Origin of the sequence: Mycolicibacterium bacteremicum (assembly GCF_002086115.1) — a bacterium.
Lineage (GTDB): Bacteria > Actinomycetota > Actinomycetes > Mycobacteriales > Mycobacteriaceae > Mycobacterium > Mycobacterium bacteremicum.
In genome coordinates this window covers 114,246-171,916 of sequence record NZ_MVHJ01000005.1, presented here as the reverse complement: position 1 = coordinate 171,916, position 57,671 = coordinate 114,246, and the positions used below count along the sequence as shown (strand labels likewise).

Here is a 57,671-nt window from a genome sequence, read left to right as displayed (position 1 = left end):
GCGATGCTGCCGGTCAGTCCACCGCCGACGCCGGCGGCGAACAGCAGCAGCATCTCCCACCAGGTCACCGGGACATCGTTGCCCAACCGAATGGACTTGCGCGCACCGGGTTGCGGGGTCTAACCTCGCGGACGTGCATCGCATTCTCGTAGTAGCCAGCACCCGCAGCGGGGTCTGATCCAGACCGACCCCCCGCTGTGGGTCGGACGCTACTACCCGTCGGTCGCTCCCTTCAGAGCAGGAAGACCGACGCACATGACCTCCACCATCACCACCATCACCGGCCCTCGCTTCGCCGACTTCTTCGACGCGCCGTTGCCGCGCGGGCTGCGCGACCTGGCCGCGGATATGAGCTGGGATGATGTGGCAGCGACCTTCGGTTCCAGTGCGGGGCCGATCCGCCTGACGCAATGGGAACCCGCCGCGCGCGATGGCAGGCACGCGCACACCTACACCGCCACCATCGCCATCGGCGATCGCGCCGCCACCACGACGGCCACCGCGTCCGGCCCGCTCGGCGCGCTGACCGCGATGCTGCACGAGCGCGGTATCGCGGTGGAGATGTTGAACTTCCACCAGTTGCGGGCGGGCGGGCAGACCGCGACGTTCATCCGCGGCACCGATGGCATCGACACCGAATGGGCCATTGGCTGGTCGGAATGTGCACACCAGTCGGCACTGCGGGCCGTCATCGCGTGCGCCAACCGGCTGGCAGCCTGACACGTCGTGAGCCGGGGGACCTCCCGCGCGCGAGCAGACGCAAATCCCCCCAAAAGTTCGCACTTTTGGGGGGATTTGCGTCTGCTCGCGAGAGACCTCGCGAGATTACAGCGGGCGCAGGATGACCGGCATGCCGTCCATCGGCACCGGCATGCCGGCGTAGTCCAGCTTGGCCTTATAGCCCGGGTACGGCGGCTCAAGGCGGTACTTGCGCAGCAGGCGGTGCATGACGGTCTTGATCTCCAGCTGGCCGAAGACCATGCCGATGCACTTGTGGGCGCCGCCGCCGAACGGGGCGAAGGCGTAGCGGTGGCGCTTGTGCTCGTTGCGCGGCTCGGCGAAGCGGGCCGGGTCGAACTTCTCCGGATCGGTCCACAGCTCGGGCAGGTGGTGGTTGATCGACGGCCACGTCACGACGTTGGTGCCGGCCGGGATGAAGTGGCCCAGCAGATCGGTGTCGCGCACCGTGGAGCGCACGTTGAACGGCAGCGGGGTGACCAGGCGCAGCGCCTCGTTGATGACCAGGTCGTAGGTCTCCAGCTTGTCGAGGGCCTCGATGTCGAGCGGGCCGTCGCCGATGCGCTCGGACTCCTCGCGGCAGCGCTCCTGCCACTCAGGATTGGCCGCCAGGTGATAGGCCATCGTGGTCAGCGTCGAGGTCGAGGTGTCGTGGGCCGCCATCATCAGGAAGATCATGTGATTGGTGATGTCCTGATCGGTGAAGGTGTTGCCGTCCTCGTCGGCGGTGTGGCACAACACCGTCAGCATGTCGGTGCCATCGGAGGTGCGCTTCTCCTTGACCCGCTCCTCGAAGTACTGGTCGAGGACCTTGCGGGCCTGCAGCCCGCGCCACCACTTGAACGGCGGGACACCGGTGCGGATGATCGCGCCGCCGGCCCGCGTGGTCATGGTGAACGCGTCGTTGACCTTGGTGACCAGTTCCTTGTCGGTGCCGGGCTCGTGACCCATGAACACCACCGAGGCGATGTCCAGCGTCAGCTCCTTGACCGCCGGATAGAACAGGAAGCGCGGATCGTTCTCGACCCAGTCGTTGGCGATGACGGCCGAGGCCACCCGGTCGATGTGCTCGACGTAACCGGTGAGCCGGCTGCGCGTGAAGGCCTCCTGCATGATCCGGCGGTGGAACATGTGCTCGTCGAAGTCGAGCATCATCAGGCCGCGGTTGAAGAACGGGCCGATGACCGGATCCCAGCCCTTCTGCGAGAAGTCCTTGTTGCGGTTGGAGAACACGGCCTGGGTGGCATCCGGGCCGAGCGCGGCGACGCTGGGCAACGCGGGGGAGTAGGCGTAGTGCACGGGGCCGAACTTCTTGTAGACCTCCAGCAGATACTCGGGGCCGGCCCGGAAGGTCTCGATCATGTGGCCCAGGATCGGTAGGCCCGAGTCACCCAGCACCGGCTTGAGCCCACTGCCCGCGGGCGGCTCGGCCAGCACGAACTGCTTGAAATCGTGCTGACGCAGCCGCTGTTCGACCGCACCCATGCCGGGCATGTTGTTCAGCGTCGGGGTGAGTTTGCGCTTGGCCTGATCGAGCAGATAGGACGGCGTGCTGATGGTGGTCGCCATTGACGGAACTCCTTCGTGCAGACAACACCTGTGGTCGATGTCACTTCTGCGCCCATCTTCTACGGCCAACTTGACGCCTGTCAAGTTTCGTCCGCTCCGGCGATTTCGGTTGCGCGGTATGCGCAAGCGTCAACGGATCGGGCGCAGCACGATGGGCATGCCGTCCATCGGCACCGGCATGCCGCCGTTGTCCCAACGCGGCGCGTAACCGGGTCTGACGAGCTCCAGCCGGTACCTGCGCAGCATCCGGTGCACGATCGTCTTGACCTCCAGCTGGCCGAAGACCATGCCGATGCATTTGTGGGCGCCGCCACCGAACGGCGCGAAGGCGTACCGGTGGCGCTTGTGCTCACTGCGCGGCTCGGCGAAGCGCTCCGGGTCGAACTTCTCCGGGTCGGTCCACAGTTCGGGCAGCCGGTGGTTCATCCCCGGCCAGGTCACCACGTTGGTGCCGGCGGGGACGTGGTAGCCGAGCAGATCGGTGTCGCGCACGGTCTGGCGCATGTTGAACGGCAGCGGGGTGACCAGTCGCAGACATTCGTTCATCACCAGATCCAGGGACTCCAGCTTGTCGAGCGCCTCGATGTCGAGCGGGCCGTCGCCGAGTCGGTCGGACTCGTCGCGACAGCGCTCCTGCCACTCCGGATGCGCGGCCAGGTTGTAGGCGATCGTGGTCGCCGTCGACGTGGAGGTGTCGTGGGCGGCCATCATCAGGAAGATCATGTGGTTGACGATGTCGTCGTCGCTGAAGGAGTTGCCGTCGTCATCGGTGCTGTGACAGAGCACGGTGAGCATGTCGGTGCCGATCGCGTTGCGGCGCTCGGTGATCCGCTCCGCGAAGTACGCCTCGAGCACCTTGCGGGCCCGCAGTCCCTGCCACCATTTGAAGGGCGGCACGGCAAAGCGCAGGATCGCCCCGCCGGACCGCGTCGTGGTGGCGAAGGCGTCGTTGACCTTGGTGACCAGCTCGCGGTCGTCGCCGGCGTGCTCGTGGCCCATGAACACCACCGAGGCGATGTCCAGCGTCAGTTCCTTCATCGCCGGGTGGAACAGGAAGCGCGCATCATCGCATGGCCAGTCCGCGACGACGCTGGTGGCGACGTGGTCGATGTGTTCGACATAGCCGGTGAGCCGGGTGCGGGTGAAGGCCTCTCCCATGATGCGGCGGTGGAACATGTGTTCCTCGAAGTCGAGCATCATCAGGCCGCGGGTGAAGAACGGCCCGATGACCGGGTGCCAGCCCTTCTGCGAGTAGTCCTTGTTGCGGTTGGAGAAGATGGTCTGGGTGGCGTCCGGGCCGAGGGCCACGATCGAGCTCAGGATCGGCGATTCGGCGTAGGTGACGGGCCCGCGGGTGTTGTAGAGGTGCAGCGGGTAGTCGGCGCCCTCGCGGAACATCTCGACGATGTGGCCGACCAGGGGTAGTCCGGAGTCGCCGAGGACGGGCTTGAGCCCGCTGCCCGCCGGAGGTTCGGCCAGCGTCTTCTGACTCCACTCGTGCGCCAGCAAGCGTTGTTCGAGCAAACCCATGCCCGGGATGGTGTTGACTGTGGGCGTGAACCGCCGTTTGGCCTGATCGAGCAGGTAAGCCGGGGTGCTGATGGTCGCCTTGGACATGTCGCTGCCGATGCTCCCTCTACGGAACGGCCGAAGCGCGGCCGGCGGACTGTGGTGGATATCACTCCCGTGACCCATCCTGTATGCCAGACTTGACGCATGTCAAGTTTTGTTCTGGCCTGCCGCGGTGCAAAGGTCTAAAGGCATGAGCGCCTCACCCGATACCGAGTCCGAGACTCGGCGCACTCGCGGTGACCGGCAGCGCGATGCGATCGTCACCGCGGTACGTGAGCTGCTGGGAACCAAACCCTTCAGTGATCTCTCGGTCAGCATGATCAGCGAACGTGCGGGAGTGGCCCGTTCGGGCTTCTACTTCTACTTCGACTCCAAGTACGACGTGCTGGCCTTCATCGTCAAGGACGCGCTGGCCGAACTCGACCACCTGACCCACAACTTCGCGCCCCGTGATCCGGGTGAATCACCCGCGGCGTTCGCCAAGCGGATGGTGGGCAGCGCCGCGGCGGTGTTCATCACCAATGACCCGGTCATGGTGGCGTGCACCTCGGCGCGCAGCAGCGACGCCCAGATCAGCGACATCATGAACGATTTCGAGGACGCCGTGATCGCCAAGATCGTGGCCGTCGTCGAGGACGAGGTGCGCAAGGGCACCAAACCGATCTCCGATGACATCCCGGCACTGGTCCGGGTGCTCACCGCGACCAGCGCGTGGACGCTGTCGCACGACAGCGCCTTCGTCGGCCGGGGCACCGACCCGGCGCGCGCGGTCGAGGTGCTCGAACGGCTCTGGCTGAACGCCCTCTGGGGCAGCGCGGCGTCCTGGGAGGACTGACCCGGCGGGCGTCCGCCCGTGGGTAGGGTTGGCCCATGGGTCGGGCTGCGGGTTTTGCGGGGAAACGGGTTCTGCTCACCGGTGCGGCCAGCGGTATCGGCCGCGCCACCGCACTCGATCTCGCCGCGCAGGGCGCCGAACTCTATCTGACCGACCGGGATGCCGACGGCTTGGCGACCACCGTCGCCGACGCCCGCGCACTCGGCGCCACCGTTGCCGCGCACCGGGCACTGGACGTCACCGACTTCGACGCGGTGACGGCATTCGCCACCGACGTGCACACCGCACACGGCTCGCTCGACATCGTCATGAACATCGCGGGGATCTCCGCGTGGGGCACCGTGTCGACGCTGACCCACCAGCACTGGAAGTCGATGATCGACGTCAACCTGATGGGCCCCATCCACGTCATCGAGGCGTTTCTACCGCCGATGGTCGCCGCCGGTCGCGGCGGGCACCTGGTCAACGTGTCCTCGGCGGCCGGGATCGTCGCACTGCCGTGGCACGCCGCCTACAGCGCCAGCAAGTACGGCCTGCGCGGACTGTCCGAGGTGCTGCGCTTCGACCTGGCGCGCCACCGCATCGGGGTGTCGGTGGTCGTGCCGGGCGCGGTGAAGACCGGGCTGGTGCAGACCGTGCAGATCGCGGGTGTGGACCGCGAGGACCCGCGGGTGGCCAAATGGGTTGACCGGTTCGCCGGGCACGCGGTGTCACCGGAGCGTGCCGCCGAGAAGATCCTGGCCGGGGTGCGACGCAACCGCTTCCTGATCTACACCTCGACCGACATCCGGGCGCTGTATGCGTTCAAGCGGGTGGCCTGGTGGCCCTACAGCGTGGCGATGCGTCAGGTGAATGTGCTGTTCACCCGGGCGCTGCGGCCTAAACAGCGTCGCTGAACCTCGGTGCCGTTGGAAATATCACACCGGCGGACAGGGCGGCTACCAGGGGTTTTAGGTTAGGCTAAGACATTTGCGCGTACCGGAGCCGCGGTGACCCCGAGGCCTCGTGCGGGACGGCTCAACGTCGAGAGGCCCACGCGGTGCGCTGGGTAGGTGTTCATCGCCAGAGGAGATCGCCGGTTGTCGGGACTTTTTGATCCGAGTCAGGAAAAGAGCAGCTGTGGCGTCGGTTTCCTGACGCGCAAGGATGGCCGCCAGACCCACGAGGTCATCCGCAAGCTGCACGAGGCGCTGTGCGCGGTTCCGCACCGCGGCGGGATGTCCTCCGAGGGGGTGGGTGACGGCGCGGGTGTCAACCTGGACCTGTCGGTGCGCTTCTTCCGTGCGGTCACCGAGCGGCCGGACCTGGAGCTGGGCCAGTTCGGCGTCGGGAACTTCTTCCTGCCCAATGACACCGCGTTCCACGCCGACGCCGAAGCGGTGATCGAGCGCACGCTGCGCGAGCAGGGTTTCGAGATCATCCTCAAACGTGATGTGCCGGTGGACAACACGGCCATCCGGCCGGCCGCGGTCAGATATCAGCTGCCGATCCGGCAATGGGTGTTCACCGCCGACACGCGTGCGCGCTTCGACCGCCGTATCCACGACGCCCTGATGGCCATCGAGGCCGTCGCCTACACCGAGCCGGCACTGCTGGGCCTGTACCCGCTCTCGATCAGTGCGCGCACCCAGGTGCTCAAGGGCCGGCTCAACTCGAATGAGGTCGTCCCGTACTTCAGCGATCTGTCCGATCCCCGGATGGAAGTGCACTCGATGTTCTTCCACACCCGGTTCTCCACCAACACCGTGCCCAATGCCACCATGGCCCAACCGTTCCGGTTGATGGCCCACAACGGCGAGCTGAACACCGACAAGAAGAACCGGCTGTCCGACAACGCGGTTGCCCGCGCGCGCAACCGCGCCATCGTGCGTCCGGTCGGGCAGTCCGACAGTTGCCGGTTGGACCAGACACTGCAGAACCGGGTGATCGAGGACGACCTCGACCTGATCACCGCGGTGGTCGCGATGATGCCGCCGGCGTGGGAGAACGATGACACGCTGTCCCCGCAGGTGCGCGCCATGCTGGAGTTCTTCAGCCTCTACGAGGAGAAGAACGACGGCCCGGCGGCGCTGATCTTCGGTGACGGCACCTATATCGGCGCCCGGCTGGACCGGTTGGGACTGCGCCCGCTGCGCACCGTGGAGACCACCGAGTACCTCGGGGTGATGTCCGAGGCCGGTCAGGTGTACTTCCCGCCCGCGGACGTGGTCAAGCGGGGGCGCATCGAGGCCGGCGGCATGCTCTACTACGACCACCGCGAGCAGCGCTCCTACGGCACCGTCGAAGCCCTGGAAAAGCTGGCGGCCAAACATGATTACCAGCAGATGCTGGAGCAGGCCCGGGTGAACCTGGCCGACCTGCCCACCGTCCCGCCCGAGGGCCAGCTCTCACCGGCGCGCTACAACGGCGACCTGAACCGGCACCAGCGGTATGTCGCCTACTCGCTGAACCAGGAGAGCTTCAAGTTCCTGATGGACCCGATGCTCGCCACCGGCCAGGAGAAGATCTCCGCGATGGGCTACGGCGCGGCCATCAATGCGTTGTCCAACCACGAGGGCGGGATCGCGCGGTACTTCACCCAGCGGTTCGCGCAGGTGACCAACCCGCCGTTGGACAGCATCCGGGAGGCCGACGGCATGACGCTGCGGGTGGCGCTGGGCGCCAAGCCGGGCAGCGGCGGGAAGCCGGCACCCCAGATCGTGGTGCAGACCCCGATCCTCACGCACCTGGAGATGCTGAAGATCCGGGACCAGAAGCACACCCCGGTCGAGCGATTCGGGATGTTCTACCCGATCGATCTGCAGGACGCCCGCGCCAATGAGCAGGCGCTGGTCCGCGGTATCGACAAGCTGTGCGACGAGGTCGAGGAGTTCGCCAGGGAGACCGGCGGTATCGCCGTGATCTCCGACCGGCATGTCGAAAGTGCCATGGCGGCGATCCCGCTCATCATCGCGGTGTCGGCGATCAACCAGCGCCTCATCGAGGAGGGGCTGCGGTTGCGGGTCTCGGTGATCGCCGAGAGCGGCCAGATCTGTTCGTCGCACCACGTTGCGACCGCGCTGGGATTCGGGGCCTCGGCGGTGTACCCGCTGGGCGTCCAGATGCGCGCGGAGGAGAAGTTCGCGGGTTCCGGTTCCGGTGATGCCGACGGTACCGTCGCCGCGGCCTTCAAGCGGTTCGCCAAGGCGGCGGAGAAATCGCTGATGAAGACCATGGGCCGGGTCGGCCTGTGCACCGTGGAGAGCTACATCGGCGGCGAGTTCTTCGAGCCCAGCTACCTGGACACCGCGGAACCGGTGCTGCGCCGCTACTTCCCGAACGTGGTCTCGCCGGTGGGCGGCGTCGGATTCGGCACGCTGGCCGAGACCGCTGCGGAATGGCACGCCCGCGCGCTCGCGGTCGCCGACGAGAAGGACGTCCCGCTGCTCGGGTTGTTCAAGGAGCGCGCCGAGGGCGCCGGACACTCCTACGGGACCACCGCGGTGCGCGGATTCGTCGACATGACCGAGGAGGAGATCTCCTTCGGCGACGAGGCTCGGCCGGAGAACCCGGACATGGCCGATCCGCTGTTCCTGCGCCGGTTGCCGCTGCATCAGCTCGAAGGGGCGTTCGGCCTCGACGACGAGGCGTACAGCAACAACAGCTTCGAGGAGATGACGCCGCGCGCGATCAACAACTTCGACATCACCCCGGGCTATCGCAACTTCGTGATGGCCATGAACACCGAACGCGCCCGGCGCCCCGCGGCCCTGCGCGACGTGCTGGCCTTCCCCGCCGATGTGAACTTCCTGCACACCGCCGACGAATTCCGTTCCGAGATGGGCCAGTTCGCGCTCTGGGGCAACAACGGCTACCTGGTGCGCGGGCTGACGATCTCGCAGACCGGCGATGAGTTCACCCTCAAACTGGCCCATTCGGCCGGCCGGCTCACCGAGCTGGCCGAATCGCTGCGGCAGCGCTTCGGCACGCAGATCTGCGATGACGACATCGTCGGTGACCGATTGTGGCTGCGGGCCTCCGGTGACGCGCTGCATTACCTGTCTTTGGTGCGCACCGCGCCGGACTCCATCCCGCTGTCCGCGGTGCAACCCGCCGACGAGATCGCGGCGACGCTGGCCTCCGGGGCGATGAGCCACGGTGCGCTGGTGGCCTCGGCGCACGAGGCCGTCGCGCACGGCACCAACATGGTCGGTGGACTGTCGAATTGCGGTGAGGGCGGGGAACACATCACCCGCTACGGCACCATCCGTGGATCCCGGATCAAGCAGTTCGCCTCCGGCCGGTTCGGGGTGTGGGCCGGCTACCTGGCCGACCCCATGCTGCGCGAACTGGAGATCAAGATCGGCCAGGGAGCAAAACCCGGTGAGGGCGGCCAGCTTCCGGCGCCCAAGGTGACGGTGCAGATCGCCGCCGCCCGGGGCGGGACGCCCGGCGTCGAGCTGGTGTCCCCGCCGCCGCACCACGACACGTACTCGATCGAGGATCTCGCCCAGCTGATCCACGACTGCAAGGCCGCCCGCGTCCGGGTGGTCGTGAAGCTGGTCAGCTCCGAGGGCATCGGCATCATCGCCGCCGGCGTCGCCAAGGCCGGCGCCGATGTCATCAACGTCGCGGGCAACACCGGCGGGACCGGCGCCGCGGCGGTCACCAGTCTGAAGTACGCGGGTCGGTCCGCCGAGATCGGCGTCGCCGAGGTCCATCAGGCCCTGGTGGCCAACGGGATCCGGCAGAAGGTCGTGCTGCGGGCCTCCGGAGCCCACCAGACCGCCGGTGATGTGGTGAAATCCGCGTTGCTGGGCGCCGACAGCTACGAGTTCGGCACCACGGCGCTGATGATGCTCAAGTGCGTGATGGCCAAGAACTGCAACATCAAGTGCCCGGCCGGACTGACCACCAATCCCGAAGCGTTCGAAGGCGATCCGCGCGCACTCGCGCAGTACCTGCTCAACATCTCCCATGAGGTGCGCGAGATCCTGGCCGTGCTCGGCCTGTCATCGCTGCGCCAGGCCCGCGGCCGCAGTGATCTGCTGCATCTGCTGGACCACCCGTCCAGCATCGGCCGGCTCGATCTGAAGGCGATGCTGTCGGTCGCCGAGGGTTTCGTGCCCGACGACCCGATCTACATGGAGAAGGACTACGCGGTCGACGACAGTTTCCTGGCCCAGCTCGACCTGGCCGGGGTGTCGATGGTGCCGGTGACACTGACCAACGGCAACAAGAGTGTGGGCGGTCAGCTTGCCATCGACATCGAACGGATGCTGAACCATCAGGGCGCCGACGGACCCGCCGTGGCCGTCGACGAGCGCGGGCGCCGATTCCTCACGCCCGACAGCGTGCTGATCACCACCGACGGCTCGGCCGGACAGAGCTACGGCGCCTTCTGCAACGACGGTATGACGATGACCCACACCGGGACCTGTAACGACGGTGTCGGAAAGAGCCAGTGCGGCGGCACCATCGCGGTCCGGTCCCCGGGTGGCGGATCCGAGCTGGCCGGCGGCAACGTGTTGATCGGCAATTTCGCGTTGTTCGGCGCCTCGGGTGGTCGGCTGTTCGTCGCCGGTGAAGCCGGTGACCGCTTCGCGGTGCGCAACTCCGGTGCCACCGCCGTGGTCGAGGGGGTCGGCGAATTCCTCTGCGAATACATGACCAACGGCGCGGTGTTCAACATCGGCGGATTCGGCAAGGGTGTCGCCAACGGGATGAGCGGAGGCTTTCTCTACCAGTACGACCCCGACGGCGCGCTGGCGTCCAAGGTCAGCGCGGATTCGGTGCTGATCGCCCCGCTGACGGAGGCGCCGTTCCACGAGGAGGCCGCCAAGACGCTGCTGGGCTGGCATGTCGAGGCGACCGGGTCGGCGAAGGCCGCTGCGCTGCTTGCCGATTGGCAGACCACCCGGCAACACGTGCACTATGCGATGCCCCGGGCGCTGCTGCAGTATCAGGACGCCGATGCGATCCTGGCCGCCAAGACCCGCAAGGAACTGCTCGACGAACTCGCCTCGGCGCTGGCGGGCCATCAGGTGGCCAAGTTCAAGCGGTCCTACCGCGACGGCGACTCGGTGCTCGGGGGTGCGGTGCCGGGCTACGGTGATACCGACACCGAGGAGATGTACGCGTTGTTGAACACCTATACGGTGCTCAACCTGGCCCAGCAGCTGGCGCTCACCCGGCTGCCCGGGGTGACCGATGTGGCCGACCCCGCGGTCGGTAAGACGGTTCGCAACCTGGTGCTCACCGAGGACTTCTTCCTGATCCAGAAGCTGCAGCGGTACGCCCGCGAGGCCATCGACGGGTTCAGCGACGAGGACCTCGCGGTGCTGATCGCCAACAAGCGCATCACCGACTACAAGGATGCGCTCTCGCAGCGCAACGTGGCGTCGATGGACAGCCCCGGCACCTACGGCTGGATCCTGTTCCAGAGCGCCAAGAACGTCGAGCGGATCGGCCGGTTGCCCTCCTTCGAGGAGCTGTTCGCCGCCCAGTCCGTCCCCGATGTCGTGGCCTCGCTGACCACTTTGGAGAGTGCCTCGTGAAGATCGCCTACATTCCCCAGGACGCGCCGTTCAACGAGGACCAGCGTGCGTGGCTGTCCGGATTCCTGGCCGGCCTGCACTCGCGGCTGGCGATGAACGTCGCGCCGCCGCCCGCTGCGGTGGCCGATGCGCCGGCTTCGCGCCCGCCGCTGCGGATTCTCTACGGCACGCAGACCGGCAACGCCGAGGGTGTCGCCAACGACGCCGCGGCGGCCGCCAAGCTGCAGGGCTTCGACGTCAAGGTCAGCGGGCTCGACGAGATCGAACTCGACGAGTTCGCGGGACTGAAGTATGTGCTGATCGTGACGTCGACCTACGGCGAAGGGGAGATGCCCGACAACGCCGAACTGTTCTGGGAAGCGTTGTCGGCCACCACCGCTCCGCGCCTGGAGGGCGTGTCCTACGGTGTGCTCGCCCTCGGCGACACCAGCTACGACGAGTTCTGCCAGGCCGGCAAGTTGTTCGACATCCGGCTGGAGCAGCTGGGTGCCACCCGGGTGGTCACCCGCACCGACTGCGATGTCGAGTACGAGGCGCACGCTGCGGAGTGGATCCAGGGCGCGCTGACCGCACTGGTGCCGACATCGGGAGCCAGTGGCACCCCGAGCACGCCGCCGCCGAGCGCGGTCGCGCGGTCCGGGTGGACCCGCAAGAACCCGTTCGTCGCCGAACTTGCGGTCAACAGACTGCTGTCGGGACCCGGGTCGGACAAGGAGATCCGGCACTTCGAGTTCGACCTCGCCGACAGCGGTATCGAATACGAGGCCGGCGACGCGCTGGCCGTCATCCCGGAGAACGACCCGGCGCTGGTGGAGGCGATTGCCGAGCACTTCCGCGTCTCACCCGACACACTGGTCGGCGACCGGCCGCTGGGTGAACTGCTGGGCAGGCGCTACGAGATCAGTGCGCCGTCGAAAGACCTGCTGGGCGAGGTGGAGAAGCGCGCCGACAACGAAGAGCTCTCGCATGTGCTGCGCGGCGGGGTCAAGGAGACCCTGGAACGGTGGTTGTACGGCAAGGACATCCTGGACGTGCTGCGCATCGCAGGGGATGACCTGAGCCTGGAGGAATTCATCGATCTGCTCAAACCCCTTGCGCACCGGGCATATTCGATCTCGTCGAGCGCACTCGCGCATCCCGACCGGATCCACCTGACGGTGGCGAGCGTGCGCTATCGCAGCAACGGCCGCGCCCGCGGAGGTGTGTGCTCGACATTCCTCGCCGACCGCAGCGGCACCGCGAAGATCTTCCTGCAGCCCAACAAGTCCTTCCGGGTCCCGGCCGACGGTGACGTGCCGATGATCATGGTCGGCCCCGGGACCGGCGTGGCCCCGTTCCGGGCGTTCCTGCAGGAGCGTGAGCACAGCGGTGCGCAGGGCCGGAACTGGTTGTTCTTCGGCGACCAGCATCGCGAACACGATTTCGCCTACGCCGACGAACTGCAGGCCTGGCAGGCCGGCGGTCTGCTGACCCGGCTCGATCTGGCGTTCTCCCGCGATCAGGCGGAGAAGGTCTACGTGCAGAGCAAGATGCTCGCACACGGGGCCGAGGTGTTCGCCTGGCTCGAAGAGGGCGGACACTTCTACGTCTGCGGCGATGCGACGCGGATGGCCAAGGACGTCGACAAGGCCCTGCACCAACTCGTTTCCGCCCACGGCGGGATGAGCAGCGATGCGGCCACCGAATACGTGAATTCGCTCAAGCGCGAGAAGCGCTACGTCCGCGACGTGTACTGACCGGCGCCGAAGGCCGCCCTGCCGTCACGGCGGGGAGAGCTCACCTCCGGGGGGCGGCGCGAAGTCGGTGACGGTCTGCGTCTCGGTCTGGGTCTCGGTGACCGTGCTCGGCGGGACGGTCGTCGTCGTGGTTGTGGTCGTGGTCGTGGTGGTGCTGGCCGTGGTCGTCGTCGTGGCGGCCGGCTCGGTGGTCGTGGTGGTCGTCGTGGGCGGCACCGTCTCGGTGATGGTGCTCGGCGCGACCGGCGCCCCGGGCACCGCGGTGGTGGTGCTGGTGGTCGTGGTGGTCGTGGTGGCCGGCCCGGAATCGGAGTCGTCAGAGGACACCGCGCTGAAGATGCCGTACCCCGCCAGCGCCAGGATGATGGCGGTCAGCGCGCCCAGCCCGACCAGCGCCGCCGGCTTCTGATACCAGGGCTGCACCGGTTCGCCCGGGTACTGCGGGTCGTTCAGATCGCTGTAGTCGGCGTACAGGGTGGGGTCGTCATGTGGATAGTCGTTCGGATCGCCCGGGCGCTCGGTCATGACAGTCGATGGTAGGTCCTGTCGGCACCGCCGACGGGCGACACCGCGGAGCGTGTTTACGCATTGCCGGGCTTTCGGGAGCTTTCGCAGATCAGCCCGGGGCCGCAGCGACGGCCCGATTTGCTGACCAGCAACCGAACGAGCCGACCGCGACCCCGACTTCTGCGAGCCGTCTGGCGAATCCCGTTCGGTACTAAGCGCGCCGGTAGGCGACAAGATGAAGGGATCAGCGATGCAGCGGGTACGGGAGCGGTATCGTTCGTAGCTGGCAAAGCTCTCGGCCCGGACCCGAAAGCCCACAGGGCCCCAGCGGGCCACGTCAGGTGCGGAAGGGGAGGGGGTTGCGGTGACGCTGATGACCGGCGTGGCACTGGCCTTCGTCCTCATCGCGCTCGCCGTGATCGGTTTCCGGGTGGCCGTATTCGTCTACCGCAGACCGCAGCGCGGCCTGCTCATCCTGGCCGCGGCCACACCACTGAACGGACTGCTGGCCATCGCGCCGGTGCCGGGCTTCGTCGCCGGCTGGAAGGAAGGGCTGGTGCTGTTCACCGGCGCCTGCGCGGTGGTACGCCGGGCCCGATCGACCGGTAGCGTGCGGCCACCGCTGCACGCCCCCTACTGGCCGGCCGCGGTACTGCTGGTCGCGATCGGCTGTGTGTCGGCGTTCGGTACGTTCGGGATCCTGGGGGCGGTGTCGGTCAAGGTCACCTTCTTCTACATCGGGCTGGTGGTGATCCTGTGGTTCGCGCCCTTCGACGCCCGGGACCGCGACGTGCTGGTCACCATCCTGATGGTGATGGCGATGTTCACCTCGGTGGTCGGACTCATCCAATTGGCCGCCGGGCCCGGCATTCTCATCGAGCTCGGTTATTCCTACGGCAGGCAGGTCCGTACCGCGGGCGGTCTGTTGCGGGTCTTCAGCACCTTCAACCAACCGTTCCCGTTCGGGCTCTACGTGATGCTGGGCCTGCTGGTCGGCGGGGCCGTGGCGATGGCCGAGCCGCGTCGTCGCCGCAACGCGGTGTTCCTGATGTTCACCCCGGTGATGGTGCTCGCCATGCTGTCCTCGGTGGTGCGTGCCGCGATCCTGGGTCTGGCGGTCGGCCTGATCTGGTTGGCGCTGCGTCGCTTCCGCACCCTGGGCATCGGGTTGCTGGTGCTGGCGGGTCTCACCGCGGTGATCCTGCCGCTGCTGCCGGCCAAGATCACCGGCACCTTCTTCTCGTCCAGCAGCCTCGGCGAGCGCAGTGCCGGCTGGAACGACATCATCGCCAGCATCCAGGTGCACCCCTTCGGCACCGGTCTGGGGGCCAGCGGCGCATCGGCCGACCGGATGGCCATCGCCGGCGGCACGACGTTCTCCGGACTGTCGACGAATTATCAACCCGACAACTACTACATGAAGATGCTCATCGAGCTGGGGCCGATCGGACTGTGGCTGTTCCTGGCGATCGTCATCACCGCGCTCGTCTGGACCACGCGCTGCTCGGTGACGCTGCCGGGCCGCGACGGGGCGCTGGCACTGGGGGTCAGCGCGTCGATCGTCGCGGCGCTGTTCGCCAGTGTGGTGGCGACCTACTTCGAGATCTTCCCGATCGATGTCTACTTCTGGTTACTCCTAGGGGTGGTGGGATGCGCAGCAGCGCAACACGAATCACATTCGGGGCGCTTGCCCTTCGGCCGGGCGGCAGCGGAGTCCAGACCTATATCCGCGAGCTCCTGAGGGAGCTGCCGCAATTCCTCGACGGCACCGCGCTCAGGGCGCTGGTGCAGCGCGATGCCGTCGGTGACCTGCCCGAGCGGGTCGCGGCGATTCCGCGACCGGTGTGCGACGGGGTGCGCCGCACCGTGCTGGGCGCCGTGCCCGACACCTCGGCCCAGATCTTCCACGGACTCGATGTCGACCTGCCCTTCTACACCAGCGGGGCGACGGTATCGACGGTGCACGACACCTCGGTGTTCGACATGCCGGCGGCGTCGAGCTGGTACCGGGCCAGGGGCGAGCAGCTGCTGGTCCGGCATGCGCTGCGCAAAGCCGATGTGCTGCTGGCAGTTTCGGAGTTCACCGCCGAACGCATCGCGGCGATCAGCGGGCGCTCGGCGGTGATCACCGAATTGGCGCCGGCCTCCTGGGCACGCCCGCCGGATGCGGCCGCCGTCACCGCGGTACGCACGAAACACGATCTGCCGGAACGGTTCGTCCTGCAGGTTGGGACGGTGGAGCCGCGCAAGGACGTGGCACTGGTCGCGGCAGCCGCCGAAGCGATCGGCCTGCCTTGCGTGCTCGCCGGTGCCGGTTCCCGTGGTCCCGCGGCACCGGCGAGCGCCATCGGTCTCGGGTATGTCGACACCGCGGACCTGCCCGCGCTGTATGCCGCCGCCACCATCACCGCCTACGCCTCGAAGTACGAGGGGTACGGACTGCCGCCGGTGGAGGCGATGGCCTGTGGCGGGGCCGTCGTGGCCAGCGCGGTCGGCGCCCTGCCACAGGTGGTCGGCGACGGCGCCGTGCTGGTCCGGGCGCACCATCCCGACGCCTGGGCGGCGGCTATGCGCGATATCGCGTGCGATGGGGACCGGCGGGCCGAACTGACCGCCGGTGCGCTGCGGGTCGCCGCCGGACTGAGCTGGCGGCGCACCGCCGAACTCACCGCCGCCGCCTATCGCGATGCGGGGGTGCTGTGATGACCGACGATCCGGCCCCCGACGGCCTGGAGACGCCGCTGCCGGGCGGCACCGATTACCGCGAGGTCGCCGCGGACCCGAAGGCCGCCGCGCGGGCCACCGTGGCGGTCCTGGGTAGCCGTGTGATCGTCGCCGGGCTGGGCTGGGCCGGCAGTGTGCTCATCGCGCGCGCGCTGGATCCCGAACAGTGGGGCCAGTACAGCTTCGTCTTCGCCCTGCTCGGGGTCATGTCGATCGTCACCGACCTCGGCGTCGGCCGGGTGGTGCTGGCCCGGCTGATCAACGGCGATCCCGACGAGATCGCGCGCACCGCATCGTCGTTCCTGGCATTGCGCAGTGTGCTCGGGGTCCTCGGGTACGTGTGCGCCCTGGCGTATGTGGTGCTGGTCGGCTACCCGGGGGACGTGATCGCCGCGACCGCCATCGGTGGTCTGGTGGTGGTGCTCGCCACCCCCAGCCATGCGCTGACCGTGCTGTATCAGAGCAGGCACCGGCTGCTGCTGGTGGCGGTGTCGGAAAGCCTGGGGCAGGTCATCCAACTGATGGTGACGGTGCTGGCCGTGCTCTACGCCCCGGTCCTGCTGGTGTTCGTCATGGCGCCGGTGGTCAACGAGGCGTTCAAGCTCGCCGTCCGCGGATTCGGCATCCGCAAGGCCGACTTGGGCCTGCGGCCGTCGCGGCATATCGATGTGCACCGCTGGAAGCCCATGCTCGTCGAAGCGGTGCCGCTGGCCATCGGCTTCGCACTCACCATCGCCATGATGAAGATCGACATGGTGATGCTGAGCCTGCTCGACACGTTCGAAGCCGTCGGTATGTATTCGATTGGTTACAAGTTCTCCGACATGATCGACACCATCGCGTTGGCCGCTGTCGCGCCCGTCAGCACCCTGCTGGTCGCCGCCTGGCCGGGCAAGCTCGACGAGTTCCGGGCGCGGACACGTTCGGCGGCAGCCCTTTTCGCTCTGGCCGGCGGGGTGTGTGTGGTGGCGTTCTGGCCCAGCGCCGAGCCGCTGATCCGCCTGCTCTACGGCGAGCGCTTCGCGCCCAGCGCCGGGGCCGCCCGGCTACTGGTGGTGGGGGCGGCGCTGATGGCGCTGATCCTGCTGGGTATCTTCCTGCTGGCGTCGGCGGGTATGCAGCGCCGCTACCCGCTGGTCGCGGTGTTCGGGCTGGTGCTCAACGTGGTGCTCAACCTGGTCCTGATCCCGCGGCTGTCGTACGACGGGTCGGCCATCGCCACGGTCATCACCTGGGCGGTGACCGCGGTGTTGCTGTGGATCGTGATCGCCCGGGCCATGCCGGTGAAAGGGCTGCTGCCGCTGCGCAGTCTGAGTGTCCTCGGCGCACTCACCGCCACGCTGTCCGCGGGCGGAGGCTACGTCGTCGGGCAGGTTCCCGCGGCCTGGCCCGCCGTCTCGGTGGGCGCCGTGCTGCTGCTGGTCGGCATCGCCGCAGTGACCGGCCTGGCCGGGGTGCGGGTGCCCGGGTGGCCCGGACGGTCGGGCCGGTGAGCGCGGCGGTGCTGTTCATCACCTACACCGGGCAGCTGTCCGGGGCGGAGAAGTTGCTGCTGGAGGTCATCGGCGAGGCCCAGCGCGAGGGCCGTGAGGTGACGGTCGCATGCCCGGACGGCCCGGTGGCCCAAGCCCTTCCGCCGGGATGCCGGCACGTCCGGATCCCCGAACTCAGCCTGGGTGGGGCGCAGGGCACGGCGCGGGCGGTGGCCGCCGGCCGGCTGCTGCTGCGGTGGGCCCGTACCGCGGCGACGGTACGGCCGTTGGCGCGGCGCCCCGGGACCGACACCGTGGTCAACTCGGTGTTCGCCCTGCCGGTGGCGCGCCTGGCCGGGGTCCCGGGCGGGGTGTCCTGGTTGGTCCATGACGCGCTCACCAGCCGGGTCCAGCAGGCGGTGATCCGGTTCGGCCGACCTGCGGTGCGCACCGCGGTGGCCTGCACCCGGGCCGCCGCGGCGCCGGTGCAGGCCCTCGATGTGCCGGTGCGCGTGGTGAACTACGGTGTGCGCTGGCCGGTCCCACCACAGGCGGGCACGCTGCACGATCCGCCGGTGGTCGGGATGTTGTCGCTGCTGACGCCGTGGAAGGGACACCGGGTGGTGCTCGACGCACTCGCCGAACTGCCCGGTGTGACAGCCGAGTTCGCCGGCGGCCAGTTCCCCGGTGATCACGGGTTCGTCGAGGAACTGCGGGCCAGGGCGGCGGCTCCGGATCTGGCCGGGCGGGTGAGCTTTCCCGGGCACGTCGATCCGGAACAGGCGATGGCGCGCTGGGATGTGCTGGTATCGGCCAGTGTCGCCCCGGAGGCCGGACCGTTGGCGGTGCTCGAGGCGATGGCGCATGGACTGCCGGTGGTGGCCACCGAGCACGGCGGACCCGTGGAATTCCTGCGCGACGGGGTCGGGATGCTGGTCTTGCCCGGTGACAGCGCAGCACTCGCCGCGGCATTGCGCACGGTGTTGGCCGACGGAACGCTGCGCTCACGGATGGCCGAACGGGGACGCGAGCGCATCGCCACCGAACACGACAGTGCCGTGACACTGCCGGCGCTGCTGCGCGCGTTGACGAGCTGATCGATGCGCCGCCTGATGAAGGTCGTGGCCGCGTTGTTCTCGGCGTTGGTGCTGCTGCTGGTATTCGCCCACCCGGTCCTCGACATACCGCACCGGTTACAGTGCGATGCCTCGACGGCATCGGGGCGGGTCGGCGGGTCCGACGGCGCGGACATGCTGACGATGTCGGATGCCGAACTGGACCAGACGCTGGTTGCCGCCCGCGATGCCGGGATGTGGGCCATCCGCATCGACGTCGACTGGTCGCGGGTGGAACCGGTTGCGGGCAAGCGGGATTGGGCACAGGTCGACCGGGTCGTGCGTTCGGTGCACGCGCTGGGCATGTGTCCCTTCGGCATCGTGACCTACGCGCCGGCCTGGGCCGCCGACCCCGCACTGCGTGCCACCGGCACCTACTTCGCACCGGCCGACCCGGCCCAGTTCGCCGACTTCGCCCGCACCGCCGCACAGCGGTACCGGGGCAGCATCGCGGCGTGGGAGGTGTGGAACGAACCCAACACCGTAAAATTCTTCAAGCCCGCACCCGATCCCGCCGTGTACGGGCGCCTGCTGGCCGCCACCTACGGCGCGATCAAATCGGTATCCCGCGATATCGCGGTCGTCTCCGGTGGACTGGCCCCCGCCGAGGACGCCGACGGCGATATCGCACCCACCACGTTTTTGAAGGCGCTGTACGCCAAGGGGGACAACAGGTACTTCGACGCGTTCGGGATCCACCCCTACTCGTATCCGGCGCTGCCCGACGAACCGGGCACCGGCACCTGGAACACCGCGCAGCGATTGGGTGCCATGTACGAGATCATGCGGGTCGGTGGCGACGGCGGCAAGCAGATGTGGATCACCGAGTGCGGGGCGCCGACCGGCACCGCCGACACCGCGGTGTCCGAGAACGTGCAAGCCAGGACCATCGAGATCATGTTGACCAGGGCGCGCCAGACACCCTGGATCGGGCCGGCATTCGTCTACAGCATCCGCGACAGCGGCACCGACCCGGCGGATCCCGAACAGAATTTCGGCATCCTGCGGCACGATTTCGTACCCAAACAGGCGTATGCGGTGGTGGCCAGTTTCGGCCTGCGCGGCGATCGTTGACCGATTCGCGCAGATACCGCAATCACGGGGTTTGCGCAGCTAACATCTGGGGACAACCTATACGCGTGCCCGAGGAGCCTCGAACGTGACGACCGGCGATCCCACTCACCGGGGTCAGACCCCTGTTCCCGTCGACCTGGTCGGGCATTTCAAGGAACTGGGCCGAGCGTTGCTCCCTGCCCTGATTATCGCGTTACTCGTGGGTGGAGCGGTGTACGGCTTACGAAGCGCGTTTGCTGAAAAGCAGTACTCGGCGACGATCTACACCCAGATCGCACCATCACAGACGCCGGTCCCCGGTGATGCGTTCGTCGAGCAGCTGCGCGCGCCGTTCATGGGGCTGGCGCTGGACAACGACGTCCTCAACCAGGTGCTCGCCCAGGTGAACGTGGGGTGGGACGCCGACACGCTGCGCAGCCACGTCCAACTGTCGCCGGGGCCGTCCCCGCAGCTGCTGCTGTTCACGGTCACCGCCGACACACCGGCGCTGGCCAAGCAATTGGCCGAGTCGATGGTGGTCACCGTCGCGCAGGCCGCGCAAGCCAACCACGAGCGCGATGTCGGCAAGCAGCTCGAACAGGTGCGGGCCACCATCGCGGTGGAGGAGGCCAGCACCGCCGCCCTGGCCCCGGACGATCCGGCCCGGGCCTCATCGGACCGACGCCTCGCCGACCTGCGGGCGCAACTGCAGCAGCTGCAGGGCAGCGGCGGTGACCGCATCAGCGTGCTGGCCGTCCCGGTGCAGAACCTGCACTACGTCAGCCCACAACCGTCCTCGGAAGCCATGGTCGCCGGACTGGTCGCATTCATCGTGGCCGCCGAGCTGATCGTGCTGTTCCGCAGCCGCGTCGGCACGACGCCGAACCGGACGTGGGCCCGCCGGATGGCCAACAAGTACGGCGCCGAGTTCGATGCGGATTCCACCGCGCCGCTGCCCACCCTCGCGGCCGCACACATCGCCCAGCTGCAACGCTCCGGCAGCGAGGTGCTGGTACTGCTCGGACCGGAGGCAGTCTTCCCCGCGGCGGCCCGCACCGGCACCGGCCACCGGCGCACCCTGACTGAGCTCCCGTTGGACAGCCCCTGGTGGGAGCGCACCGACGCCGAAAGCCTCGGCGCGGCCGTGCTGGTGGTGTCGGCGGCCGCCCCCAGTCGGGCCGCTGCCGAGCAGGCGCTGCGCCAGCTGATGGCGCTCGACGTCCCGCGTTGGCTGGTGGTGCAACCCGCCCCGCGAAAGCGTAAGCCGGCGAAGAACCAAGGACCGTCGGTGGCCGACAGGCCCACGGAGACCGACGCGGTGACCGCACCGACATCGAGAGCAGGTGAGAACGATGGATCATGAGCGCGTTGGCATCGTGCACGAACGGCTCACCGAGATAGCCGGTTCCGAACACGTCATCGAGCAGTTGGCGCTGGAGTGGCCGGACTCGGAGGTCTTCACCACCATCGCCCGGCCGGAGGGCATTCCGGCGGGGTTGACGCGGCCACCGCACACCACACGCCTGGACAAGCTGTATCACGCCACCGGGCAGCGCACGTATGCGCCGCTGATGCCGTTGATGCCCAGCGCGTTCCGGCACCTCGACCTCAGCGGGTTCGACGTGGTGATCGCCAGCCACCACGCGTTCGCCACCCAGGCGGTGCTGGCCACCGACGCACCGGTGGTGGCCTATGTGCACAGCCCGGCCCGCTGGGCCTGGGACCCGACGTTGCGCGCCAGTGAGGGCGGCGGTCGGCTGGGGGCGGCGGTGCTCAGCGTGTTGTCCCGGGTCGCCCGGCGCGCGGAGGTCTTGGCTGCGCCGAAACTGTCCACCGTGGTGGCGAATTCGTCGGCGGTGGCGACCCGCATCAAGGACTGGTGGCGTCGGGACTCCGTCGTCGTGCCCCCGCCGGTGGACACCGAGGGTTTCACCATCGACCCGACCGTCGAGCGCGAGGATTTCTATCTGCTCGCCGGCCGGCTCGTACCGTACAAACGCCCGGACATCGCCGTGCTGGCGGCGGCCGCCGCCGATGTGCCGCTGGTGGTGGTGGGCGAGGGCCGGGCGTTCGAGCTGTGCCGTTCGGTGGCCGGGCCGCGCACCAAGTTCCTCGGCCGGGTGCCGCATGCCGAACTGCTGGATCTGCACCGCCGGGCCAGGGCGCTGTTGATGCCGGGGGTGGAGGACTTCGGGATCGTCCCGGTCGAGGCGATGGCGACCGGCACACCGGTCATCGCGCTGGGCGAGGGCGGCGCCGTCGACACGGTGATCCCCGGACTGTCGGGTGTGCACGTGGCCAACGGAACCGACCGGGAAGTGGTCGACGGGTTCGTCGCGGCCATCCGGTCATTCCGTCCGGACGACTTCGACCGCAACGAGATTCGGCGCTGGGCGGAGAACTTCTCCCGGGAGAACTTCCGCAGGCGCATGCACGACGTCGTGTCCGCGACGGTCTGAACACATGCCTGCGTACCGATCGACGGCGACCGACCGGGATCTGGCCCCGGCCCGGACGGTCGTCACGGTGGGCCCGGTGGACGGACTGACCGTGGCGGGCGTGCAGGCCGTCCTCGACCGGGCGGTGGCGGTGCGGCCAGATCCGCGACTGGCGCTGCGACCCGACGCCGGCGCGCGGCGCTGGGACTACGACGCCGACACCGTCCGCGGCGCCGTCACCGACCGGCCCGATCTGGACACCACCGATCTCGGTCGGCTGGTATCGCAGATCCGGTCCCGGCCCGGGGCACGCCGTCCCATCGAGGTCTTCGTCTGCGGGCAGTTCCTGGTGCTGGACTATTCGCACGGCATCGGTGATGGTCAGTTCGGCACGATCGGGCTGGCCGAACTGGCGCGTGGCGCGCAGGCCGATGTCCGCCTGCTCGCCGATGGCCTGCCGCGCGGCGCGGTGTGGACGGCGCTGCGCAGACACTTCGGTGCGCATCCCGGCGCGGTCCGCCGCTTCCTGGAACTGCGGGCGCACCACCGGGGTGCCGATACCGCGGCGGCCGAGCGCCGCATCACCGACTGGGAACCCACCAAACGCAGCATCACCCGCTATCTGGATCCCGAGAAGACCGGTCGGCTGCGGACCTGGGTCAAGCAGCACTGCCCGGGTGCGACGACGGCGTCGGTCTCGGTGGACATGTGGCTGAGTGCGCTGCAGGCCGAGGGCGTCGCGTTCGACGAGCGGGTGATGATCCTGATGAACTGCCGGCGTTATCTGGCCGCCGGATACGCCACCGCACAGGGTAATTTCGCGGTCGGCATCCCGCTGCGTATCCCGCGGCAGCGCGACCCCGCGATGATCGCCGCGAGCGTGCGCGCGGTGTTGGATTCCGGCTGGCCGCTGGCGATCCTGGGCATGGCCGAAATCAGCGCGATCCGCGGCAATGCCGATCCGCCGTCGGCCGCCGCCTCGGTCGAGGTGCCGAACAGGCTGCGCCTGGCGGTCAGCGATCTGGGTACGCTCCGGGTCTTCGACGGGGTACCGTTCGCCACCAACCGGCCGGCCCAGCTGTCGGCGTTCCTGGAACCTGACGGACCCGATGCGGCAACACTTCTGGTGTCCGAATTGAATGGCGGCCGAACCTTCACGGCATCGTTCTGCACGGCGATGATCGACGCCGAGGTGATCGAGCGTGCGGTGGATCGGATGTGCGATGACCCGATCGCGCTGGTCTCCGGTGGCCAGGTTGCGCAGTGACCGGACGCCGCGCGAGCGTGCTGGTCGCGATCCTGATCCTGCTGCTGAGCGGCTGCACACCACAGGACGCAACCACCGGCCCGAATCTGCGCAAGGCCCACCCGGGCCAGCTGCTGGCGACACCGACCGATTTTCAGGGGTATTCGGCGCTGAGCGAGCTTTCGGCGCGTTCGGTGGCGGTGCGCTACCGGTCCACCTCGGGTGTCGATGACACACCGACGACGGTGTCCGGGGTGGTCTTCGTGCCCAAGGGGCAACCACCGCCCGACGGTTGGCCCATCGCCGCGGTGGGTCACCCGCATGCCGGGATCGAGACCCAGTGCGCGCCATCGTCCTCGCCGGGATTGATGGGCAACATGCCGTTGATCGCGCAGTTGCTGGCCATGAAGTTCGTGGTGACGATGTCGGACTACCAGGGCCTGGGTTCGCCGGGGCCACACCCGTATCTGGATCCGGCCACGGCCGCCTACAACGTCATCGACTCGGTGCGGGCAGCCCGGCAGGTGTCGGAGTTCACCTCGGATGCCTGGGTGGGATTCGGCCTGTCCCAAGGCGGGCACGCGATGTGGGCGGCCAACGAGCGCGCGGCCGACTATGGGCGCGATCTGAGCCTGGCGGGCACCATCAGCATGGCGGCGCCGACGGATCTGCGGCCGTTCGCCGATGCCATGCAGGCCGGCACGCTGACCGTCCAGCAGCGAACGTTCGTGCCGCTCATCCTGGCGGGCTTGAAGTACCGGCACCCCGAGCTGAACTACGACGACTATCTGCACGGTGTCATGCGCAAGCGGATGGACGTCTTCCTGGAGTGCGCCGGTGACCAGGAAGGTCTGAAGGCGACGCTGGCGGAGTCGGCCTCGCGGGGGGACACCCGTCCGGTCGACAAGGCCGCCACCGATCGGCTGCGGCAATGGTTGGGCGAGATCTCGGTACCGCAGCGTCCGGCGACGGCGCCCATGCTGGTGGTGTTCGGGTCCGAAGACCAGCTGGTGCTGCCGCAGTGGACGCGCGGCGCCGTCGGCCGGGCCTGCGCGCTGGGCGATGTCATCGATGTGATCGAAGCACCCGGGCAGGGGCACGGACTGGTCGATGTCGGTCTCGCCCCGATGGATTGGCTGCGGGGCCGGCTGGCCGGGGTCCCCGCGCCGAACAGCTGCGCGGCCCCCTGAACCCGTCGGACTATTCGGCGCGTTTGAGCACCGCCGGCACCGTCAGCGCCAGTGTCTTCAGATCCAGCCACAGCGACCAGTTCTCGATGTAGTAGTTGTCCCACTCGGCGCGGTCGGCGATCGAGGTCTGCCCGCGTAGACCGTGCACTTGCGCCCAGCCCGTCACACCGGCCTTCACCCGGTGCCGTTCGCCGTAGCGCCGGATCTGCAACTCGAACAGCTCGACGTACTCGGGTCGTTCGGGGCGGGGGCCCACCAGACTCATCTCGCCGCGCAGGACGTTGAGCAGCTGCGGCAGTTCGTCCAGCGATGTCGCGCGCATGATCTTGCCGATGGCGGTGCGCCTGTCAACCCCCTCGACACCGCCCGGCGCGCTGCCCGAGGCCAGCTCGAATGCCGCGTCGGTTTCGCGGGGCGGCCGCATGGACCGGAACTTCAGGCAATCGAAGGGTTTACCGTCCCGGCCGACGCGGGGCTGCTTGAAGAAGACCGGTCCCGGCGAGGTCACCTTCACCAGCAGCGCCAGCGTGAGGAAGAGCGGTGAGATGAGCAACAGGCCCACGCCGGTCAGGACGCGATCCATGGTGTGCTTGACGGCGAACTGCCAACCGCGCGGGTTGATCTGGGGGAGTACCAGCAGTGGCACACCGCCCAGGTGCTCGATGCGGGCCTGCGCCCCGATCGCGTCGTGCAGCTTGGGTACCACCCACACCCTGATGCCGCTCTGGTGTGCGGCCCGGCAGATGGGGATCAGTCGCTCCTCCGAGGCCGAGCAGTCCGCGATCACGATGTCTTCGATCCGCAACTTGGTTGCGGTGTCCACGAACTCGTCCTTCGAGCCGAGCGGTAACACATCGGGAATCCCGTCCTCGGCGGGGGTGACCGTGGTGCGTTCGGGGTCGTAGTCGAGGATGGCCACCGCGCGCAGCCCGTACTCCGGGAGCTCATTCATCCGGCTGACCAACGCGCGCGCCATGGCCCCGTCGCCGACGACCAGCGTCGGGGCGGCGTGTTCGAGGTGGCGGCGCAGATAGCGCTGCGCCGCGGCGCGGACCAGGCGCGCCAGCGGAATGAGGACGATGGCGCAGATCCAGATGCGCACCACGGCGTACCCGGGCCGGTTGGTGTCTCCGACGAGGACCAGAATGGTCAGCAACACCAGCGCGGCGAACGAGATCGCCGAGGACACCGGTCCGATCTCGTCGAGGAAGTTGCGCTGCAGGCTGCGCCGGTACATCGCCTTGGCGCCCAGGATCAACAGCACCAGCGGGACGAACAGCCACAGTTGCCATCGGGTCGGGGCCAGTCCGTCGATGGCGATGCCCCACCACATCGAGACACCGACCGCCGCCATCGCCGCGACGGTGTCGATGACGACGGTGAGCATTGTGTGCAGCGGATCTCTGCGGAGCTGCGCGACGAGGTGCCGGCCGGGAGGCTGCTGCTCGGCTTGCCGGCTCATGGCCTCGACGTGCCAGTGTGGCTCAGCCAGCGTCATGGTGGATGCGATACGAGTTGTGGCAGCGCATGCCATCAGCGTACAGCGAACTTCTCGTTCGTTTCTGGCTAATTTGCGAACTGTTTGCTGGACGGCTCTGAGCTAAGTCCGGCGCTGGTCACGGAAACGAAATGCTCTTTCGTTTTCCCTAGTCAGCAACGATGTTGAAGATCCGTTCGCGAACCAGCGCGGCCAGATCGCGAAGAACCTGCACGTGACCGGTCGTCCACTGTCGGGGTGCCGCGTCCCAGACGCACAGCGTGCCGATGCTGTTGCCGTCGGCACTCTTGAGGGGTATCCCCAGGTACGACAGCAGCGCCCGCTCCTGGACCACCGGGTGGTCCTTCAAGACGGGGTGCAGGCGAGCATCGTCGACGATCAACGGCTCACCCGAGGCGACCACGTACTGGCAGACCGACCGGTCCATCGGGGTCTCCCGGGTCTGCTCGAGCTCGCCGGTGACGCCGAATGTGCTGAACAGGAATTGGCGATCCGTATCGACCAGCGAGATGGCCGCGGTGGGTGCGGTCAGTGACTCGGCCGCCAGTCGGACGATGCGGTCGTAGCTTGCGTCGCGCGGCGCGTCCAGCAGACCGGTGGCGGCCAGATCGGCGAGCCGCGCCGGATCCAGGATCGGTGAGGCGAGCGACTGTTGGACGGCGGGGGGTGGGCTGTCGGCAAGGGTGGCCAGCAGTTCGCCGTTGGCCGCGGGATCGCCGATTTCGGCAAGGTGGTAGCGCAGCCGTGCCGCCACCGCCCGACTGACGAAGGCATCGGTGGACTCGCCGACGCGCGCGGCTTCGCGATCGAGCAAAGCCGACAATGCATCATCGAATCCCGGAACGGGTGTCGCCACGGATCAACCATAGCCTCATGGCCTGGGAATGGAGAAGATCTGCACACGGTGCATCAGCGCTTGCCCCAGTCCCACGGCGGCGCGCTGAGCATGGTCTGGCCCTCGATGTGGGTTTCGCCCCACTCCTTGACGAGTTCGATCATCAGGGCGTCGTCCGCGGTGAGCAGTTCCCGCATTGCCGCCGAATGCGTCACGACCACCACCTGCGTACCGGCGGCGGCGGCGCGGATCATGGTGGCCAGCGCGGGAATCAGGTCGGGATGCAGCGACGTTTCGGGCTCGTTGAGCACCATCAGCGATGGCGGGCGGGGGCTCAGCAGCGCGGCGGCCCAGAGTAGGAAGCGCAGCGTCCCGTCGGATAGTTCGGCTGCCCGCAGTGGGCGCAGCATGCCGCGTTGGTGCAGCTGCAGCTCGAACAGCCCGTTGTTGTCGACAACGGCGACGGTGGCCCCGTCGAACGCATCGGCCACGGCGCGGGCCAGATCGTCGTGGCCGACCTCGATGATGGTCTGCAGCGCCGCGGCCAGGTCGGCGCCGTCATCGGCGAGCACCGGGGTGCGGGTGCCGACCCGGGGTCGGCGGGCGGGTGCGTCGGCGTCGACGCGGAACCCGTCGTAGAATCGCCAGTCGCGCAGCCGATCTCGAACCGCAGCCAGCTCGGCAACGGCACCGGCGTGCTCGGCGAGCACGCTCTGGTAGGCGGGTAGCGCCATCGTCAGCCCGCTGAATCCGCGACCCGATTCGTCGGCGACGTCGGCGTGCGGACCGTTGCGGCGGACCAGCGTCGCCGACGGTCGCAATCGCGGGCCGGCAAACACCGCTTCGCGTTTGATCTCCGGGTCGCGGCCGAACATCGAACGCGGACCGGCGTACTGCGGCAGGCCCAGATCGACCAGGTAACCGAATTCGTCTGAGGCAAAGCCGAGTTCGAGCGACACCGGGCGGGTCCGCGTGGTGCCCTCGGTGGTGCCGGTCCGGCGCGCGCCGGAGGTCTGTTCCGGCCCGGCCCACAGCGCGGACTGCAGGCCGCCCTCGCGGGCCAGGGAACCGATGACCTCGCCACGGCCGCAGTCCGACAACAGCATCAGCGCCCGGTACAACGACGACTTGCCGCTGCCGTTGGCTCCGGTGATGACGGTCAGGGCGGCCAACGGGACTACGACATCGCGCAGTGACCGGTAGCCGCGGACGGCGATGGTGTTCAGCACGGCATCTCCAATTCGAGTCGGACGCCGAGCAGCCGGATCGGCCGGTCCAGATCGAACTCGTCGAGCAGGGTGAGTGCCAGCCCGTCGATCGCCGTGGCGTCGTTGCCGGGCACGGGCAGTTTGCGGATCTTGGTGCGGGTGTAGAACGTATTGGTGCGCACCGTCACCGCGACACGGGTCACGGTACGCCCGTCGGCGCTCACCTCGGCCAGTGTCCGGGACGCCAGATCGGTGACGGCGTGGCGCATCTCGGTGCGGTCGGTGAGGTCGCGGGCGAAGGTGACGACGTGGCTGCGGGAACGCGGGATCCATTCCTGGGAGCTGATCTCGCTGTCGCCGCCACCCTTGGCCAGCAGCAGGATCTGTAGTCCGGTGCTCGGGCCGAAGGCCGCCGTCAGTACCGCGGGGCCCGTGGCGGCGAGATCACCTACCGTCGAGATATCCATGGCGGCAAGCTTCTTGGCGGTCTTGGGGCCGACGCCCCACAGCGCGTCGACGGGGCGGTCGCCCATCTGGACCATCCAGTTCGCCGCGGTCAGCGCGTAGACGCCATCGGGTTTGGCGAAACCGGTGGCGACCTTGGCGCGCTGCTTGTTGTCGCTGATACCCACCGAGCAGACCAGTCCGGTCTCGGCGGCGATCACGCTGCGGATCCGTTCGGCGAGCTCGAACGGATCATCGACATCGGCCCCCAGATACGCCTCGTCCCAGCCCCACACCTCCAGCGGATGGCCGAGGTCACGCAGTAGCCCCATCACCTTCTCCGAGGCGGCGTCGTAGGCCTGCGGGTCCGACGGCAGGAAGGTCGCCTGCGGACACCGCCGGGCCGCGGCGCGCAACGGCATGCCGGCATGGACGCCGAACGCGCGTGCCTCATACGATGCGCACGTCACCACCTTGCGCGGTTCGTGCGGGTCGCCGCTACCGCCGACGATCACGGGCAGGCCGGCCAGTTCGGGATGGCGCCCGAGTTCGACCGAGGCCAGGAACTGGTCCAGGTCTACATGAAGGATCCAGGCGCTCACGTGCCGCAGAGTTTACGGGCGACGCTCTCCCATGCGATGCCGAGTTCGTCGAGTGTCCTGCCGCGGTCGATCAGTTCGTGTGCCACCCGGTCGGCGTCCAGCAGCTCGAACAACGCGTCGGCCTGTGCGTCGAGATCGCCTGTGGTGTGCGCCGATTCGAGGAGCATCCGGATGTGGGTGCGGTGCAGGGTTGCCGGCGAGTTGTAGCGGGTGTGCGGATCCCGGGCGGCATCGGAGAGCAGTGCGTGGTGGGTGTGCACGAACCGCAGCCGGCTGCGACCGTAGGCCAGCAACCGTTCCAGCGGCGCCGCGCCCGGGCCGAGCGGGGGAGGGCCGAACATGAAGGCCTGTTGTTCGGCGATCTCGTCCTCGTCGAGGAGCACGATCATCAGGCCTGCCCGGCTGCCGAAGCGGCGGAACAGGGTTCCCTTGCCGACGCCGGCCGCGGCGGCGACATCATCCATCGAGACCGCATCGGCGCCGCGTTCGGCGATGAGGCGGCGGGCGGCGTCGAGCAGCAGGGCACGGTTGCGCGCGGCGTCGCCGCGCTCGGCCGGTGCGGCGGACGAGGGCGGCAGCACGCTGAGAGGTTCGGGTGCGCCCATGCCTGCACTTTAACTCAGCCGGAATTATTCGGACCACGGTCCGGTTATGCTGTGCAAGGATCAGCTGACGACGAAAGGGAACATCGATCATGTCCGACAACGGGACCAACGTGCTGGTGCTCATCGGAAGCCTGCGGGCCGCCTCGGTCAACCGGCAGCTCGCCGAATTGGCGGTCGAGTCCGCTCCCGACGGCGTGACCCTGCAGGTGTTCGACCGTCTCGGTGAACTGCCGCACTACAACGAGGACATCGACAACGACGACGTCGCCGAACCGGTACGCGCGCTGCGCGAGGCGGCCGCCGCGGCCGGTGCCGCGCTGGTGGTCACCCCCGAATACAACGGCTCCATCCCGGGTGTGCTCAAGAATGCCATCGACTGGTTGTCCCGGCCGTGGGGTAACGGCGCGCTCAAGGACAAGCCGTTCGCGGTGATCGGCACCGCGCTGGGACAGTATGGCGGCGTGTGGGCGCACGACGAGACCCGCAAGTCGTTCGCCATCGCCGGCCCGCGGCTGGTCGAGGATCTGAAGCTGTCTATCCCGACCAAGGTGCTCGAGGACAAGCATCCCCGGGAGAACGACGAGGTCGCCGCGAGCGTGCGTGAGGTCGTCGGCAAGCTGGTCGCCGAGATCGGCTGATCGGATTTGACAGGACCGCCCGGGAGCGTTGCTCCCGGGCGGTCCTGTCGTTGGGGCAGTGGCGTGGCCGCGGCACGGTTGTCGGACCCCGCGGATATGGTGCGACACGCACCCGAATGTGATGTGCGACACGCCGAGGCTCGACACGGCCAGGGGCTTACGACCTGGGAATTTCACGAATGTTGTTCAGAACATCTTGTATCTCTTCGGTTTGTCGGACACTAGGTGTAGTGTTCGACGGACCGCGAGGCCCCAACGCCCAAGGGGTTCGGCGGAGCGAGATCCACCCGTGTCGCGGGGTCAGAATTCCGGGATCACGCTCCGCGCGAGACCGGAATTTCCGGGCCCCGCGGACCGCTGAACTGAAGTGAAATGTGTTACCCGAGCAGTTGCCCGTCCCGAGTCATGCACGAGCGTAGGAGCCGCTAGATGAACGTCACCGTGTACACCAAGCCCGCTTGCGTGCAGTGCAACGCCACCTACAAGGCCTTGGACAAGGCGGGCGTCGCGTACGAGGTCGTCGACATCACCGAGGATGCCGAGGCTCGCGACTACGTGATGGCGCTGGGGTATCTGCAGGCGCCCGTCGTCGTCGCCGGCAACGAACACTGGTCCGGCTTCCGTCCCGACCGCATCAAGGCCCTGGCCGGGGCATCCGCCGTCACCGCCTAGACCATCCGACAGCGAGACCATCCGACAGCGAGACCACCCGACAGCCGACCGAGGGGAGCAGACAATGAGCAACCTCGTCTACTTCTCCAGCGTGTCGGAGAACACCCACCGGTTCGTGCAGAAGCTCGAACTGCCTGCCATCCGGATCCCGATCAAGGAGCGGATCCAGGTCGACGAGCCGTATGTGCTCGTCCTCCCCACCTACGGTGGCGGCCACGCCAACGGTCCTGATCCTGATCGCGGGGGCTATGTCCCCAAGCAGGTGATCGCCTTCCTCAACAACGAACACAACCGGTCGTTGATCCGCGGTGTCATCGCCGCGGGCAACACCAACTTCGGCGCCGAATTCGGCTATGCGGGGGTCGTCGTCTCCCGCAAGTGCGGCGTGCCATTCCTCTACCGATTCGAACTCATGGGAACGACGGACGACGTCTTCGCCGTCCGTGCCGGCCTCGCAGACTTCTGGAAGGACCAGACGTGCCACCAACCGTCACAGCTGCAGAACCTGTAACCACCGGCGCCCACGCGCTCCCGGGGGAGACGGACTACCACGCGCTCAACGCGATGCTGAACCTGTACGACGCCGACGGCAAGATTCAGTTCGACAAGGACGTGCAGGCCGCCCGCGAGTACTTCCTGCAGCACGTCAACCAGAACACGGTGTTCTTCCACAGTCAGGACGAGAAGCTCGACTACCTGATCGAGAAGGAGTACTACGAGCGCGAGGTGCTCGACCAGTACAGCCGTAATTTCGTCAAGAACCTGCTGGACCGGGCGTATGCCAAGAAGTTCCGGTTCCCGACGTTCCTGGGCGCGTTCAAGTACTACACCTCCTACACGCTCAAGACATTCGACGGGAAGCGCTATCTCGAACGCTTCGAGGACCGTGTCGTGATGGTGGCGTTGACGTTGGCCGCCGGGGACACCACGCTGGCGGAGAAGCTGGTCGACGAGATCATCGACGGCCGCTTCCAGCCCGCCACCCCGACGTTCCTGAACTCGGGCAAGAAGCAGCGCGGCGAGCCGGTGTCCTGCTTCCTGCTGCGCATCGAGGACAACATGGAGTCCATCGGGCGCTCCATCAACTCGGCGCTGCAGCTGTCCAAGCGCGGTGGCGGTGTGGCGTTGCTGCTGAGCAATATTCGCGAGCACGGCGCGCCCATCAAGAACATCGAGAACCAGTCCTCGGGTGTCATCCCGATCATGAAGCTGCTGGAGGATTCGTTCTCCTACGCCAACCAGCTCGGTGCGCGCCAGGGTGCCGGTGCGGTCTACCTGCACGCACACCACCCCGACATCTACCGCTTCCTGGACACCAAGCGGGAGAACGCCGACGAGAAGATCCGGATCAAGACGCTCTCGCTGGGCGTGGTGATCCCGGACATCACCTTCGAGCTGGCCAAGCGCAACGAGGACATGTATCTGTTCTCGCCGTACGACGTCGAGCGCGTCTACGGGGTGCCGTTCGCCGACATCTCGGTCACCGAGAAGTACTACGAGATGGTCGACGACGCCCGCATCCGCAAGACCAAGATCAAGGCGCGCGAATTCTTCCAGACCCTCGCCGAGCTGCAGTTCGAGTCGGGCTACCCGTACATCATGTACGAGGACACGGTGAACCGGGCCAACCCGATCGAGGGCAAGATCACCCACTCCAACCTGTGCTCGGAGATCCTGCAGGTCTCGACGCCGTCGCTGTTCAACGAGGACCTGTCATATGCCAAGGTGGGCAAGGACATCTCGTGCAACCTGGGGTCGCTGAACATCGCCAAGGCGATGGACTCACCGGACTTCGCGCAGACCATCGAGGTGGCCATTCGTGCACTCACCGCGGTGAGCGATCAGACCCACATCTGGTCGGTGCCCTCGATCGAGCAGGGCAACAACGAGTCGCACGCCATCGGCCTGGGCCAGATGAACCTGCACGGCTACCTGGCCCGCGAGCGGATCATGTACGGCTCCGACGAGGGCGTCGACTTCACCAACATCTACTTCTACACCGTGCTCTACCACGCGCTCCGGGCCTCGAATCGCCTTGCAATCGAACGGGGTCGGGCGTTCGGCGGGTTCGAGAAGTCCAAGTACAAGTCGGGTGAATTCTTCGACAAGTACACCGACCAGGTGTGGGAGCCGGCCACCGCGCGAGTGCGCGAGATCTTCGCCGACGCCGGCATCCGGATCCCCACCCAGGAGGACTGGAAGCGGCTCAAGGAGTCGGTGCAGACCCACGGCATCTACAACCAGAACCTGCAGGCCGTGCCGCCGACGGGTTCGATCAGCTACATCAACCACTCGACGAGCTCGATCCACCCGGTGGCCAGCAAGATCGAGATCCGCAAGGAAGGCAAGATCGGTCGCGTCTATTACCCGGCGCCGTATCTGACCAACGACAACCTGGAGTACTACCAGGACGCGTACGAGATCGGGTACGAGAAGATCATCGACACCTATGCCGCGGCGACTCAGCATGTGGATCAAGGTCTTTCGTTGACGCTGTTCTTCAAGGACACCGCCAACACCCGCGATGTGAACAAGGCGCAGATCTACGCCTGGCGTAAGGGCATCAAGACGCTGTACTACATCCGGCTGCGCCAGATGGCGCTCGAAGGCACCGAGGTGGAGGGTTGCGTCAGCTGCATGCTGTGAGCTGAGCTGAGTATTCAAGCGGGCCGGGGGACACGTTCCCCGGCCCGCTTCTCGTATCGGGAGTCGCCGACGCGGCCGCGTGCGAGCTCGCGGAATTTCCCGCGTGCCCGGTGCGCCACCGCGGCTAGGCTGTCAGGTGCGCGCAGCCTGCGGAACCGGCTGCGCCCACACAGGGGGAATCTCATCTTGACGACCGAACTTGCCGTGGTGCTCGCCGACAGCTCGAATCCAGGACGTGTGATCGGCACCGTGATCGGCCGATTGCTGATCCTCGCGCTGATCATCTGGGGAATCGTGTACCTCATCCGGAAGAGCCGCCGGCCCAAGCAATTTGCGCCGTACCCGCCCCAGCAGCCGTACTGGGACGGTACGGGCTGGCGGTACCCGCAGCAGGGTCCGCAGCCGCAGCCATATTGGGATGGCGCGGCGTGGCAGTACCCGCAGCAGCCGTATCCCCAGCAGTACTCGCAGCAGCCGTATCCACAGCCACCACACCCCGGACAGCCCGGGCCGTCATGGCCGGCTCCACAGCCGCCCTACCCGCCCGCCGGCCCGGGATCGCAGCACTGACGGCCCCGCCGCCCACCGGCGCCGCCTGGGATGCCTGGCCTCCCGCCGAGGTGGCCCGCCGCCTCGCCCATGTCCAGGCGCCGTGGTGCGTCGCGGCCGGCTGGGCGCTCGACCTCTTCCTCGGCACAAACACCCGTGCGCATGAGGACACCGAGATCGCCGTACCCGCAGCCCGATTCGACGAGATCGTGGCGGCCCTGCCCGGGTACGCCTGGGATGTCGTCGGCGACGGGTTGATGTGGCCGTACCCCGAACGGCTCGATCAGCACTTCCAGACCTGGCTGCGCGATCCCGGTACCGGTCGCTACCGGCTCGATGTCTTCCGTGAGCCGCACACGCAGGACCGCTGGGTGTGCCGACGTGACAGGGAGATCACCCTCGGCTACCACGAACTGATCAACCGGACGGCCGATGGCGTGCCCTATGTCATCCCCGAGGTCGCCCTGCTGTTCAAGGCCAAACACCGACGGGACAAGGACGAGGCCGACTTCTCCCGCGTCCTGCCGCACCTCGATGCGACCGCCCGATCCCGGCTACGTGGGTGGCTGATACGCGTGCACCCCGGCCACACCTGGATCGACGCTCTCCGATGACCGACGCGATCGCCGTGGCCGCGCTGGTGCTCGGCGCCGTCATGGCGTTGTTCGGTCTCGTCTATGCCTGGGAGCGGTGGGGCAAGGGCACGCGACTGGAGCACCGCCTCGACCGTTTCTTCGATGGCCTCAGCGACAAGTTCTTCCGCTGACGTCGTTGATAGGTTGGATTCGAGGCGTGAAAGGAAGGTGGGCTGTCGTGGCCGGCACGTTGTGGAAGAACCTGCACCCGGCGGGCAAGGCGGTGATCGTTGCGCTGACGGTGCTCGACGCCGGCCTGCGTGCGGTGGCATTGCGTGACCTCGCCGGTCGCGATGCCCGACAGGTCAACGGCCCGCGCTGGCTGTGGCGCGCCGCGTTGGGATTGGTGACATCGTCGGGCGTCCTGCCCGTCGCCTACTTCCTCCGGGGACGCAAGCCCGCCACCGTGACACCCATTAGCGGCGGGTGACGGTCAGCGCCGGTCGGCGCGCTCGGCCTGTTGGGCCTTGATCCGCCGCTCTTCGCTCAGCACGTGCTGGTAGCTCTCCCGCTCGGCGACCAACCAGTCCGGCTTCTCCTCCAGCAGCGCATTGATCTGCTCGGTCGTCAGCGCCTCGGTGACACCGCCGCGGGCCAGCCCGGCAATGGACACCCCCAGCTTGGCGGCGACCAGATTTTTCGGATGCGGCCCGTTCTTGCGCAGATCCTTGAGCCATTGCGGTGGATCCTCCTGCAGCGCCGCCAGCTCCGCGCGGGTGATCGCGTTCTCCTGGAATTCGGCGGGCGTCGCGGGCAGGTAGACGTCCAGCTTCTTGGCCGCCGTGGCGGGCTTCATGGACTGCGCGTTCGGCCTACTCATGAACAGAGCGTATCGGTAACCTGATGCGGTGCCTGCGCCCTCGCTCACCGTCGGGTACGTCCCCGGCGCGACCCCGGCGAAGTGGGCGCGGACCTGGGCGCAGCGTCACCCCGACGTTCCGTTGCGGTTGAGTGCTGTCGAACCGGCCGAGGCGGCCGAGGCGGTGCGCACCGGCACCGTCGACGTGGCATTGCTGCGGGTGCCCTGCGATTCCACCGGCCTGGCCGTCATCCCGCTTTACGCGGAAACCACAGTGGTCGTGGTTCCCGCCGACCATCTGCTGACCGCGCTCGACGCCGTCACCGCCGCCGACCTGGCCACCGAACCGGTGCTGATCCCGCGTGACGACGTCGTCGGCTGGCCGGCCGGTGTCGCGGTCGACCATCGGCCCGAAACCACAAAGGACGCAATCGAACTCGTCGCCGCGGGCATCGGCGCGCTCATCGCCCCGCAGTCGCTCGCGCGGCTGTACCACCGCAAGGACCTCAGCTACCGGCCGATCACCGACGCGCCCACCTGTGCGGTGGCGCTCGCATTCCCCGACGGCGAGCAGGGCGACCTGGTCGAGGAGTTCATCGGCATCGTGCGTGGTCGCAGGGAAAGCTCATCGCGTGGCCGCGCCGAGCCGGCGCCCAAGCGGACCGCCCGGGAGAAGACGCTGGCCAAACAGGCCGCTCGCGCCGCCGCGGGCAAGACCGCGCGCAAACCGGCCAAACGAGGCAGACGCTGAACGATGGGGGGTCAGATCGTCAGCGTGCCATCATCGTTGATGGTCCACTCGGGGTTGAGGGCGACCTCCCAGACATGGCCGTCCAGGTCGGCGAAATAGCCGGAGTAACCACCCCAGAACACCTTCTGGGCGGGCTTGAGGATCGTTGCGCCCGCCGCAGCGGCCTGCTGCAGGACCGCATCGACATCTGCCTCGGAACGCTGATTGATCGCGATGGTGATCCCGGAGAACCGCCCGTCGATCTGATGCTGTGCGTCGGCGGCCAAATCCGCCCGCACGAACAGCGCCAGTGCGATCCCGGGCAGCTGATAGAACACCACGCCCTCGGGTGCGGATCGGGGCTCCCATCCGAGCCCCTGCTCGTAAAACCTACGGGCCCGGTCGAGGTCGTCGACACCGAGCGTGATCAGGCTGATGCGTTGCTCCATGTGGCGGAGGTTACTCGGCGGCTGTGACACCTGAGCCGCACTCGTCGGGCTGTCCCGGTGAGTACGTCCCGATCGACCACTGCCGGCCCTCCGGGTCGAGCAGTTCGGTGCGGAAGTTGCCCCACACGGTGGTTTCGGGTGCGACCAGCACCGTCGTGCCCGCGTCGAGCGCGCGGGAGTGGATGGGCCCGATCTCGGCGGCATCGACGACGACGTAGAGCCCGGCGCCGACACAATCGCCCTTCGGCGCGGGCACGTCGTATCCGCGGTCGTCATGCTGCACACACACCACTGCGCGGCCGCGTCGCATCTCGACGTGGAACAACCGGCCGCCGTCGCCGAAGCTGCGGACGACCCGGAAGCCGAGCACCTCGGAGATCCAGCGCACCGCGCGCTCGGGATCCCGATAACAGATGAACGCGGTGAGCTGTGCAGTCGTCATGGTCCAGGTGTACTACCGGGCACCGACAGATCCGACCAGAACGCCACGGTGCGCGCGGTGCCGACCGAGGCGGGCGGACGGGAGGCGAACTCGGCCTCGAGGAAACCCGCGAGATCCACGCCGGCGACCCGCACCTCGGTCTGCAACACCTGCAACACCGGACTGCCGGATGAGGCGCCCGCGGGCAGATAACGATTGGCGTGCACCGGGATCAGTCGCGGCACCCGCGCGAGGTGATAGTCCGCGCTCCGCAACGCATCTTTCGTGCGCGCCGGGCGGGCACCCCATTCGTCGGGCCAGAAGGAGCGCCACTCGACCGCGAATCGGATTCCCTCGACCGGCAATTGGAGCTGAGCCCGCAGCGTGCGCCGCCCGTCGTCGCGCCAGTTGGGCCACCCCGCACCCACCGGTAAGCCGGCGGCCAGGAACGCACGGTGGTCGTCGGCGAAATCGAACCCGAATTCGGTGCGCAGACGAACGAATTCCGCGTTCGTCAGACCGGTTTCGATGGTCACCGCACCGCAGGAGGCCAGCAGGACGGCAGGGTCCGGCCGGCTCATGCGGTCAGGGTAACGCTCGACCCCGCTACTTCACGGAGTGCTGCGGGCCCTGCGCCTTCTTGTACAGCGCCTTGAGCATCCGATCCCGGAACGCGGCGTTGTCGATGAGCTTGATGCCCGCGTCGGCCAGCTTCGGGTAACCGATGAGCTTGTGCATGTACCGACCCCGGCGATACTCCCTGCCCCACGCCGCCTCCATACGCTGGGCGTAATTGGTGAAGTCGTCCGGTCCGCCGTTGGTCAGCGCGGCGATCGCACACTCACCGGCGGCCAGCCCGGATTCCAGCGCCTTGGAGATGCCCGCGCCCGACGCCGGCTTGCCGGCACCCAGCGAGTCGCCGGTGAACAGCACGCCCGGGCGCCACGGCGGCCAGGCGGTGAAACCCATCGGCAATCGCCACGCTCGCACGCTCTTGTTCTTCTTGAGCTCCTCGATCGGCGGCGCCTCCCACTCCGGGGGCAGACTGCGCAGGAAGTCGCCCAGGAACTGGGTGGCGTTGATCGCCTGCCAGTTCTTGTAGCTGTTCACATAGCCCAGTCCGATGTTGAAGACGTTGTTGCCCATCGGGAACACCCACCCGTAACCGGGCAGCTGGTCGCCCTGGAAGAGCAGCTTCAGGTAGATGTCGAGGCTGTCGTTATCGGGTCGGTTCAGGTGCATCTCGGAGCGGATCGCGATAGCGGAATAGCCGTTGTACTCCGAGTCGATCTTCAACGCCCGCTTGATGGGGGAGTAGGCGCCGTCGGCGGCGATGACGGCATCGCCGAGGACCTTCTCGCCACTCTTGAGCACCACGCCGACGACGCGGCCGTCGGCATCGAGTTCCGGACCCGCGACCTCGGCGCCCTGCCGGATCTCGGCACCCGCGGACTCGGCGTGCTTGAGCAGCACGGTATCGAGGTGCTCGCGGGCCACCGTGTGCCCGTGATCGGGCATGCCGGGGCGGCGCGGGAAGGACAGCTCCCAGGCGCTCGGGCTGTACACCGTCACCTTGTTGACCCGGTGATAGGTGGCGACCTCGTCGGCCAGGCCCATCTTCTGCAGATAGCTCACCGCGCGGGCGGTCAGCCCGTCACCGCACGGCTTCGACCGCGGGAATTCGGCCTTGTCCAGCACGACCACGCGGGCGCCGGTCTGAGCGGCCTGCCAAGCGGCGGCTGAACCTGAGGGGCCCCCGCCCGCGATCACAACGTCGTAGTGGGCAGTCATTGTCTCGTCTCGATGGATGTGGGCATGACATGGCGATGCTACTCGTGTCGTTCGCCGGTTGCTGCTCGAGCAAACCCCCGGGGTGCGGGTGTCGGCACGCGGGCCGGGGCTGTCCGAGCAGGTCAGCGACCACCCCCGGTACAGTGGTCGGGTGCGTAGACCATCCATTCCGCTTCCGGGGCAGCCCGGGGTGAAGGTTGACGCGCGCAGTGAGCGGTGGCGCGAACACCGGAAGAAGGTCCGCGCCGAGATCGTCGAGGCCGCCTTCCGCGCCATCGACCGACTCGGCCCCAACGTCAGCGTCCGCGAGATCGCCGAAGAGGCCGGCACCGCGAAACCCAAGATCTACCGGCACTTCACCGACAAGTCGGACATGTTCGCCCAGATCGGCGAGCGGATGCGGGACATGCTGTACTCGGCCGTCATCCCGTCGATCAACATCGAATCCGACTCGGCGCGCCAGGTGATCGGTCGCGCCGTCGAGCACTATGTCGAGCTGGTGGACCAGCATCCGAACGTGGTCCGGTTCCTGCTGCAGGGCAGGTTTGCCGACCAGTCGGCGGCGGCGATGTCCACGGTGAACCGTGGCCGCGACATCACGCTGGCGATCGCGGAGATGGTCAGCGGTGAGCTCAAGGACATGAACCTCAAGCCGGAGGTCTTCGAACTGGCCGCGTTCGCCCTGTTCGGGACCGCGGCCTCGGCGACCGATTGGTGGCTCGGCGCCAACGAGGACAACACCCGCCGCATGCCGGCCGAGGATTTCGTCGCGCACATGACCACCATCATGATGGGCGCGGTCAACGGAACCGCCGAACTGCTGGGCGTGGAGATCGATCCTGACCAGCCGATCCACGATGCCGTGCGGCGTCAGGATCCCTCCGAGCACGCCGTCGGCTGAGCCGATCCGCGACACGCCTGGACACAAGTTCTGGTGTTGACCCGCGTTGTCGCCCACCAGTTGTAGTGTCGTGGCAGCAGTCACCACATAGCGAATTGGGGTCCAAGGTGTCCGATGGAATCAAGCTGATCGACCGCGTCTCGGCCATCAACTGGAACCGCCTGCAAGACGATAAGGACGCCGAGGTCTGGGAGCGGCTGACCGGCAACTTCTGGCTGCCGGAGAAGGTTCCGGTGTCCAACGACATCCCGTCCTGGGGCACCCTCAACGATCACGAGAAGCAGCTCACGATGCGGGTCTTCACCGGCCTGACGCTGCTGGACACCATCCAGGGCACCGTCGGTGCGGTCAGCCTGATCCCCGACGCGCTGACCCCGCACGAGGAGGCCGTCTACACCAACATCGCGTTCATGGAGTCGGTGCACGCCAAGAGCTACAGCAACATCTTCTCCACGTTGTGCTCGACCGCCGAGATCGACGAGGCGTTCCGCTGGTCGGAGGAGAACCCGAACCTGCAGCGCAAGGCGCAGATCGTGATGGATTTCTACAAGGGTGACGACCCGCTCAAGCGCAAGGTCGCCTCCACGCTGCTGGAGAGCTTCCTGTTCTACTCCGGCTTCTACCTGCCGATGTACTGGTCCTCCCGGGCCAAGCTGACCAACACCGCCGACATGATCCGACTGATCATCCGCGACGAGGCCGTGCACGGCTACTACATCGGCTACAAGTACCAAAAGGGTCTGGCCGCCGAGACCGAGGCCCGCAAGCAGGAGCTCAAGGACTACACCTACGAGCTGCTCTTCGAGCTCTACGACAACGAGACCGAATACACCCAGGATCTCTACGACGGTGTCGGACTGACCGAGGACGTCAAGAAGTTCCTGCGCTACAACGCCAACAAGGCCCTGATGAACCTGGGCTACGAGGCGCTGTTCCCCAAGGACGAGACCGACGTCAACCCGGCCATCCTGTCCGCGCTCAGCCCGAACGCCGATGAGAACCACGACTTCTTCTCCGGCTCGGGTTCCTCCTATGTGATCGGCAAGGCCGTGGTCACCGAGGACGAGGACTGGGACTTCTGATCTTGTTGCCACAGCCCAGGCTGTGCCAATCCTGAACGTCGCTGCCCGGCGTATCTGTTCTTGGTGCTGGGCTCCGTAACGGCGCACGGGCCGTTCTACCCCGTCCTGTGGCTGGTGTTCCTGCCGGTACGGATGTGGATGAAGAAGAACCGCCCCGAGGAGTACGCGGCGAGCCAGCGCACGGAATCGCGTTTGTGGCTCTTCTCACGTGGGCATTCACACGAAGTTCACGGGTTTCGTTGAGGTCCTTCATCGGTTCGCAGCGGAATGTGGACGGTGACGGTCGGACACCGTGCAAGGAGGACATCATGGCTGTGACTGCGATCAGCGAATCCAACGTCGTCGAGCTTTCCCCGCGTCGCGCGCAGCGCAACCTCAAGGCGCTGCGGGACGCGCAGCGCCGGCATCCGTCCTTCCTGGGGCAGATGGCCCGCGAGAAGGCCGCCCCGGTGCAGTGCCGCGTGCTGCCGTTCAGCCGCTGACCACCGCCGGGATCGCGGCGGTGACCGTGGTTCCCTTGCCGGGCGCGCTGAGCACGCCGAATTGACCGGACAGCGCCTCCACGCGGTCGCGCAGCCCGCCCAGCCCTGATCCGGCGCCGGCCACCGCGCCTCCCACCCCGTCGTCGCTGACCGACAACGTCAAGGTTGTGTCGTCGGCGGCGACCCGGACGGTGACTACTTCCGCATCGGCGTATTTGGCCGCGTTGGTCAGTGATTCGGCGACCACGTAGTAGGCGGCCACCTCCACCGACTCCGGCAACCGACGATCGACGGCCACGTCCAGCTCGACCGGGACGGCGGAGCGACGCGCCAGTGCCCGCAACGCCGGTCGCAGCCCGCCGCGGGACAACACGGCCGGGTGCATACCGCGCGACAATTCCTGCAGGTCGGTGTGCAACTCGGCGAGCCCGTCGACGACGCGGGACAGTTCGGCCCGCAGCGGTTCCTCAGCCGATGCCTCCACTGTCCGCAGTTCCAGACTGAGCGACACGATCCGCTGCTGGGCGCCGTCGTGCAGATCCCGTTCGAAGCCGCGCCGGGCCTCGTCGGCTGCCGCAACCAGTCGGGCACGCGACGCGGTCAGCGCGGCCCGGGTCTCGGCATTGGCGATCGCAGTGGAGACCAGATCGGCGAAATCCCCGATGTGATCTTCACAATGCGGCGAGATCGCCTCGGGCTCCCGGGAACCGACGATCAGTGCGCCACGGACGACGCCATCGACGATCAAAGGGGCGCCCGCCCCGCTGCGTACCTGCAACTCCTGCAGCCGGTCGGCGATCGGTCCTGCCGCACCGGCGTAGTCATCGATGCGCGCGGGTGCACCGGCGGCCCGGATCCGGCTGCTGATGTTGTCCCCGGTGAGCGGAAACCGTTCGCCCACCTCGATTCCCGGAACACCGGCAAGATCGTGCGCCGCGACCACCAGGCAGGTCTGCTCGGACTCGAAGCGCACCAGGGTCACATGATCGACGGCGAGACTGTGAGCGAGTTCGCGCACCGCGGCGGTGTACACCTCCCCGAGATCGGCCGACCGCGCCACCAGCGTCGCCACCCGCCGCAGGGCGGCCTGCTGACCGGCCAGTTCATCGGCCTGCCCGCGGCGCTGCTCGGCCTCGGCGGCCCGTAGCCGCGCCTGTCCGACAAGCACATTGGTGAGCAGCGCCAACGTCAGGAACACCGCCAACGCGGGCGCCAGCGAATCACGGCCCTCCAGATGCAGGTAGGCGTAGACACCGGCACTGGCCAGTGAGGTGGCAATGGCGAGCGGGAAGTCCCACCCCGCCGAGACCACCAGCACCCCGAGCAGCAGCAGCGCGCCGAAGGCGTTCTCCGGTGCGACGAGTCGCAGCGCGGCCACCAGGCCGATCTCGATGGCCAGGAACGCGATTGCGACGATGATGCCCACCCACAGCGGGCGCGCGGTAGGCCGTACCACCTGAGCCAGGGCCCGATTCGGCAGGGATTGCCAGTTCACGCCGATGATCGTAAGAGGTGTGGGTGGCTACCGGTGGTCGGGCGCCCGAAGATTCCCGTTAACGGGAATGTCATCGGCGCCGCGGGCTGCCAAGCTGGAGACATGAATGCCGCACGCTGCTTGATCGTCGATGACAGTGCCGCATTCCGTGCTGCCGCGCGCAGCATGCTGGAACGCGGGGGGTTCGAGGTGGTGGGCACGGCCGGGGACGCCGAAGAGGCGGTGCGCCTGACCGCACAGTTGCATCCCGATATCGCGCTGGTCGACGTCGATCTCGGCCCCGACAGCGGGTTCGACGTGGCCCAGCAGCTGGCCGGGGTCGCGGTCATCCTCACCTCGACGCACGACGAGCAGGATTTCGCCGACCTGATCGTGGCGAGCCCCGCATTGGGGTTTCTGCCGAAGCTCACGCTGTCGCCGGACGGGATCCGGGCGCTGCTGGCCCGTTAACGCGATTCCAGGTACATGATCACCGCGCGTACCCGGCGGTGATCATCACCGGTTTCGGGCAGGTCCAATTTGGTGAGGATGCTGCGCACGTGCTTCTCGACGGTGCCCTCGGTGACCCACAATCGCCGTCCGATGCCGGCATTGGAAAGACCTTCGGCCATCAGGGTGAGCACCTCACGTTCGCGGGTGCTCAACGCGGCCAGCGGGTCGTCACGTCGCCGCGCCGACACCAATTCGGCCACCAGCGCCGGATCCACCACCGAGGCGCCGTTGGCGATGCGGCGCAGGGTGTCGACGAAATCGGAGACATCGGTGACCCGGCTCTTGAGCAGGTAGCCGATGCTGCGGCCGCCGGCCAACAGTTCCATCGCGTGGTCGACGTCGACATGGGCCGAGAGGACCAGAATCGCGGTGTCGGGGGAGCGTTCCCGGATCTTGCGGGCCGCTTCCAGCCCCTCGGCGTTGTGGTCGGGCGGCATCCGGATGTCGACCAGGACGAGTTGGGGCTGCTGATCGTCCACCAGTGCCAGCAGTTCGGTGGCGTCCCCTGCCTGCCCCGCGACGTCGAAGCCCTCCCGCTGCAACAGGCTGGCCAGCCCCTCGCGCAGCAGCACATCGTCGTCGGCGATGACCACCCGCAATGTGCTCATGCCGTCCTTCCGTGGCCGACCGTTTCGGCGCCGCGACATTGTCGCACCCACGTCGCGCCGACGCCGCCCGGTCGATCGAAGATGGGGGCTAACCGGAAGGGCGCGGTCGGGGAATTCGGTGCCACCGATGGTGGTCAGCAGCGTCGAATTCCGCCGCGGTGAGGTCCAAGCTGACAGCCATGACCACAGCACCGGCTCGTAGCGCACACCGCATCTCCCTGCTCGACAGCGATGACGTCGAGAGCAGCGAGTTGGGTTCGATCCACCGTGTCACCGCGGACAACTTCCCGATCCTGCAGGGCCTGTCCATCAAACGACTGGTCCTGCACCCCGGCGCCATGCGCACCCCGCACTGGCACGCCAACGCCAACGAACTGACCTATTGCGTGGCCGGCACCGCTCTGGTCTCCGTGCTGGACAACGGCAGCCGATTCGCGAGCTTCGTCGTCACGGCCGGGCAGATGTTCCACATCGACTCGGGCGCATTGCATCACATCGAGAACATCGGTACCGACACCGCGGAGTTCATCATCGCCTTCCGCAGCGAACGGCCCGAGGACTTCGGATTCGGCGCCACCATGGGAGCCTTCAGCGACGCGGTGCTCGGCAACACCTATGACCTGCCGGCGGCGGATCTGGGCACCATCCGCCGCGACACCCGGGACCGAAAACTGGCCGCCGTGGCAGGGGATCCCGAGATCCCGGCGAGTGCGTACTTCAAAGACCCGCACAAGTTCGACGTCGAGGGTCAGCCACCCGGCCTCACCTACGCCTACGGCAACGCCCGGTTCGCCCGTGATCAGTTCTGGCCGGCACTGAAGGACATGTCGATGTACTCGCTGCGCGTCACCGAGGACGGGATGCGCGAGCCGCACTGGCACCCGGTTACCGCCGAAATGGGTTATGTGCAGCACGGCGATGCCAGGATGACGATCATGAATCCCGATGGCACGCTGGACACCTGGGACCTCACGACCGGCGACCTGTACTTCATTCCGCGGGCCTACCCGCACCACATCGAGAACACCGGCACCGACCCGTGGCACTTCCTGATCTTCTTCGATCAGCCTTTCCCGGCCGATATCGGCTACAAGGCCTCGGTCAGCGCGTACTCGCGGTCCGTTCTGGCAGCGGCGTTCGGCACCCATCTCGACGACCTGCCGCACTTCCCGCTGACCACCACCGACCCCCTGATCGTGCCGCGCAGCAATCCCGTCGACGCGTGAGCGCACAGATCGGGCGGCCTGTCGACCGGGTCGAGGCCCAGCAGAAGGTCACCGGTGCCGCGCGCTATGCGGCGGACACCCAGCTGCCCGGACTGGTGCATGCCGTGATGGTGCAGACAGCTGTCGCCCACGGTGCCGTGACACCGGAATCGCTGGCCGCGGCGGCAGAACTCGTCGCCGCGGCCCCCGGTGTGCTGCACGTACTGACCCCGCTGAACTGCCCCGAGCTGCATATGCTCCCGGCCGACCTGACCTGGGACCTGCCGCTGGAGCGCCGGCCTCCGCTGTCGGACCTGACGGTGCAGCATGTGGGCCAGCATCTGGCGCTGGTGGTGGCCGAGACCCTGGAGGAGGCTACGGCCGCAGCCGCCCTGATGGACGTCGAATACATTGTCGCCCCTGCCCAGTTGACCGCCGATCAGGTGTTGACGGAGCCGGTGCCGGCCGATGCGAAGGACGGGCAGATCCGGCACGGCAGCTATCGCCCCGATCACTTCGTCAAACTCACCGACGAGAAGTTGCAGGAGCACCGCGGCGACCCGCACGAACCCGCGGGCGTCAAGGTCGCCGCCCGGTTCACCACACCGGTCAACACCCACTATCCGATCGAACTGGCGGCCACCGTCGCCGAATGGGAGGGCGATGTACTGACCGTGCACGACAGCACCCGCTGGATCACCGGGGAGCGCCGCGCGCTGGCGGCGTACCTGGGCATCGCCGAAACGCAGGTGCGCATCCTGTCACCGCTTGTCGGCGGCGCCTTCGGATCCAAGAGCTTCCTGTGGATGCACGTGGTGTTGTGCGCCGTCGCCGCCAGGGCGGTGGGCCGACCCGTGAAGCTGGTGTTGACCCGCGCCCAGATGTTCACCTCGACCGGTCACCGGCCGCGGACCGAGCAGCAGCTCGCCCTGGTGGCCGGCACCGACGGGTCCGTGCTCAGCACCGAACAGCACACCGTCACCGAGACATCCACGGTGGCGCACTTCTGCGAACCGGTGGGCCTGTCAGCGCGGTTCCTTTACCGGTCACCGCGTATGGCGGTGTCGCATACGGTGGCCCGGATCAACGCGCCGACACCGTGTTTCATGCGCGGGCCAGGGGAGGCGCCCGGGCTGTTCGCCCTCGAAGTGAGCATGGACGAATTGTCCTACGCCACCGGCCTCGACCCCCTGGCACTGCGGCTGGCCAACGATCCGGATACCGATCAGCCGAGCGGGCGGCCGTGGTCGGGCAAGCATCTACGGGAGTGCTACCTGTCCGGTGCCGAGCGGTTTGGCTGGTCGGCGCGGCCCGCCGAGCCACGAGCGCTGCGCCGCAACGGTGTCCAGGTGGGATGGGGGATGGCGACCGCCAGCTATCCGGGACGCCGGATGCCCGCCGGGTGCCGGGTCACCACCACCGCCGACGGGCACGTGCGGTTCGCCGCCGCGACCCATGAGATCGGCACCGGGGTGCGCACCGTCATGACGCAGATCGCCGCGGACGGAACCGGACTTCCGCTGGACGCGGTGAGCTTCGAATCCGGGGATTCGCTGTTTCCCGACGCTCCGTACAGTGGGGCATCGCAGACCACCGCGACGGTGGGCTCGGCGGTCGACCTCGCGGCGCGGCGGTGGCGCCGACTGATCGGACGTCCGGTCGGTTCGGCCGCCGAACTGGGCAGCATCCTGCGTGCCGCACCGGATCTGCTTGCCGCCCTGTCTTTCACGGTGACCAGCGACGGTCCCGCCGAAGAGGGTCCGCTGTCCCAGTCCTTCGGCGCGCACTTCTGCGAGGTCGAGGTCGACGAGGAGATCGGCCGGGCCACGGTGACCCGGTGGACGGCGGTGATGGACTGCGGGCGGGTGCTGAACCCGAAGCTGGCGACCAACCAGGTCATGGGCGGCATCATCTTCGGACTCGGGATGGCGCTGCTGGAGCAGGTGCCCTGCGACCCACGCACCGGCCAGCTGATCGGCGAGTACTACGTGCCCACCCACGCCGACATCCCGGACTTCGACATCAGTTTCGTCGACGCCCCGGACTACGGCCTGGATCCGGTCGGGGTGCGCGGCATCGGGGAAATCGGCGCGTGTGGAGTGCCCGCGGCGATCGCGAACGCGATCTTCCACGCCACCGGTAAGCGACTACGCGACCTGCCGATCACCATCGAATCGCTGCTGAGGAGCCGGCCATGAACGAACTGCAGTTGACCGTCAACGGAGTTCCCCGGCAGCTGTGCGTCGACGTACGCACCACGCTGCTGGATCTGTTGCGGGAGCGGCTGGGCATGACCGGAACCAAGAAAGGGTGCGATCACGGCCTGTGCGGAGCCTGCACGGTGACGGTCGACGGTGAGCGGGTGCTCAGTTGCCTCACCCTGGCCGTCTCTATCGACGGGGCCGAGGTCGGCACCATCGAGGGCGGCGATGAGTTGGACTGCGTACAGCGGGCATTCGTTGCCCATGACGGGTTTCAGTGCGGCTACTGCACGCCCGGCCAGATCACCTCGGCGCGGGCGCTGCTGCGCGAACATGCGCGCGGCGACCTCTCCGCAGCCACCTTCGAGGGATGCCGCCGCGATGTCGCCGACGGTCCGCAGGAGTTGTCCGACAACGAGATCCGTGAGCGGATGGCGGGCAACATCTGCCGGTGTGGTGCGTATGCGAACATGCTCGCCGCCATAAAGGATGCCGCGCGATGAGGACCTTTGCGTTCCGACACGCCACGTCGGTCGAGGACGCGGTGCAGCAGGCGGCGTCGGGGGCGCGCCTGTATGCCGGCGGCACGAACCTCCTGGATCTGATGAAAATGGGTGTCGAGTCGCCGTCCGCCTTGGTCGACATCGGCCGCCTCGATCTGCGCGCCATCGGCGAAACACCGACGGGCGGTGTGCTGATCGGTTCCGGCGCCACCAACAGCGCAGTGGCCAACGACCCGTTGATCCGCCGCCGGTATCCGATGCTGTCGCAGGCCATTCTGTCGGGGGCTACCACTCAGATCCGCAACATGGCCACGGTCGGGGGCAATCTGATGCAACGCACCCGCTGCCCGTACTTCATGGATCCCTCGTTCGCGCACTGCAACAAGCGCGTCCCTGGCAGCGGTTGCGCGGCCCGCGACGGCTTCAACCGCGAACACGCCCTCTTCGGGGCCGGCGCCGGGTGCGTTGCCGTTCATCCCTCGGACATGGCGGTCGCCCTCGCGGCATTGGATGCCCGGGTCCACCTGCTGGGGCCCACCGGACGCCGGGAGGTCGCCGTCGCCGACTTCTTCGTGCTGCCCGGCGACCATCCAGAACGCGACAATGTGGTGCGCGAGGGTGAACTGATCACCGGTGTCGAACTGGCTGCGTCACCCTACGCCCGGCACAGCTGGTATCTGAAGGTGCGCGACCGACACAGCTATGCGTTCGCGCTGGTGTCGGTGGCCGCCGGAGTGAGCCTGGTCGACGGCCATATCGGCGGTGTCGCAGTCGCTTTGGGCGGTGTGGCCGCCATGCCCTGGCGCGTGCCGGCGGCCGAGCAGCGGCTGGTCGGTGCCGCCCCGACCGACGAGGCGTTCGCGTCGCTCGCCGAGGAACTCCTCGACGGTGCAGTCCCGCTGGCGCAGAACGGATTCAAGATCGATCTGGCGCGCAACAGCGTGGTGCGGGCTTTGCGGCGGGCCGCCGATAGACTCGACTGATGAGCGTCACATCGCTGATGACGTCGGTGTTGAACTGGCTGCGGGCCGGTTATCCCGACGGAGTTCCCGGCCCGGACCGGGTGCCGCTGCTGGCACTGCTACGCAGCTCGCCGTTGAGCGAAGACGAGATCAAAGAGGTGGTCCGCAACATCGCCGAGGCGTCCGCGCCCGCCGACAACGGCGCCCCGATCACCCGCGATGACATCGAGCACTTCATCGCCGAGATGACGAATCACGATCCCGGCCCGGAGAACACCGCCCGGGTCGCGGCGCGGCTGGCCGCCGCCGGCTGGCCGCTGGCGGACCTGCGCTAGTTTTCGGCGCCTCGTAGGCCTCGTGCGTCTCGTGCACCTCGCGTGCGCCTCGCGTGCGCCTCGTGCGCCGGGGGCGAGGCTGTGGCCGGCTGTCGTCCTTCGGCTTCTTTGGCACTGATGTGGCCGCGGAAGCGCACGCCAATGGTGTGAAAATTGCTTGCCCGTCCGTTCGAACACGTGTGCGATAGAACACAAGTTCGAATGCAACATCGCTCCCAATCTTCACCCGGTGAGCGCCAGACCGTGGTCCCGGTCGCGGCGAGGTTGCCCTGGTTTTGAGGGACCAGGCATGTGTTGCCTCATAGTGCCCTCGGGCACCGAGTGTGAAAGCCGGTATCCATCATGGACGCCACCCATTTCAACGCCTTTGTCGATGCGCTGATCGATGACCTCGCCCCGGCTGAGGTGCCGGACGATGACGCTGATCGGAGGCTGTTTCATCTGTTGAAGTGTCCGCGTCGAATCGTGGACGAGGAACCGCTGTTGGCGGTGTTGGCCGGGGCGGTGACCGTACGCAACCTGGCCGACCATGTCATCGCCTCGGCGGTCGCGGCTGCGGAGCGGGCCGGGATCCCGGCCAGGCGGCACCTGAAGACGGGCACCGATCTGCTGACCCTGCTGGGGATGGCCCCGGGTGCGGCGGTGCGGGCGGTGCGGGTGGGCCGGGCGGCGCATCTGCTGCCGGCGTTGACCACCGCGCAACGCCTGGGCGGGGTCGGGATCGAGGTCGCCGACGCCGTCGGCAAGGGCGTCACCCATATCAATGCCAGAACCGAACTGTCCGAGGATGATCGGGCCGCTGTGGTGACCAAACTGATGATCCAGACCACCCCGGCCGAGGTGGGTAAGAAGGCGCGGGCGATCGCCATCGACCGCACCGCAGCCCTCCCGCCGGAGGAGCGGGTAATACCGGTCGCCGAGGACGCCGACCTCAACACGATGACCCTGGTCCTGGGCGAGGAGGGCCGGTACGAGGCCACCCTCAACCTCGACGTCGGGACCGGGGAAGGGCTGTGTGCGGCGTTGGATCCGTTGTGCCTGCCGGTCCCGCTCCCGGACGGGTCGCCGGATCCGCGGCCGATCGACAAGCGTCGGGGGGATGCGGTCGCGCAGATCCTGCGGACCTATCTGTCGCACTCGACACGTCCCATGTCCGGTGGGGTGCTACCGCACGTCACGCTGATCCGACCGGCCCGCGCGACGGTGGGTGGTGAGGAGGCGGTGGACCGCCTCGGGTTCGGTGGCCCGGTCAGCGCGGCGACCGCCGATCTGATCGCGTGCGACTCGACATTGACCAAGGTGATCGTCGACTACACCGGGGTGCCACTCGATGTCGGGCGCGCCGAGCGGCTGTTCACGCCCGCGATCCGCAAAGCACTGGGCGTGCGCGACGGGGGCTGCGCGCACCCAGGGTGTGGCCGGCCGGTGTCCTGGTGCGACGCCCACCACATCCAACCCTGGAGCCACGGCGGGACAACGAGTCTGGACAACGGGGTGCTGTTGTGCCGGCTACACCACTCCCTGATCCACCATGGCGGGTGGACGGTGTACCTCGGCCGCGACCGTTATCCCTGGTTCATCGCACCGCAGACGCCGGGCGAGCCCGAGCCCGAGCATCTGCGCTCACACAATCGCCGCACCATGACCGACCTACCGGCCGCCGCTTAGTCAGCCGGACAGCCCAGCTGAATAGCCTTGGCGGCAACATCATTGAGGCCGAACCTGCACGCAGATCTCAACGCAGCACCTTGACAACTACACAGTGAAGCGGTTCCGGGCTCGCCCGCGTGACCAATACTGATCGCCAGTGAACTCAAAGAGCGGCGGCGTCCAAGCGCGTCAGCGGCGCGGTTCCCAGGGGCGCTCGTTGGCCTCGATGCGCTGCCGTTCCTCGGTCTGTTCGTCGGCCCAGAAGTCCTCGAACGTCTTGCCTGGATGCACGTTCGGGACGCGATTGAGTGCGTTGCTCAGCCACGCGGGCGGCCGCGCGGGCTTCCATTGCGGCAGTGCGGAACTCAACTGCGCCATGGTCTTGAGGACGACAAACACCCCGAAAAAGGCGTCCGGGGCATCGGTGATGGCGATGGCGATGAATCCGATCAACAACGTCATGTGCACGACCATCACGCGACCGAGCACCTGGCTGCCGATCTCCTCGAGTTGCCGGAACGGCCAGCGACGCAATTGGCTCAGGTCCACGAGGAAGTCGACCGTCATGAACGCGAACACGCACAGGCAGCCGAAACCGACGCTGCGCCAATCCACCTGCACCAGGTGCCCGACACCGTTGTGGTTCAGTAGGAACAGGACGGTGCCGAGGAAGACGCCATGCACCGCAGAGAAGCTCAGGCTGATGACGGCGAAGCTCGACATATAGGTCGACAGCGGTTTACCACTGCGCCGCCGCCCGTTGACCGTGTAGCGATAGCGTCCGCTCTCGTTGCCGGGAGCGTTGTAGTCGAAGTGCCCGCGTTTGGGGGACCAGCGCTGGTGCAGCGCGATCCGGGCGAGGATGAACAGTACGGCGGCCACCGTCTCGAACCAGTACACCGCCAGCGTGGTCGCACCGGACCAGTCCTGGGTGAACCACCCGAACACCGGCACCGCGATCACGCCCAGCAATGAGACCAGGTGTACGACACGGACCACGCCGAAGATCGTCGCACGTACAAACCGGAATGGGCGGCTCGGAGACGGTAGGAATCGGTGGGGAGAACCTGATCGGCCTCGGCGGGAAGTTTCGGCGAAGTATCTACACACGTGTCAAAAAGCGCTAGCTTGACGGTTGTCAAACAAGTCATTCCTGGAGGCAGTGTGTCGCACATTTCGGCGTGGATGGGTGCTGGTGTGGTCGCGGCGGGGGTGTCTGCCGCGATGATCGTCGGGGCGGATGTCGCGAGCGCAGACGCCGGGACCGACGCCTCGGCCGACTCATCAGCGAGTGCTTCCGGGGACGATCGGACGCGCCCGGGTAGTTCGCGGGATACCTCGGCCGGCGACGCGTCCGAGAAGGCATCCGACGCAGACACAGGCACAGACACCGGCGCCGCCGACGGTGACGACACCGACGGTGACGACACCGACGGTGATTCCGGCCTCGGCACTCGGGACGACGCGGACGCCCGAGACGACGCGGACCCCGAAAACGACCAAGCCGACGCGGACGCGCAGGACGACGTGGACCACGAGAAGACCGGAGACGGCGCGCACTTCGAGGACGACGTAGACATCGAGAAGGCTGGAGACGACACAGACCTCGAGGAGAAGAGCACGTCCGACGCCTCAGAGTCGTACAACGACGCTGTCGGGTCTTCGGCGCCGCCGAGCATCGATCCGGACGTGGACAACGTTCCGGCCACCGGGGACGGGCAGGTCGAGCTTCCGGTCATCGAGGCACCGGTCGAGGCGGTGTCCGACGGTGACGACCACGCCACCGCGGCCGCGGTTCGGGCGCCGAACGTGGTCCCGGCGGCAACGTCCATGGCGGCGGCGATCACCACGGCGACGGTCAGTTCGGCGGCCGCGGCACCGCAGCGGTCCCTGCAGGACATCATCGCGTCGTTCATCTTCGATTTCGTCGGGGTGGCCGTCACGTTCATCGCCGGTCCACCGGTCGTGCCCCGTGGCAGCACGGTCACGGTGAAAACCTCGACGCTGAAGATCGACGACAAGCACACCGTGCCCGCCCACTGGTATTACCCCGACGGTGACGAACCGCCGCAGCGGATCATCTACCTGCAGCATGGATTTCTCGGTGTCGGCGCCATGTACAGCTACACGGCCGCCAACCTGGCCGAACGCACCAACAGCATCGTCGTGGTGCCGACGCTGACCTCGAACCGCAACGTTCAGGACGGATTCTGGCTGGGCAGCGACCAGGCGCTGCGCGCCACATCCGCACTGTTCCTCGGGGAGCGGGAGGCGTTGACCGCCAGTGCAATTGCCGCCGGCTATGCCCAGCGTTACGGTGCCGGGGTTTCACTGCCGGACCGCTTCGCTCTGGTCGGGCACTCGCTCGGCGGCAATCTGGTGGCGGGCGCCGCGGGCTACTACGCCGATGCGATCGCGGCCGGCGGCGGAGCCGGCAAGCTGGCCGGGGTGGTGTTGTTGGATGCGGCGCCGCAAGGCAGCGTGCTGTCGGATGCTCTGGTCAAACTGGACGGGATCGGCACCTACGTCCCGGTGCTGGAACTCGGCGCCCCCAAAGACGTCCGCCGGGTGGATGCGGCCCTGAACGAGCATCGGCCGGGGAAGTTCAACGGCATCGTCCTGGAGAACGGCAAGCACCTGGATTCGATGGACGGCGGTACCTGGCTGATCCAGTTCATCTCGCACCTGTACCAGGGCTTCCCGACAGCGCAGAATCAGGCGGCGGCGCAGGTTCTCATCGGCGGCTGGGTCAACGACATTCTGGACGGCCGCATCGACCCGCTCACCGGGCGCTGCGGCGGTGTGGACTGCGCCGGCATCTATGGCGATCCGGGCCAGACCCTGGAATTGCAGACCCCGGCCGGGCCGACACGGGGTCAGGTGATCGGCACCGCTGTGGCGGTGCGGTCTGCCGAGTTCCAGCCGGCCCCGGTGACGGCCACCGTGTCACCACGCCAGCCGGCGGGCCGAAATCTGATGTTGGACATCTGATTTCGACCCGCCGGATTGAACGAGTAATGCCGCGGTGACGGGCCGCCGAGCGACTCGGCGGAATCTCCCGGTCGGGGAGTGCTAGATCGTGGCGGTGTCGATGACGAACCGGTAGCGGACATCGCTGGAGACCACCCGGTCCCAGGCCTCGTTGACGTAGGACGCCTCGATGACCTCGATCTCCGGGGTGACGTTGTGCTCGGCGCAGAAGTCGAGCATCTCCTGGGTCTCCGGAATGCCACCGATCATCGAGCCGGAGATGCTGCGCCGGCCGCCGGCCAGCGGGAAGAACGGCACCTCCAGCGGATGCTCGGGCGCGCCGAGTTCGACGAGGGTGCCGTCGATCTTGAGCAGGCCGAGGTACTGACCGAGGTCGAGGTTGGCCGACACGGTGTTGAGGATCAGGTCGAACTTGCCGCCCAGCTTGGCGAAGGTCTCCGGGTCGCTGGTGGCGTAGTACTCATCGGCGCCGAGGCGCAGGCCGTCTTCCATCTTCTTGAGCGACTGGCTGAGCACGGTCACCTGGGCACCCATTGCGTGGGCCAGCTTGACGCCCATGTGGCCGAGGCCGCCGAGGCCGATGATCGCGACGTTCTTGCCGGGGCCTGCGTTCCAGTGCTTCAGCGGGGAGAACAGCGTGATGCCCGCGCACAGCAGGGGAGCGGCCTTGTCCAGCGGGATGCTGTCGGGGATGCGCAGGACGAACTTCTCATTCACGACGATGGCCTGGCTGTAGCCACCCTGGGTGATGGTGCCGTCCCGGTCGGTGGCGCCGTAGGTGCCGATCATGCCGGTGCCGGTGCAGTACTGCTCCAGGCCGGCCGCGCAGTTCTCGCAGTTCTGGCAGGAGTTGACCATGCAGCCGACGCCGACGTGGTCGCCGGCCTTGTACTTGGTGACCTCGGAGCCGACCTCGGTCACCACGCCGGCGATCTCGTGGCCGACGACCAGCGGGTATTCCTGGCCGCCCCACTCGCCGCGGGCGGTGTGGATGTCGCTGTGACAGATGCCGGCGAACTTGATGTCGAACGCGACATCGTTCGGCCCGACCTCACGGCGCTCGATGGTGGTCTTGGACAACGGGGCTGTCGCGGAGGTGGCTGCGTAGGCGGAAACGGTTGTGGTCATCGATTCATCCCTCTTTACATGCGTCTTTTATGTTCACGTGCGAATTCATGCATCTTCACCCGACAGTAGTGAAGGAAACAGAATCGGGCACGACGGTCGCGCCCTCGCACAGTCACAACAGGCGAGGGCCCGGGTGTAGTCCCCGGACCCGCTGTGAGTTTGCTTAAAGCCCCGGAGCGCGGAACCCGGCGGCGAAGCTGACCCGGTCGTACCGGGCGACGCCGGCCTGGGTGTACGGGTCGGCCGCGGCGATGGCGTCGGCCTCCTCGGCGGACATGTCGGCCGCGATCAGCACCGCGCCGGCCTGCGATTCGAGTCGGCCCGCCAGCAGGATCCGGCCGGCATCGACCTCGTTCTTCAGCCATTCCAGGTGGGCCGGGCGGCTCTGGTTGATGACATCGAGGGGCTGCAGATAGGTGATGTTGAGGACGTGGAACACGCCGCAGAGACTAGTCGACCCGAGCTTCAGTTGATGGGGGCGTTGAGCCAGCGCAGGTCGTCGACGATGCCGCGCGCGGCGATGACCCCCTGCCCGGTCTGCCACACCTCGTTGTTGACCGCGAAGACCCGGTCGTCGCGATTGGCGGACAGTTTGCGCCAGGCCGCGCTGTTGAGCACCTCGGGGGCGCGGTCCTTGGCCGCCGGGGACTCGAACGACAGATAGACGATATCGCCGTCGGCAGCCGTCAGGTCGGTGTCCTCACTGAGCTCCGAGACATCGATCTCGATATAGGGCTTGTCGGTAAACCGTTGTGCCGCAGGGCGATCCACGCCGACGGCGGCGAGTACCGAGGCCGGGAAGTTGTCCGCCCCGTACACCCGCACGGTGCTCTCGGTGAACTGCACCACCGACGCCTGGAAGTGGGTGGCGTCGTTGCGTTCGCCCGCCTCGCGGGCGGACTGCTCGAAATCGTCGAGCACCCGGTCGGCGGCGCCGGCCCGCCCGGCGGCCGCGGCGACCGCGCGCAGGGTGTCCCGCCAGTCGGAGCCGCCGGCGGTGAAGACGGTCGGAGCGATCTCGCGCAGCGCCGCGAAGTCCTCCAGGCTGTGCCCGGCCGCGCCGAGGATCAGGTCGGGGTCGGCGGCGCGCACGGCCGGCACGTCACCGACCACGGGGGCGTCGTGCAGCACGGTGCCCAGATAGGAGGTCTGCGCGGCCGCGCCGACCACCCGTCCCTGCAGCCCGAGCGCGCACAGCGCATCCACCTGCCCGGGGGCCAGCGCGACGATGCGCTGGGGATCGCCGCGCACCTCGGTGCCGGCGGGGATGTCGGCACCCGCGGGAACGGCGTTGCGGACGTCGCGGCCCGCCTCGATGGCACCGGGGCCGGTGGCGGCGGGCTCGGGGGCGCACGACTCGTCCGGTTTGCGCTGATTGCCCAGGACACCCGCGCTGGCGATCCGCGTCGTGCTCGTGACGGGGGCGTCCGGGCCGGGAACGGGAGTGGACGGCGCGTCTCCGCAGCCCGTCAGCAGCACCAACGAGACCGAGAAACCCGCGGCGAGCAGGCCTGTGCGCGCAGAGGGGAAGAGCACGCCGCCGACGGTATCAATATCGGATACGGCCCTGCTCAGTCCCGCCGCCGAACGATCTCGACAGGCGAATACGACACTTTGTAGGACACCCATGTCGCAGCCGCGGGGGATGGGGATAAGATCTGCAACAGAACAGTGCCGGGATGACCCGTCGACTTTTTATGGAGGATCTGTTGGTAGCCGAAGCGCCCCCAATCGGAGAACTCGAGGCACGGCGTCCGTTCCCGGAACGGATGGGGCCCAAGGGCAACCTCATCTACAAGCTGATCACGACGACCGATCACAAGCTGATCGGCATGATGTACTGCGTCGTCTGCTTCATGTTCTTCTTCGTCGGCGGCCTGATGGCGCTGCTGATGCGCACCGAGCTCGCGGTGCCGGGACTGCAGTTCCTGTCCAACGAGCAGTTCAACCAGCTGTTCACCATGCACGGCACGGTGATGCTGCTGTTCTACGCGACGCCGATCGTGTTCGGCTTCGCGAACCTGGTGCTGCCGCTGCAGATCGGTGCCCCTGACGTCGCCTTCCCGCGACTGAACGCCTTCTCGTTCTGGCTGTTCCTGTTCGGCGCGCTGATCGCCATGGGTGGTTTCATCACCCCCGGTGGCGCCGCCGACTTCGGCTGGACCGCGTACTCCCCGTTGACGGATGCCATCCACTCCCCGGGTGCCGGTGGCGACCTGTGGATCATGGGCCTGGCCGTCGGTGGTCTGGGCACCATCCTCGGTGGCGTCAACATGATCACCACCGTGGTCTGCATGCGCGCCCCCGGTATGACCATGTTCCGGATGCCGATCTTCACCTGGAACATCCTGGTGACCTCGATCCTGGTGCTGCTGGCCTTCCC

55 protein-coding genes (2 of these 55 cut by a window edge) are annotated in these 57,671 nt (G+C 67.6%); 35 read left to right on the top strand and 20 right to left on the bottom strand.

From position 1 onward, the window contains the following. On the bottom strand, positions 1-53 hold the 5' portion of the coding sequence (locus tag BST17_RS08025) for a sulfite exporter TauE/SafE family protein (protein WP_207573595.1). The gene continues 682 nt to the left of window position 1, outside the view; only the first 53 of its 735 coding nucleotides appear in the window; the start codon lies at positions 51-53; the stop codon falls past the left edge of the window. A gap of 202 nt (positions 54-255) precedes the next feature. On the opposite strand from BST17_RS08025, the gene BST17_RS08020 reads away from it, so the two are divergent. After that, entirely contained in the window at positions 256-720 is a 465-nt protein-coding gene (locus BST17_RS08020) for a 2-isopropylmalate synthase (protein ID WP_083056894.1), read from the top strand. A gap of 105 nt (positions 721-825) precedes the next feature. On the opposite strand, the gene BST17_RS08015 is transcribed toward BST17_RS08020, so the two are convergent. Continuing rightward, complete coding sequence (locus BST17_RS08015) at positions 826-2,307, bottom strand: cytochrome P450 (protein ID WP_083056892.1); 1,482 nt, start codon at positions 2,305-2,307, stop codon at positions 826-828. A gap of 129 nt (positions 2,308-2,436) precedes the next feature. Further along, positions 2,437-3,924, bottom strand: a complete 1,488-nt coding sequence (locus BST17_RS08010) for a cytochrome P450 (RefSeq protein WP_083056890.1) — start codon at positions 3,922-3,924, stop codon at positions 2,437-2,439. A 145-nt stretch (positions 3,925-4,069) separates the two neighbouring features. Between BST17_RS08010 and BST17_RS08005 the strand changes: the two genes are divergently transcribed. The 4 genes from BST17_RS08005 to BST17_RS07990 all read left to right on the top strand — a co-directional run bounded on the left by BST17_RS08005 (position 4,070) and on the right by BST17_RS07990 (position 12,986). Next, on the top strand, positions 4,070-4,714 hold the full coding sequence (locus BST17_RS08005) for a TetR/AcrR family transcriptional regulator (protein ID WP_083056888.1): 645 nt from the start codon (positions 4,070-4,072) through the stop codon (positions 4,712-4,714). 35 nt (positions 4,715-4,749) lie between these two features. Then, positions 4,750-5,610: an SDR family oxidoreductase gene (locus BST17_RS08000; protein WP_083056887.1), complete on the top strand. Its 861-nt coding sequence runs from the start codon at positions 4,750-4,752 to the stop codon at positions 5,608-5,610. A gap of 183 nt (positions 5,611-5,793) precedes the next feature. After that, positions 5,794-11,250 (top strand): glutamate synthase-related protein, encoded by a 5,457-nt coding sequence (locus BST17_RS07995; RefSeq protein WP_207573589.1) that lies wholly within the window; start codon positions 5,794-5,796, stop codon positions 11,248-11,250. Further along, entirely contained in the window at positions 11,247-12,986 is a 1,740-nt protein-coding gene (locus tag BST17_RS07990; RefSeq protein WP_083056883.1) for a sulfite reductase subunit alpha, read from the top strand. The genes BST17_RS07995 and BST17_RS07990 overlap by 4 nt, the downstream gene beginning before the upstream one ends. Positions 12,987-13,010: 24 nt before the next feature. On the opposite strand, the gene BST17_RS29230 is transcribed toward BST17_RS07990, so the two are convergent. Beyond that, positions 13,011-13,511 carry a hypothetical protein gene (locus BST17_RS29230; RefSeq protein ID WP_083056882.1) on the bottom strand — a complete coding sequence of 167 codons (501 nt, stop codon included), beginning with the start codon at positions 13,509-13,511 and terminating at the stop codon, positions 13,011-13,013. Positions 13,512-13,866: 355 nt separating this feature from the next. On the opposite strand from BST17_RS29230, the gene BST17_RS07980 reads away from it, so the two are divergent. From BST17_RS07980 to BST17_RS07940, 9 genes are all read left to right on the top strand, one after another. Further along, on the top strand, positions 13,867-15,234 hold the full coding sequence (locus tag BST17_RS07980) for an O-antigen ligase family protein (RefSeq protein WP_234807589.1): 1,368 nt from the start codon (positions 13,867-13,869) through the stop codon (positions 15,232-15,234). Beyond that, positions 15,144-16,196 (top strand): glycosyltransferase family 4 protein, encoded by a 1,053-nt coding sequence (locus tag BST17_RS07975; RefSeq protein ID WP_083056880.1) that lies wholly within the window; start codon positions 15,144-15,146, stop codon positions 16,194-16,196. Before BST17_RS07980 ends, BST17_RS07975 begins: the two co-directional genes overlap by 91 nt. Continuing rightward, the gene (locus BST17_RS07970; protein WP_083056878.1) at positions 16,196-17,710 is read left to right on the top strand and encodes an oligosaccharide flippase family protein; all 1,515 of its coding nucleotides are present in this window, start codon (positions 16,196-16,198) and stop codon (positions 17,708-17,710) included. Before BST17_RS07975 ends, BST17_RS07970 begins: the two co-directional genes overlap by 1 nt. Beyond that, positions 17,686-18,786 (top strand): glycosyltransferase family 4 protein, encoded by a 1,101-nt coding sequence (locus BST17_RS07965; protein ID WP_234807583.1) that lies wholly within the window; start codon positions 17,686-17,688, stop codon positions 18,784-18,786. Before BST17_RS07970 ends, BST17_RS07965 begins: the two co-directional genes overlap by 25 nt. Positions 18,787-18,789: 3 nt before the next feature. Beyond that, positions 18,790-19,878 carry a glycoside hydrolase 5 family protein gene (locus BST17_RS07960; protein WP_234807582.1) on the top strand — a complete coding sequence of 363 codons (1,089 nt, stop codon included), beginning with the start codon at positions 18,790-18,792 and terminating at the stop codon, positions 19,876-19,878. A 211-nt stretch (positions 19,879-20,089) separates the two neighbouring features. Beyond that, positions 20,090-21,220 (top strand): hypothetical protein, encoded by a 1,131-nt coding sequence (locus tag BST17_RS07955; RefSeq protein ID WP_234807581.1) that lies wholly within the window; start codon positions 20,090-20,092, stop codon positions 21,218-21,220. Continuing rightward, positions 21,210-22,316, top strand: coding sequence for a glycosyltransferase (locus BST17_RS07950; RefSeq protein WP_083056874.1), 1,107 nt, complete (start codon positions 21,210-21,212; stop codon positions 22,314-22,316). Before BST17_RS07955 ends, BST17_RS07950 begins: the two co-directional genes overlap by 11 nt. 4 nt (positions 22,317-22,320) lie before the next feature. After that, positions 22,321-23,562: a hypothetical protein gene (locus BST17_RS29835; protein WP_083056872.1), complete on the top strand. Its 1,242-nt coding sequence runs from the start codon at positions 22,321-22,323 to the stop codon at positions 23,560-23,562. Continuing rightward, positions 23,559-24,731, top strand: a complete 1,173-nt coding sequence (locus BST17_RS07940) for a lipase family protein (protein WP_083056870.1) — start codon at positions 23,559-23,561, stop codon at positions 24,729-24,731. The genes BST17_RS29835 and BST17_RS07940 overlap by 4 nt, the downstream gene beginning before the upstream one ends. A 10-nt stretch (positions 24,732-24,741) precedes the next feature. Here the strand turns inward: BST17_RS07940 and BST17_RS07935 are convergent, their stop codons facing one another. The 5 genes from BST17_RS07935 to BST17_RS07915 all read right to left on the bottom strand — a co-directional run bounded on the left by BST17_RS07935 (position 24,742) and on the right by BST17_RS07915 (position 29,923). Further along, entirely contained in the window at positions 24,742-26,229 is a 1,488-nt protein-coding gene (locus BST17_RS07935) for a sugar transferase (protein ID WP_234807580.1), read from the bottom strand. Between the two features lie 148 nt (positions 26,230-26,377). Continuing rightward, positions 26,378-27,085 carry a GAF domain-containing protein gene (locus BST17_RS07930; RefSeq protein ID WP_083056868.1) on the bottom strand — a complete coding sequence of 236 codons (708 nt, stop codon included), beginning with the start codon at positions 27,083-27,085 and terminating at the stop codon, positions 26,378-26,380. A gap of 53 nt (positions 27,086-27,138) precedes the next feature. Further along, positions 27,139-28,293 (bottom strand): AAA family ATPase, encoded by a 1,155-nt coding sequence (locus BST17_RS07925; protein WP_083056866.1) that lies wholly within the window; start codon positions 28,291-28,293, stop codon positions 27,139-27,141. Further along, positions 28,287-29,318: a DNA polymerase IV gene (locus BST17_RS07920; protein ID WP_083056865.1), complete on the bottom strand. Its 1,032-nt coding sequence runs from the start codon at positions 29,316-29,318 to the stop codon at positions 28,287-28,289. The genes BST17_RS07925 and BST17_RS07920 overlap by 7 nt, the downstream gene beginning before the upstream one ends. Then, positions 29,315-29,923 (bottom strand): TetR/AcrR family transcriptional regulator, encoded by a 609-nt coding sequence (locus BST17_RS07915; RefSeq protein ID WP_083056863.1) that lies wholly within the window; start codon positions 29,921-29,923, stop codon positions 29,315-29,317. Before BST17_RS07915 ends, BST17_RS07920 begins: the two co-directional genes overlap by 4 nt. 89 nt (positions 29,924-30,012) lie before the next feature. On the opposite strand from BST17_RS07915, the gene BST17_RS07910 reads away from it, so the two are divergent. The 8 genes from BST17_RS07910 to BST17_RS07880 all read left to right on the top strand — a co-directional run bounded on the left by BST17_RS07910 (position 30,013) and on the right by BST17_RS07880 (position 35,493). Beyond that, on the top strand, positions 30,013-30,561 hold the full coding sequence (locus BST17_RS07910) for an NADPH-dependent FMN reductase (RefSeq protein ID WP_083056861.1): 549 nt from the start codon (positions 30,013-30,015) through the stop codon (positions 30,559-30,561). Positions 30,562-30,990: 429 nt separating this feature from the next. Beyond that, complete coding sequence (locus tag BST17_RS07905) at positions 30,991-31,233, top strand: redoxin NrdH (protein WP_083056859.1); 243 nt, start codon at positions 30,991-30,993, stop codon at positions 31,231-31,233. Between the two features lie 64 nt (positions 31,234-31,297). Beyond that, complete coding sequence (gene nrdI / locus BST17_RS07900) at positions 31,298-31,744, top strand: class Ib ribonucleoside-diphosphate reductase assembly flavoprotein NrdI (protein WP_083056857.1); 447 nt, start codon at positions 31,298-31,300, stop codon at positions 31,742-31,744. Continuing rightward, positions 31,711-33,879, top strand: a complete 2,169-nt coding sequence (gene nrdE / locus BST17_RS07895; RefSeq protein ID WP_083056855.1) for a class 1b ribonucleoside-diphosphate reductase subunit alpha — start codon at positions 31,711-31,713, stop codon at positions 33,877-33,879. The genes nrdI and nrdE overlap by 34 nt, the downstream gene beginning before the upstream one ends. A gap of 186 nt (positions 33,880-34,065) precedes the next feature. After that, on the top strand, positions 34,066-34,449 hold the full coding sequence (locus tag BST17_RS29595) for a hypothetical protein (RefSeq protein WP_234807579.1): 384 nt from the start codon (positions 34,066-34,068) through the stop codon (positions 34,447-34,449). Next, positions 34,395-35,042, top strand: coding sequence for a nucleotidyltransferase domain-containing protein (locus BST17_RS07885; protein ID WP_234807578.1), 648 nt, complete (start codon positions 34,395-34,397; stop codon positions 35,040-35,042). Before BST17_RS29595 ends, BST17_RS07885 begins: the two co-directional genes overlap by 55 nt. Continuing rightward, entirely contained in the window at positions 35,039-35,194 is a 156-nt protein-coding gene (locus tag BST17_RS29225; protein WP_165762234.1) for a hypothetical protein, read from the top strand. The genes BST17_RS07885 and BST17_RS29225 overlap by 4 nt, the downstream gene beginning before the upstream one ends. Before the next feature lie 47 nt (positions 35,195-35,241). Beyond that, entirely contained in the window at positions 35,242-35,493 is a 252-nt protein-coding gene (locus tag BST17_RS07880) for a hypothetical protein (protein WP_083056853.1), read from the top strand. Between the two features lie 3 nt (positions 35,494-35,496). Here BST17_RS07880 and BST17_RS07875 read toward each other — a convergent pair whose 3' ends face one another. After that, positions 35,497-35,883 carry a DUF5997 family protein gene (locus tag BST17_RS07875; protein WP_083056851.1) on the bottom strand — a complete coding sequence of 129 codons (387 nt, stop codon included), beginning with the start codon at positions 35,881-35,883 and terminating at the stop codon, positions 35,497-35,499. Between the two features lie 28 nt (positions 35,884-35,911). Between BST17_RS07875 and BST17_RS07870 the strand changes: the two genes are divergently transcribed. Beyond that, the gene (locus BST17_RS07870) at positions 35,912-36,613 is read left to right on the top strand and encodes a LysR family substrate-binding domain-containing protein (protein WP_083056849.1); all 702 of its coding nucleotides are present in this window, start codon (positions 35,912-35,914) and stop codon (positions 36,611-36,613) included. Positions 36,614-36,624: 11 nt separating this feature from the next. Here the strand turns inward: BST17_RS07870 and BST17_RS07865 are convergent, their stop codons facing one another. Genes BST17_RS07865 through BST17_RS07850 form a run of 4 tightly spaced genes read right to left on the bottom strand, consistent with a single transcriptional unit; the run spans position 36,625 to position 39,253 of the window. Beyond that, positions 36,625-37,041 carry a VOC family protein gene (locus BST17_RS07865; RefSeq protein ID WP_083056847.1) on the bottom strand — a complete coding sequence of 139 codons (417 nt, stop codon included), beginning with the start codon at positions 37,039-37,041 and terminating at the stop codon, positions 36,625-36,627. A gap of 10 nt (positions 37,042-37,051) precedes the next feature. Continuing rightward, entirely contained in the window at positions 37,052-37,483 is a 432-nt protein-coding gene (locus BST17_RS07860) for a VOC family protein (protein ID WP_083056845.1), read from the bottom strand. Further along, on the bottom strand, positions 37,480-38,043 hold the full coding sequence (locus BST17_RS07855) for a hypothetical protein (protein WP_083056843.1): 564 nt from the start codon (positions 38,041-38,043) through the stop codon (positions 37,480-37,482). Before BST17_RS07855 ends, BST17_RS07860 begins: the two co-directional genes overlap by 4 nt. A 25-nt stretch (positions 38,044-38,068) precedes the next feature. Then, positions 38,069-39,253 carry a geranylgeranyl reductase family protein gene (locus BST17_RS07850; protein WP_083056841.1) on the bottom strand — a complete coding sequence of 395 codons (1,185 nt, stop codon included), beginning with the start codon at positions 39,251-39,253 and terminating at the stop codon, positions 38,069-38,071. 151 nt (positions 39,254-39,404) lie between these two features. Here BST17_RS07850 and BST17_RS07845 point away from each other — a divergent pair, with 151 nt between their 5' ends. From BST17_RS07845 to BST17_RS29220, 3 genes are all read left to right on the top strand, one after another. Then, on the top strand, positions 39,405-40,154 hold the full coding sequence (locus BST17_RS07845; protein WP_083057114.1) for a TetR/AcrR family transcriptional regulator: 750 nt from the start codon (positions 39,405-39,407) through the stop codon (positions 40,152-40,154). A gap of 119 nt (positions 40,155-40,273) precedes the next feature. Next, positions 40,274-41,236, top strand: coding sequence for a class 1b ribonucleoside-diphosphate reductase subunit beta (nrdF, locus tag BST17_RS07840; protein ID WP_083057112.1), 963 nt, complete (start codon positions 40,274-40,276; stop codon positions 41,234-41,236). Between the two features lie 308 nt (positions 41,237-41,544). After that, a complete protein-coding gene (locus BST17_RS29220) occupies positions 41,545-41,718 on the top strand; it encodes a hypothetical protein (protein ID WP_165762233.1) in 174 nt (57 codons plus the stop codon). On the opposite strand, the gene BST17_RS07825 is transcribed toward BST17_RS29220, so the two are convergent. Further along, positions 41,708-43,213, bottom strand: a complete 1,506-nt coding sequence (locus tag BST17_RS07825; RefSeq protein ID WP_234807577.1) for a GAF domain-containing sensor histidine kinase — start codon at positions 43,211-43,213, stop codon at positions 41,708-41,710. The two genes, BST17_RS29220 and BST17_RS07825, sit on opposite strands and share 11 nt — an antisense overlap. A 102-nt stretch (positions 43,214-43,315) precedes the next feature. Here BST17_RS07825 and BST17_RS07820 point away from each other — a divergent pair, with 102 nt between their 5' ends. After that, positions 43,316-43,663, top strand: coding sequence for a response regulator (locus BST17_RS07820; RefSeq protein WP_083056835.1), 348 nt, complete (start codon positions 43,316-43,318; stop codon positions 43,661-43,663). On the opposite strand, the gene BST17_RS07815 is transcribed toward BST17_RS07820, so the two are convergent. Continuing rightward, complete coding sequence (locus BST17_RS07815) at positions 43,660-44,313, bottom strand: response regulator (RefSeq protein ID WP_083056834.1); 654 nt, start codon at positions 44,311-44,313, stop codon at positions 43,660-43,662. The two genes, BST17_RS07820 and BST17_RS07815, sit on opposite strands and share 4 nt — an antisense overlap. A gap of 179 nt (positions 44,314-44,492) precedes the next feature. On the opposite strand from BST17_RS07815, the gene BST17_RS07810 reads away from it, so the two are divergent. The 6 genes from BST17_RS07810 to BST17_RS07785 all read left to right on the top strand — a co-directional run bounded on the left by BST17_RS07810 (position 44,493) and on the right by BST17_RS07785 (position 51,187). Further along, positions 44,493-45,539: a cupin domain-containing protein gene (locus tag BST17_RS07810; RefSeq protein ID WP_083056833.1), complete on the top strand. Its 1,047-nt coding sequence runs from the start codon at positions 44,493-44,495 to the stop codon at positions 45,537-45,539. Continuing rightward, entirely contained in the window at positions 45,536-47,716 is a 2,181-nt protein-coding gene (locus BST17_RS07805) for a xanthine dehydrogenase family protein molybdopterin-binding subunit (RefSeq protein WP_083056832.1), read from the top strand. The genes BST17_RS07810 and BST17_RS07805 overlap by 4 nt, the downstream gene beginning before the upstream one ends. After that, complete coding sequence (locus BST17_RS07800) at positions 47,713-48,222, top strand: (2Fe-2S)-binding protein (RefSeq protein ID WP_083056829.1); 510 nt, start codon at positions 47,713-47,715, stop codon at positions 48,220-48,222. Before BST17_RS07805 ends, BST17_RS07800 begins: the two co-directional genes overlap by 4 nt. After that, entirely contained in the window at positions 48,219-49,205 is a 987-nt protein-coding gene (locus tag BST17_RS07795; protein WP_083056827.1) for an FAD binding domain-containing protein, read from the top strand. Before BST17_RS07800 ends, BST17_RS07795 begins: the two co-directional genes overlap by 4 nt. Beyond that, positions 49,205-49,519 (top strand): DUF3349 domain-containing protein, encoded by a 315-nt coding sequence (locus BST17_RS07790; protein ID WP_083056825.1) that lies wholly within the window; start codon positions 49,205-49,207, stop codon positions 49,517-49,519. Before BST17_RS07795 ends, BST17_RS07790 begins: the two co-directional genes overlap by 1 nt. 342 nt (positions 49,520-49,861) lie before the next feature. After that, positions 49,862-51,187: an HNH endonuclease signature motif containing protein gene (locus tag BST17_RS07785; protein WP_083056823.1), complete on the top strand. Its 1,326-nt coding sequence runs from the start codon at positions 49,862-49,864 to the stop codon at positions 51,185-51,187. Positions 51,188-51,358: 171 nt separating this feature from the next. On the opposite strand, the gene BST17_RS07780 is transcribed toward BST17_RS07785, so the two are convergent. Continuing rightward, positions 51,359-52,168, bottom strand: a complete 810-nt coding sequence (locus BST17_RS07780) for a DUF6498-containing protein (RefSeq protein WP_083056821.1) — start codon at positions 52,166-52,168, stop codon at positions 51,359-51,361. 165 nt (positions 52,169-52,333) lie between these two features. Between BST17_RS07780 and BST17_RS07775 the strand changes: the two genes are divergently transcribed. Continuing rightward, positions 52,334-54,160 carry a dienelactone hydrolase family protein gene (locus BST17_RS07775; protein WP_083056819.1) on the top strand — a complete coding sequence of 609 codons (1,827 nt, stop codon included), beginning with the start codon at positions 52,334-52,336 and terminating at the stop codon, positions 54,158-54,160. Between the two features lie 81 nt (positions 54,161-54,241). On the opposite strand, the gene BST17_RS07770 is transcribed toward BST17_RS07775, so the two are convergent. The 3 genes from BST17_RS07770 to BST17_RS07760 all read right to left on the bottom strand — a co-directional run bounded on the left by BST17_RS07770 (position 54,242) and on the right by BST17_RS07760 (position 56,824). After that, a complete protein-coding gene (locus BST17_RS07770; protein ID WP_083056817.1) occupies positions 54,242-55,288 on the bottom strand; it encodes an NAD(P)-dependent alcohol dehydrogenase in 1,047 nt (348 codons plus the stop codon). A gap of 163 nt (positions 55,289-55,451) precedes the next feature. Then, positions 55,452-55,727, bottom strand: coding sequence for a YciI family protein (locus tag BST17_RS07765; RefSeq protein WP_083056815.1), 276 nt, complete (start codon positions 55,725-55,727; stop codon positions 55,452-55,454). A 26-nt stretch (positions 55,728-55,753) separates the two neighbouring features. Further along, entirely contained in the window at positions 55,754-56,824 is a 1,071-nt protein-coding gene (locus BST17_RS07760; RefSeq protein WP_407937738.1) for an ABC transporter substrate-binding protein, read from the bottom strand. A 173-nt stretch (positions 56,825-56,997) separates the two neighbouring features. On the opposite strand from BST17_RS07760, the gene ctaD reads away from it, so the two are divergent. Beyond that, positions 56,998-57,671, top strand: the start of a protein-coding gene (gene ctaD, locus BST17_RS07755; protein ID WP_083057109.1) for an aa3-type cytochrome oxidase subunit I. The gene runs 1,072 nt beyond the window's last position; only the first 674 of its 1,746 coding nucleotides appear in the window; it begins with the start codon at positions 56,998-57,000; the stop codon falls past the right edge of the window.

Bases quoted from the DNA above. Each gene is read 5' to 3' on its own strand.
- BST17_RS29220 (WP_165762233.1), top strand. From the start codon at position 41,545: ATGGCTGTGACTGCGATCAGCGAATCCAACGTCGTCGAGCTTTCCCCG.
- BST17_RS07935 (WP_234807580.1), bottom strand. From the start codon at position 26,229: ATGACGCTGGCTGAGCCACACTGGCACGTCGAGGCCATGAGCCGGCAA.
- BST17_RS07960 (WP_234807582.1), top strand. From the start codon at position 18,790: ATGCGCCGCCTGATGAAGGTCGTGGCCGCGTTGTTCTCGGCGTTGGTG.
- BST17_RS07810 (WP_083056833.1), top strand. From the start codon at position 44,493: ATGACCACAGCACCGGCTCGTAGCGCACACCGCATCTCCCTGCTCGAC.
- BST17_RS07815 (WP_083056834.1), bottom strand. From the start codon at position 44,313: ATGAGCACATTGCGGGTGGTCATCGCCGACGACGATGTGCTGCTGCGC.
- BST17_RS07790 (WP_083056825.1), top strand. From the start codon at position 49,205: ATGAGCGTCACATCGCTGATGACGTCGGTGTTGAACTGGCTGCGGGCC.
- BST17_RS07795 (WP_083056827.1), top strand. From the start codon at position 48,219: ATGAGGACCTTTGCGTTCCGACACGCCACGTCGGTCGAGGACGCGGTG.
- BST17_RS07770 (WP_083056817.1), bottom strand. From the start codon at position 55,288: ATGACCACAACCGTTTCCGCCTACGCAGCCACCTCCGCGACAGCCCCG.
- BST17_RS08010 (WP_083056890.1), bottom strand. From the start codon at position 3,924: ATGTCCAAGGCGACCATCAGCACCCCGGCTTACCTGCTCGATCAGGCC.
- BST17_RS07785 (WP_083056823.1), top strand. From the start codon at position 49,862: ATGGACGCCACCCATTTCAACGCCTTTGTCGATGCGCTGATCGATGAC.
- BST17_RS08020 (WP_083056894.1), top strand. From the start codon at position 256: ATGACCTCCACCATCACCACCATCACCGGCCCTCGCTTCGCCGACTTC.
- nrdI (WP_083056857.1), top strand. From the start codon at position 31,298: ATGAGCAACCTCGTCTACTTCTCCAGCGTGTCGGAGAACACCCACCGG.
- BST17_RS07860 (WP_083056845.1), bottom strand. From the start codon at position 37,483: ATGACGACTGCACAGCTCACCGCGTTCATCTGTTATCGGGATCCCGAG.
- BST17_RS07800 (WP_083056829.1), top strand. From the start codon at position 47,713: ATGAACGAACTGCAGTTGACCGTCAACGGAGTTCCCCGGCAGCTGTGC.
- BST17_RS29230 (WP_083056882.1), bottom strand. From the start codon at position 13,511: ATGACCGAGCGCCCGGGCGATCCGAACGACTATCCACATGACGACCCC.
- BST17_RS07885 (WP_234807578.1), top strand. From the start codon at position 34,395: ATGGCCGGCTCCACAGCCGCCCTACCCGCCCGCCGGCCCGGGATCGCA.
- BST17_RS29835 (WP_083056872.1), top strand. From the start codon at position 22,321: ATGCCTGCGTACCGATCGACGGCGACCGACCGGGATCTGGCCCCGGCC.
- BST17_RS07855 (WP_083056843.1), bottom strand. From the start codon at position 38,043: ATGAGCCGGCCGGACCCTGCCGTCCTGCTGGCCTCCTGCGGTGCGGTG.
- BST17_RS08000 (WP_083056887.1), top strand. From the start codon at position 4,750: ATGGGTCGGGCTGCGGGTTTTGCGGGGAAACGGGTTCTGCTCACCGGT.
- BST17_RS07850 (WP_083056841.1), bottom strand. From the start codon at position 39,253: ATGACTGCCCACTACGACGTTGTGATCGCGGGCGGGGGCCCCTCAGGT.
- BST17_RS07865 (WP_083056847.1), bottom strand. From the start codon at position 37,041: ATGGAGCAACGCATCAGCCTGATCACGCTCGGTGTCGACGACCTCGAC.
- BST17_RS07980 (WP_234807589.1), top strand. From the start codon at position 13,867: ATGACCGGCGTGGCACTGGCCTTCGTCCTCATCGCGCTCGCCGTGATC.
- BST17_RS29225 (WP_165762234.1), top strand. From the start codon at position 35,039: ATGACCGACGCGATCGCCGTGGCCGCGCTGGTGCTCGGCGCCGTCATG.
- BST17_RS07950 (WP_083056874.1), top strand. From the start codon at position 21,210: ATGGATCATGAGCGCGTTGGCATCGTGCACGAACGGCTCACCGAGATA.
- BST17_RS07875 (WP_083056851.1), bottom strand. From the start codon at position 35,883: ATGAGTAGGCCGAACGCGCAGTCCATGAAGCCCGCCACGGCGGCCAAG.
- BST17_RS08015 (WP_083056892.1), bottom strand. From the start codon at position 2,307: ATGGCGACCACCATCAGCACGCCGTCCTATCTGCTCGATCAGGCCAAG.
- BST17_RS07910 (WP_083056861.1), top strand. From the start codon at position 30,013: ATGTCCGACAACGGGACCAACGTGCTGGTGCTCATCGGAAGCCTGCGG.
- BST17_RS07975 (WP_083056880.1), top strand. From the start codon at position 15,144: ATGCGCAGCAGCGCAACACGAATCACATTCGGGGCGCTTGCCCTTCGG.
- BST17_RS07905 (WP_083056859.1), top strand. From the start codon at position 30,991: ATGAACGTCACCGTGTACACCAAGCCCGCTTGCGTGCAGTGCAACGCC.
- BST17_RS08005 (WP_083056888.1), top strand. From the start codon at position 4,070: ATGAGCGCCTCACCCGATACCGAGTCCGAGACTCGGCGCACTCGCGGT.
- BST17_RS07915 (WP_083056863.1), bottom strand. From the start codon at position 29,923: ATGGGCGCACCCGAACCTCTCAGCGTGCTGCCGCCCTCGTCCGCCGCA.
- BST17_RS07970 (WP_083056878.1), top strand. From the start codon at position 16,196: ATGACCGACGATCCGGCCCCCGACGGCCTGGAGACGCCGCTGCCGGGC.
- BST17_RS07820 (WP_083056835.1), top strand. From the start codon at position 43,316: ATGAATGCCGCACGCTGCTTGATCGTCGATGACAGTGCCGCATTCCGT.